This window comes from Streptomyces sp. NPDC002513, assembly GCF_053595355.1.
Genome location: NZ_JBSFXK010000052.1, coordinates 1 through 50,719, shown reverse-complemented (window position 1 = coordinate 50,719; position 50,719 = coordinate 1). Strand labels below are relative to the sequence as shown.

45 protein-coding genes, 2 tRNA genes and 2 pseudogenes are annotated in these 50,719 nt (G+C 70.9%); 28 read left to right on the top strand and 21 right to left on the bottom strand.

Going from position 1 to position 50,719, the window contains the following annotated elements:
• Nucleotides 1-117: 117 nt before the first annotated feature.
• Together ACWD5Q_RS27440 and ACWD5Q_RS27435 are read right to left on the bottom strand one after the other, a co-directional pair.
• Nucleotides 118-1,341, bottom strand: a complete 1,224-nt coding sequence (locus tag ACWD5Q_RS27440) for an HTTM domain-containing protein (protein WP_451429722.1) — start codon at nucleotides 1,339-1,341, stop codon at nucleotides 118-120.
• A complete protein-coding gene (locus ACWD5Q_RS27435) occupies nucleotides 1,338-2,177 on the bottom strand; it encodes a DUF5819 family protein (RefSeq protein ID WP_451429721.1) in 840 nt (279 codons plus the stop codon). Before ACWD5Q_RS27435 ends, ACWD5Q_RS27440 begins: the two co-directional genes overlap by 4 nt.
• Nucleotides 2,178-2,487: 310 nt before the next feature.
• Between ACWD5Q_RS27435 and paaA the strand changes: the two genes are divergently transcribed.
• The 6 genes and pseudogenes from paaA to ACWD5Q_RS27405 all read left to right on the top strand — a co-directional run.
• On the top strand, nucleotides 2,488-3,540 hold the full coding sequence (paaA, locus tag ACWD5Q_RS27430) for a 1,2-phenylacetyl-CoA epoxidase subunit PaaA (RefSeq protein WP_451429720.1): 1,053 nt from the start codon (nucleotides 2,488-2,490) through the stop codon (nucleotides 3,538-3,540).
• A 2-nt stretch (nucleotides 3,541-3,542) separates the two neighbouring features.
• On the top strand, nucleotides 3,543-3,830 hold the full coding sequence (gene paaB, locus ACWD5Q_RS27425; protein ID WP_451429719.1) for a 1,2-phenylacetyl-CoA epoxidase subunit PaaB: 288 nt from the start codon (nucleotides 3,543-3,545) through the stop codon (nucleotides 3,828-3,830).
• Entirely contained in the window at nucleotides 3,827-4,546 is a 720-nt protein-coding gene (paaC, locus tag ACWD5Q_RS27420) for a 1,2-phenylacetyl-CoA epoxidase subunit PaaC (RefSeq protein WP_451429718.1), read from the top strand. The genes paaB and paaC overlap by 4 nt, the downstream gene beginning before the upstream one ends.
• Nucleotides 4,540-5,112 (top strand): 1,2-phenylacetyl-CoA epoxidase subunit PaaD, encoded by a 573-nt coding sequence (gene paaD, locus ACWD5Q_RS27415; protein ID WP_451429717.1) that lies wholly within the window; start codon nucleotides 4,540-4,542, stop codon nucleotides 5,110-5,112. The genes paaC and paaD overlap by 7 nt, the downstream gene beginning before the upstream one ends.
• The gene (locus ACWD5Q_RS27410) at nucleotides 5,112-6,176 is read left to right on the top strand and encodes a 2Fe-2S iron-sulfur cluster-binding protein (protein WP_451429716.1); all 1,065 of its coding nucleotides are present in this window, start codon (nucleotides 5,112-5,114) and stop codon (nucleotides 6,174-6,176) included. The genes paaD and ACWD5Q_RS27410 overlap by 1 nt, the downstream gene beginning before the upstream one ends.
• Before the next feature lie 117 nt (nucleotides 6,177-6,293).
• A pseudogene (locus ACWD5Q_RS27405) lies at nucleotides 6,294-6,446 on the top strand (acyl-CoA dehydrogenase family protein); the annotation flags it as partial.
• A gap of 130 nt (nucleotides 6,447-6,576) precedes the next feature.
• Here ACWD5Q_RS27405 and ACWD5Q_RS27400 read toward each other — a convergent pair.
• The 3 genes from ACWD5Q_RS27400 to ACWD5Q_RS27390 form a co-directional block, all read right to left on the bottom strand.
• Nucleotides 6,577-6,906: a rhodanese-like domain-containing protein gene (locus ACWD5Q_RS27400; RefSeq protein ID WP_451429724.1), complete on the bottom strand. Its 330-nt coding sequence runs from the start codon at nucleotides 6,904-6,906 to the stop codon at nucleotides 6,577-6,579.
• 87 nt (nucleotides 6,907-6,993) lie between these two features.
• Nucleotides 6,994-7,962, bottom strand: coding sequence for a hypothetical protein (locus tag ACWD5Q_RS27395; RefSeq protein WP_451429715.1), 969 nt, complete (start codon nucleotides 7,960-7,962; stop codon nucleotides 6,994-6,996).
• A gap of 136 nt (nucleotides 7,963-8,098) precedes the next feature.
• Nucleotides 8,099-9,577 carry a DUF2252 domain-containing protein gene (locus ACWD5Q_RS27390; protein ID WP_451429714.1) on the bottom strand — a complete coding sequence of 493 codons (1,479 nt, stop codon included), beginning with the start codon at nucleotides 9,575-9,577 and terminating at the stop codon, nucleotides 8,099-8,101.
• A 327-nt stretch (nucleotides 9,578-9,904) separates the two neighbouring features.
• On the opposite strand from ACWD5Q_RS27390, the gene ACWD5Q_RS27385 reads away from it, so the two are divergent.
• From ACWD5Q_RS27385 to ACWD5Q_RS27375, 3 genes are all read left to right on the top strand, one after another.
• The gene (locus ACWD5Q_RS27385) at nucleotides 9,905-10,270 is read left to right on the top strand and encodes an MmcQ/YjbR family DNA-binding protein (RefSeq protein WP_451429723.1); all 366 of its coding nucleotides are present in this window, start codon (nucleotides 9,905-9,907) and stop codon (nucleotides 10,268-10,270) included.
• 216 nt (nucleotides 10,271-10,486) lie between these two features.
• Nucleotides 10,487-10,879: a BlaI/MecI/CopY family transcriptional regulator gene (locus ACWD5Q_RS27380; RefSeq protein WP_451429713.1), complete on the top strand. Its 393-nt coding sequence runs from the start codon at nucleotides 10,487-10,489 to the stop codon at nucleotides 10,877-10,879.
• Between the two features lie 3 nt (nucleotides 10,880-10,882).
• Nucleotides 10,883-11,818, top strand: coding sequence for a M56 family metallopeptidase (locus ACWD5Q_RS27375; protein ID WP_451429712.1), 936 nt, complete (start codon nucleotides 10,883-10,885; stop codon nucleotides 11,816-11,818).
• A gap of 85 nt (nucleotides 11,819-11,903) precedes the next feature.
• On the opposite strand, the gene ACWD5Q_RS27370 is transcribed toward ACWD5Q_RS27375, so the two are convergent.
• The 4 genes from ACWD5Q_RS27370 to ACWD5Q_RS27355 form a co-directional block, all read right to left on the bottom strand.
• Nucleotides 11,904-12,593, bottom strand: coding sequence for a DedA family protein (locus ACWD5Q_RS27370; protein ID WP_451429711.1), 690 nt, complete (start codon nucleotides 12,591-12,593; stop codon nucleotides 11,904-11,906).
• 12 nt (nucleotides 12,594-12,605) lie between these two features.
• Nucleotides 12,606-13,268: a phosphatase PAP2 family protein gene (locus ACWD5Q_RS27365; protein ID WP_451429710.1), complete on the bottom strand. Its 663-nt coding sequence runs from the start codon at nucleotides 13,266-13,268 to the stop codon at nucleotides 12,606-12,608.
• Nucleotides 13,269-13,460: 192 nt separating this feature from the next.
• Nucleotides 13,461-14,168: a hypothetical protein gene (locus tag ACWD5Q_RS27360; protein ID WP_451429709.1), complete on the bottom strand. Its 708-nt coding sequence runs from the start codon at nucleotides 14,166-14,168 to the stop codon at nucleotides 13,461-13,463.
• Nucleotides 14,165-14,890, bottom strand: coding sequence for a DedA family protein (locus ACWD5Q_RS27355; RefSeq protein ID WP_451429708.1), 726 nt, complete (start codon nucleotides 14,888-14,890; stop codon nucleotides 14,165-14,167). The genes ACWD5Q_RS27360 and ACWD5Q_RS27355 overlap by 4 nt, the downstream gene beginning before the upstream one ends.
• Nucleotides 14,891-15,276: 386 nt before the next feature.
• On the opposite strand from ACWD5Q_RS27355, the gene ACWD5Q_RS27350 reads away from it, so the two are divergent.
• From ACWD5Q_RS27350 to ACWD5Q_RS27330, 5 genes are all read left to right on the top strand, one after another.
• Nucleotides 15,277-15,705, top strand: coding sequence for a hypothetical protein (locus ACWD5Q_RS27350; protein WP_451429707.1), 429 nt, complete (start codon nucleotides 15,277-15,279; stop codon nucleotides 15,703-15,705).
• A 119-nt stretch (nucleotides 15,706-15,824) separates the two neighbouring features.
• Complete coding sequence (locus tag ACWD5Q_RS27345) at nucleotides 15,825-16,949, top strand: PLP-dependent cysteine synthase family protein (protein WP_451429706.1); 1,125 nt, start codon at nucleotides 15,825-15,827, stop codon at nucleotides 16,947-16,949.
• On the top strand, nucleotides 16,946-18,199 hold the full coding sequence (locus tag ACWD5Q_RS27340) for an MDR family MFS transporter (protein WP_451429705.1): 1,254 nt from the start codon (nucleotides 16,946-16,948) through the stop codon (nucleotides 18,197-18,199). Before ACWD5Q_RS27345 ends, ACWD5Q_RS27340 begins: the two co-directional genes overlap by 4 nt.
• Nucleotides 18,200-18,362: 163 nt before the next feature.
• A complete protein-coding gene (locus ACWD5Q_RS27335) occupies nucleotides 18,363-18,812 on the top strand; it encodes a hypothetical protein (protein ID WP_451429704.1) in 450 nt (149 codons plus the stop codon).
• Between the two features lie 102 nt (nucleotides 18,813-18,914).
• Nucleotides 18,915-19,832: a hypothetical protein gene (locus ACWD5Q_RS27330; protein WP_451429703.1), complete on the top strand. Its 918-nt coding sequence runs from the start codon at nucleotides 18,915-18,917 to the stop codon at nucleotides 19,830-19,832.
• 148 nt (nucleotides 19,833-19,980) lie between these two features.
• Here ACWD5Q_RS27330 and ACWD5Q_RS27325 read toward each other — a convergent pair whose 3' ends face one another.
• Together ACWD5Q_RS27325 and ACWD5Q_RS27320 are read right to left on the bottom strand one after the other, a co-directional pair.
• On the bottom strand, nucleotides 19,981-20,844 hold the full coding sequence (locus tag ACWD5Q_RS27325; protein ID WP_451429702.1) for a polysaccharide deacetylase family protein: 864 nt from the start codon (nucleotides 20,842-20,844) through the stop codon (nucleotides 19,981-19,983).
• A 245-nt stretch (nucleotides 20,845-21,089) separates the two neighbouring features.
• A complete protein-coding gene (locus ACWD5Q_RS27320; protein WP_451429701.1) occupies nucleotides 21,090-22,148 on the bottom strand; it encodes a PucR family transcriptional regulator in 1,059 nt (352 codons plus the stop codon).
• A gap of 238 nt (nucleotides 22,149-22,386) precedes the next feature.
• On the opposite strand from ACWD5Q_RS27320, the gene ACWD5Q_RS27315 reads away from it, so the two are divergent.
• The 4 genes from ACWD5Q_RS27315 to ACWD5Q_RS27300 all read left to right on the top strand — a co-directional run bounded on the left by ACWD5Q_RS27315 (nucleotide 22,387) and on the right by ACWD5Q_RS27300 (nucleotide 31,353).
• Nucleotides 22,387-22,791 (top strand): hypothetical protein, encoded by a 405-nt coding sequence (locus ACWD5Q_RS27315; RefSeq protein WP_451429700.1) that lies wholly within the window; start codon nucleotides 22,387-22,389, stop codon nucleotides 22,789-22,791.
• Nucleotides 22,792-22,862: 71 nt separating this feature from the next.
• The gene (locus tag ACWD5Q_RS27310; protein ID WP_451429699.1) at nucleotides 22,863-24,896 is read left to right on the top strand and encodes a flotillin family protein; all 2,034 of its coding nucleotides are present in this window, start codon (nucleotides 22,863-22,865) and stop codon (nucleotides 24,894-24,896) included.
• Between the two features lie 79 nt (nucleotides 24,897-24,975).
• Nucleotides 24,976-29,871, top strand: a complete 4,896-nt coding sequence (locus ACWD5Q_RS27305) for a DNA repair ATPase (RefSeq protein WP_451429698.1) — start codon at nucleotides 24,976-24,978, stop codon at nucleotides 29,869-29,871.
• A 435-nt stretch (nucleotides 29,872-30,306) separates the two neighbouring features.
• Entirely contained in the window at nucleotides 30,307-31,353 is a 1,047-nt protein-coding gene (locus ACWD5Q_RS27300; protein WP_451429697.1) for a PP2C family protein-serine/threonine phosphatase, read from the top strand.
• Between the two features lie 224 nt (nucleotides 31,354-31,577).
• On the opposite strand, the gene ACWD5Q_RS27295 is transcribed toward ACWD5Q_RS27300, so the two are convergent.
• A tRNA-Leu gene (locus ACWD5Q_RS27295) sits at nucleotides 31,578-31,664 on the bottom strand.
• A gap of 656 nt (nucleotides 31,665-32,320) precedes the next feature.
• Between ACWD5Q_RS27295 and ACWD5Q_RS27290 the strand changes: the two genes are divergently transcribed.
• The 7 genes from ACWD5Q_RS27290 to ACWD5Q_RS27260 all read left to right on the top strand — a co-directional run bounded on the left by ACWD5Q_RS27290 (nucleotide 32,321) and on the right by ACWD5Q_RS27260 (nucleotide 41,726).
• The gene (locus tag ACWD5Q_RS27290) at nucleotides 32,321-33,172 is read left to right on the top strand and encodes an FhaA domain-containing protein (protein ID WP_451429696.1); all 852 of its coding nucleotides are present in this window, start codon (nucleotides 32,321-32,323) and stop codon (nucleotides 33,170-33,172) included.
• A 10-nt stretch (nucleotides 33,173-33,182) separates the two neighbouring features.
• Nucleotides 33,183-33,695 carry an FHA domain-containing protein FhaB/FipA gene (locus tag ACWD5Q_RS27285; protein ID WP_451429695.1) on the top strand — a complete coding sequence of 171 codons (513 nt, stop codon included), beginning with the start codon at nucleotides 33,183-33,185 and terminating at the stop codon, nucleotides 33,693-33,695.
• A gap of 120 nt (nucleotides 33,696-33,815) precedes the next feature.
• Nucleotides 33,816-35,333, top strand: a complete 1,518-nt coding sequence (locus ACWD5Q_RS27280) for a Stp1/IreP family PP2C-type Ser/Thr phosphatase (RefSeq protein WP_451429694.1) — start codon at nucleotides 33,816-33,818, stop codon at nucleotides 35,331-35,333.
• Between the two features lie 27 nt (nucleotides 35,334-35,360).
• Nucleotides 35,361-36,797 carry an FtsW/RodA/SpoVE family cell cycle protein gene (locus ACWD5Q_RS27275; RefSeq protein WP_451429693.1) on the top strand — a complete coding sequence of 479 codons (1,437 nt, stop codon included), beginning with the start codon at nucleotides 35,361-35,363 and terminating at the stop codon, nucleotides 36,795-36,797.
• Nucleotides 36,794-38,281, top strand: coding sequence for a penicillin-binding transpeptidase domain-containing protein (locus ACWD5Q_RS27270; RefSeq protein WP_451429692.1), 1,488 nt, complete (start codon nucleotides 36,794-36,796; stop codon nucleotides 38,279-38,281). The genes ACWD5Q_RS27275 and ACWD5Q_RS27270 overlap by 4 nt, the downstream gene beginning before the upstream one ends.
• A gap of 170 nt (nucleotides 38,282-38,451) precedes the next feature.
• Nucleotides 38,452-40,440, top strand: a complete 1,989-nt coding sequence (pknB, locus tag ACWD5Q_RS27265) for a Stk1 family PASTA domain-containing Ser/Thr kinase (RefSeq protein WP_451429691.1) — start codon at nucleotides 38,452-38,454, stop codon at nucleotides 40,438-40,440.
• Nucleotides 40,441-40,649: 209 nt separating this feature from the next.
• Nucleotides 40,650-41,726: a restriction endonuclease gene (locus tag ACWD5Q_RS27260; RefSeq protein ID WP_451429690.1), complete on the top strand. Its 1,077-nt coding sequence runs from the start codon at nucleotides 40,650-40,652 to the stop codon at nucleotides 41,724-41,726.
• 25 nt (nucleotides 41,727-41,751) lie between these two features.
• Here the strand turns inward: ACWD5Q_RS27260 and ACWD5Q_RS27255 are convergent, their stop codons facing one another.
• The 6 genes and pseudogenes from ACWD5Q_RS27255 to ACWD5Q_RS27230 form a co-directional block, all read right to left on the bottom strand.
• Nucleotides 41,752-42,525, bottom strand: coding sequence for a class E sortase (locus ACWD5Q_RS27255; protein WP_451429689.1), 774 nt, complete (start codon nucleotides 42,523-42,525; stop codon nucleotides 41,752-41,754).
• Nucleotides 42,526-42,621: 96 nt separating this feature from the next.
• Complete coding sequence (locus ACWD5Q_RS27250; protein WP_451429688.1) at nucleotides 42,622-43,782, bottom strand: class E sortase; 1,161 nt, start codon at nucleotides 43,780-43,782, stop codon at nucleotides 42,622-42,624.
• A complete protein-coding gene (locus ACWD5Q_RS27245; protein ID WP_451429687.1) occupies nucleotides 43,779-44,417 on the bottom strand; it encodes an aminodeoxychorismate/anthranilate synthase component II in 639 nt (212 codons plus the stop codon). The genes ACWD5Q_RS27250 and ACWD5Q_RS27245 overlap by 4 nt, the downstream gene beginning before the upstream one ends.
• The gene (locus tag ACWD5Q_RS27240; RefSeq protein WP_451429686.1) at nucleotides 44,414-44,575 is read right to left on the bottom strand and encodes a hypothetical protein; all 162 of its coding nucleotides are present in this window, start codon (nucleotides 44,573-44,575) and stop codon (nucleotides 44,414-44,416) included. The genes ACWD5Q_RS27245 and ACWD5Q_RS27240 overlap by 4 nt, the downstream gene beginning before the upstream one ends.
• A 52-nt stretch (nucleotides 44,576-44,627) precedes the next feature.
• Nucleotides 44,628-45,067: pseudogene (locus ACWD5Q_RS27235) on the bottom strand (class E sortase); the annotation flags it as partial.
• A 49-nt stretch (nucleotides 45,068-45,116) separates the two neighbouring features.
• Nucleotides 45,117-45,920 (bottom strand): DUF881 domain-containing protein, encoded by an 804-nt coding sequence (locus tag ACWD5Q_RS27230; protein WP_451429685.1) that lies wholly within the window; start codon nucleotides 45,918-45,920, stop codon nucleotides 45,117-45,119.
• Between the two features lie 141 nt (nucleotides 45,921-46,061).
• On the opposite strand from ACWD5Q_RS27230, the gene crgA reads away from it, so the two are divergent.
• Nucleotides 46,062-46,316, top strand: a complete 255-nt coding sequence (gene crgA / locus ACWD5Q_RS27225; RefSeq protein ID WP_451429684.1) for a cell division protein CrgA — start codon at nucleotides 46,062-46,064, stop codon at nucleotides 46,314-46,316.
• A gap of 302 nt (nucleotides 46,317-46,618) precedes the next feature.
• On the opposite strand, the gene ACWD5Q_RS27220 is transcribed toward crgA, so the two are convergent.
• Entirely contained in the window at nucleotides 46,619-47,530 is a 912-nt protein-coding gene (locus tag ACWD5Q_RS27220; RefSeq protein ID WP_451429683.1) for a rhomboid family intramembrane serine protease, read from the bottom strand.
• Between the two features lie 97 nt (nucleotides 47,531-47,627).
• The gene (locus ACWD5Q_RS27215; RefSeq protein ID WP_451429682.1) at nucleotides 47,628-48,161 is read right to left on the bottom strand and encodes a peptidylprolyl isomerase; all 534 of its coding nucleotides are present in this window, start codon (nucleotides 48,159-48,161) and stop codon (nucleotides 47,628-47,630) included.
• Nucleotides 48,162-48,649: 488 nt separating this feature from the next.
• On the opposite strand from ACWD5Q_RS27215, the gene ACWD5Q_RS27210 reads away from it, so the two are divergent.
• Nucleotides 48,650-49,345, top strand: a complete 696-nt coding sequence (locus tag ACWD5Q_RS27210; protein WP_451429681.1) for a DUF5324 family protein — start codon at nucleotides 48,650-48,652, stop codon at nucleotides 49,343-49,345.
• 481 nt (nucleotides 49,346-49,826) lie between these two features.
• Here ACWD5Q_RS27210 and ACWD5Q_RS27205 read toward each other — a convergent pair.
• Nucleotides 49,827-49,899: transfer RNA gene (locus ACWD5Q_RS27205), tRNA-Ala, on the bottom strand.
• Nucleotides 49,900-50,079: 180 nt separating this feature from the next.
• On the opposite strand from ACWD5Q_RS27205, the gene ACWD5Q_RS27200 reads away from it, so the two are divergent.
• Nucleotides 50,080-50,628 (top strand): helix-turn-helix domain-containing protein, encoded by a 549-nt coding sequence (locus ACWD5Q_RS27200; RefSeq protein ID WP_451429680.1) that lies wholly within the window; start codon nucleotides 50,080-50,082, stop codon nucleotides 50,626-50,628.
• Nucleotides 50,629-50,719: the final 91 nt, after the last annotated feature.

The window sequence follows — 50,719 nt, the reverse complement described above, 5'->3', positions numbered from 1 at the left end:
TGGCCGGTGCCGATGTATCTGCCGCTGCTGGTGAGTGCGGTACTGGCGCTGGTGGCGCCGTGGGCCCGCGGCGCGGCCCGTAGGGACAGGCGCCGTCGGGCCGGACCGCCGGGCGGCTCATGCCGCCGGGCTCGCCTGTGGCTGGTCGGCCGGCTCCTCGGCGGGCGGCCGGGGTCCGCGCGGGCGGGGCAGCGGAAGCCGGGCGCGGGGCCCCGCGAGCCGTTCACGCGCGCGTGCCGCCCAGCCGCCCAGCCGCCGCAGGAAGGACGTCGGCAGGAACACGGCGTCGGCGGCGATCATGGCGAGTGAGAAGAAGGGCAGCCCGAGCAGCACGGCGATCACCGCGTGCTCGGTCATCATGACCGCCAGCAGGACGTTCTTCACCCGCCGGTTGAACAGCGTGAACGGGAACGCGACCTGCGCGGCGACCGTGCCGTACGTCACCAGCAGCACGGTCACACCGTGCGCGGACAACAGGTCGGACAGGGCGGGCCAGGGCGAGAAGTAGTCGATATGGAGCGGGTAGTAGACCGCGGTGCCGTCCTGCCAGCGCGATCCCTGGATCTTGTACCAGCCGGCGGCCGAGTAGATCAGACACGCCTCCGCCATGATCACGAGCAGGGCGGCGTTGTGGACGAGGTTGGCGACGACGTCCAGCAGGTTGCGCGCTTGCGCATGAGGGGCACGCCGGCCGACGTACCACCACAGACCCTGCACGGCCCACAGCCCCCAGAACACGACGGACCAGGCACCGCTGATCCAGCCCGCGCCCGTCGCCAGGGCCAGCACGAGACCGAGCACGACCCACAGGGCGGGGCCCGCCCGATCGGGCCGCGGCACCTGACCACGCGCGCGTGCCGCACCGGCCCGCCGGGCACGCCGCTCGTCCAGCGACCACACCTGCCCGCAGCGCGTGAACACCAGGTAGATCGCCATCAGGTGGATGACGTTGTCACCGCCGTCGCCCATGAAGACGCTGCGGTTCTGCAGCGACAGCACGCCCACCATGAACAGCACCGACATCGTGCGGGTGCGCCAGCCGACCAGCAGCAGGGCGCTCGACAGCAGGGCGAGGGCGTACACGGTCTCGAACCACACCTGGCCGTCGGACCACATCAGGACCGTGAAGGCGTGGTTGTCCGCGATCAGCTGCCGGGCCAGGTCCCAGCTCCAGGGGCCGTCGGGCCCGTACAGCTCCTGGCGGTGCGGCAGCTCGCGCAGCAGGAACAGCAGCCAGGTGGCGGCGAAGCCGATGCGGACGACCGCGGTCTGGTACGGGCCGAGGGCGGCGTCGGTGACGCGGGCGATACCGCGCGAGACGGACACGGCGAACCGGTTCATCGGGCGCTCGCCCCCGCCTGCTCGGCGTCCGGCAGCAGCCACCAGGACAGTTGCCGGTACACGGGTGCCGTGCTGATCCGCTCGCCGCTCCACTTCGGGGGCGGCACATTGGTGGTGCGGGACCGGACCTGGACGCTCTCGACGCTCTCGCCGCGCCCGGCCGCGTGCTCGCGGCCGAGACGCAGCACGACGACCCGGCGGAGATAGTCCTCGGACAGGGCGCCGCGCAGGCCCACGGAACGGTTCTGGCCGTCGTGCGAGACGACGTAGAAGTCCCAGGCGCGGCGCAGTTCGTTCTGCTGGGTGTGGCTCGGCAGCAGGTTGCCGTCGATGGCGGCACCGTCGAGCGCGGACAGGTCGTACCAGCCCGTCGTCCGGAGGCCGCCGTCCCCGGTGCGCAGTTCGGCCCGTGCCTGGACGTGGATGTTCTGTTGCAGCGGGTTGGGCGCGAACAGTTTCCAGTTCTGCTCGAACTCGGGGTAGATCCACCGGTCGATCGCCTTGGCGTGCTGCTTCGTGACGACGTTCGCGGGCGCGACATGCAGGAACACCATGCCCAGGTGCACACAGGCGGCGACGGCGACGACCGCGAGCGCCAGCGCGGCGGCCATCCGGTAGGGCAGGGAGAGGGCTCCGACGCCGGTGCGCGCGGCCGCAGGGTCCGGCGCGGGCTCCTGCGGCTCTCTCGCGCTCGCGGCCGCCGCCGGACGTTCCCCCGCCCCCGCGGTCTCCTCGGGTACGTCGCGGGCGTCGCCCGCGGGCAGGGGGGACACCGGTCCGCCCTGGTCGCCCGGCTGTTCCCGCCGGGCGTCCGGTCCCTCGTCGTACGCGTCCATCCCGCCCCGTCTCCCGAGCTTTCGTGCCCTCGGTGCCGTCCCATGCCGCGGGCCCTGTCCGGCGACCGTCCTGGTCGCGGGCCGAGCCGGCCGCCGCACCCGTTCGCAGCACCGCACGGCCGCCGGGCACCGCACGGCGTGCACGGGAACGGTACTCAGGCCCACCCGCCCCGCACAGCGCATCCGGAACAGTGACCGGACGGCTGCCCGGAGGTTGTCCACAGCGGTTGACACCCTACGGCGCCACGTCCCACCATTGAACTGACACGACCGAACGATCGGTCGGGCGAGAGTGGTGGAGGGGGATCGCATGGCGACAGCAGCAGCGCACCGGACGCCCCGCGCGGACGACACGGCACCGGCGGACACGGCGGCCTACGAGGCCGGCTTCGACGCCGCCGTCGCCGCCGACGAGCGCATCGAGCCGCGCGACTGGATGCCCGACGCCTACCGCTCCACCCTGATCCGGCAGATCGCCCAGCACGCGCACTCCGAAATCATCGGCATGCAGCCGGAAGCCAACTGGATCACCCGCGCACCCTCCCTGCGCCGCAAGGCGATCCTGATGGCCAAGGTCCAGGACGAGGCAGGCCACGGGCTGTACCTGTACAGCGCGGCGGAAACGCTCGGCACCAGCCGCGACGAACTGCTCGACAAGCTCCACACAGGCCGCCAGAAATACTCCTCGATCTTCAACTACCCCACGCTGACCTGGGCGGACGTCGGCGCCATCGGCTGGCTGGTGGACGGCGCCGCCATCACCAACCAGGTCCCCCTGTGCCGCTGCTCCTACGGCCCCTACGCACGCGCCATGGTCCGCATCTGCAAGGAGGAGTCCTTCCACCAGCGCCAGGGATACGAGCTGCTGATGGCCCTCAGCCACGGCACACCGGAACAGCACGCGATGGCGCAGGACGCGGTGAACCGCTGGTGGTGGCCGTCCCTGATGATGTTCGGCCCGCCCGACGACGAGTCGGCGCACTCCGCGCAGTCGATGGCCTGGAAGATCAAACGGCACTCGAACGACGAACTGCGCCAGCGCTTCGTGGACATCTGCGTCCCCCAGGCCGAGTCACTGGGCCTCACCCTCCCCGACCCGGACCTCGTCTGGAACGAGGAGCGCGGGCACCACGACTTCGGGCCCATCGACTGGACCGAGTTCCGGGACGTCCTCAAGGGCAACGGCCCCTGCAACGAGCAGCGGCTGACCCAGCGCAGGCAGGCACACGACGAGGGCGCCTGGGTACGGGACGCGGCCGCGGCGTACGCGGCCAAGCACCACGGGACGGGCACGGCCGACGAGCACGCGCGGACAGCCGGCGGACCATCGACGGACAAGACCGAAGAAAACGGAAAGGCGTGACCATGACGACCGAACAGTGGCCGCTGTGGGAGGTCTTCGTGCGCTCCCGCCGAGGCCTCTCGCACACCCACGCCGGCAGCCTGCACGCCCCGGACGCCGAACTGGCCCTGCGCAACGCACGCGACCTGTACACCCGGCGCGGCGAGGGAGTCTCGATCTGGGTCGTACCGTCCGCCGCGATCACCGCCTCCTCGCCGGACGAGAAGGACCCCTTCTTCGAACCCTCCGCCGACAAGCCCTACCGGCACCCCACCTTCTACGAGATCCCGGAAGGGGTGAAGCACCTGTGACCGTCACCCGGCACACCACGGCCGCCCTGGCCCTCGGCGACGACGCCCTGGTGCTCTCGCACCGCCTGGGGGAGTGGGCGGGCCACGCACCCGCACTCGAAGAGGAAGTGGCGCTCGCCAACATCGCCCTGGACCTTCTGGGCCAGGCCCGGGTGCTGCTGTCCATGGCCGGCGACGAGGACCAACTCGCCTACCTCCGCGAGGAACGCGCCTTCCGCAACCTCCAACTGGTGGAGCAGCCCAACGGCGACTTCGCGCACACCATCGCCCGCCAGCTCTACTTCTCCACCTACCAGCGGCTTCTGTACACACACCTGGCCGCCGCGGACAGCGAGTTCACCGGCCTCGCCGCCAAGGCGGTCAAAGAGGTCGCCTACCACCAGGACCACGCCGAACAGTGGACACTGCGGCTCGGCGACGGCACGAACGTCAGTCACGAGCGGATGCAGCGCGCCTGCCAGGCCCTGTGGCGGTTCACGGGGGAGATGTTCCAGCCCGTCGAAGGACTGGACGCCGACTGGACGGGGATGAGGACGGCCTGGCTGGACTCGATCGGAGACATCCTGCGCCGCGCCACCCTGACCCTGCCCGAAGGACCGCAGTCCGGGGCATGGACCGCGGGCGCCGGCCGACAGGGACTGCACACCGAACCCTTCGGACGGATGCTCGCCGAGATGCAGCATCTGCACCGCAGCCACCCGGGGGCGTCATGGTGACGGCCACAGCCCTCGAAGAGGAACTGCGCCGACTCGCCGGCTCGGTCCCCGACCCCGAGCTGCCCGTACTCACCCTGGAGGAACTGGGCGTCCTGCGGGCCGTCCATGTGCACGGCCCGGACGCGGTGGAGGTCGAACTCACCCCGACGTACACGGGATGCCCCGCGATCGAGGCGATGGCCCTGGACATAGAGCGCGTACTCCACGAACACGGCGTACCCCATGTCGTGGTGCGCACGGTGCTCACCCCCGCCTGGTCGACGGACGACATCTCCGACGAAGGCCGCCGCAAGCTGAGGGAGTTCGGGATAGCACCACCGCGCGCGCTGCCGGCATCCGGGCCCGTGCCCCTGGAACTCGGCCCCACCCGCACGGCCGAGGCCTCCCGGGAAGCCGGCGCCCCGAACACCGCCACGAGCGCCCCCGGACCCCAGGAACCCGTGCGCTGCCCCTTCTGCGGATCCGCCGAGACCGAGCTGCTCAGCCGCTTCTCGTCCACCGCGTGCAAGGCGCTGCGCCGCTGTCTCGCCTGCCGTGAGCCCTTCGACCACTTCAAGGAGCTGTGATGGCCCGGTTCCACCCGCTCCCCGTGGCCGCCGTCGACCGGCTCACCGACGACTCCGTGGCCCTGACCTTCGCGGTGCCGCCCGCACTGCGCGAGGAGTACCGGCACACACCCGGCCAGCACCTCGCCCTGCGCCGCACCGTCGACGACACGGAGGTCCGGCGTACGTACTCGATCTGCTCCCCCGCACCGGCACCGGACGACGAGGGTCCGCACACCCTGCGGGTCGGGGTCCGGCTGGTGGACGGAGGCGCCTTCTCCACCTACGCGCTCAAGGAGATCGCCGTCGGCGACGAGCTGGAGGTGATGACCCCGGCGGGACGGTTCACGCTGGAGCCCGCGCCCGGGATGTACGCGGCGATCGTCGGCGGCAGCGGGATCACCCCCCTGCTGTCCATCGTGTCCACCCTGCTGGCACGGGAGCCCCGCGCCCGGTTCTGCCTCATACGCAGCGACCGGACATCCGCCTCCACGATGTTCCTGGAGGAGGTCGCCGACCTGAAAGACCGATTCCCCGAGCGGTTCCAGCTGGTCACGGTGCTCTCCCGGGAGGAGCAGCAGGCGGGACTGCCGACCGGCCGGCTCGACGAGGACCGGCTGTCCGGGCTGCTTCCGGCGCTGCTTCCGGTGGACGAGGTCGCCGGCTGGTTCCTGTGCGGACCGTTCGGACTGGTGCAGTCGGCGGAGCGGGCACTGCGCGGGCTCCGGGTGCCGCGGGCACGTATCCACGAGGAGATCTTCCACGTGGACGCGGGCGCCGCGGTCACACCGCCCGCACCGATTCCCGCACACAGCACGGTGACCGCCCGGCTCGACGGACGCGGCGGCACCTGGCCGGTCCACGACGGCGAATCGCTGCTGGAGACGGTCCTGCGCAACCGACCCGACGCCCCCTACGCCTGCAAGGGCGGAGTGTGCGGAACCTGCCGGGCCTTCCTGGTCTCGGGCGAGGTGCGCATGGACCGCAACTTCGCGCTGGAGTCCGAGGAGACGGACGCGGGATACGTGCTGGCGTGCCAGTCGCACCCGGTCACGGAGAAGGTGGAGCTGGACTTCGACCGGTGAGCGGGCCGGCACCGGCGCAACCAGTGCCGCTCGACGACCCCGGACCGTTCCCTTCCCATAGAAGCTGTTCCACCTTGACGCTCCGTCAGATCAGCGGAGCCGCCGGGAGGACAGACCGTGGACCTCACCTTCAGCGAGGAGCAGCAGGCGGCACTCGAAACGGCGAAGGCCCCGTTCGCCGGGGTCGCACCGGACGGAGTACCCAGCCCCGCACCGGTCCCGGGCGCCGTCGCCGACGACTTCGACCGAACGCTGTGGACACCGCTCGCGGCAACTCGCGGTGGTCGCACTCGGCCCCGCGGCGGCACACGAGGAAGCCCTGGGCGACCTGCCGGCGGCGCACCCCTGGGATGACCGGCCCGGAAGCCTGCTCCGCGCCCAGCGGAACCCGCTCCCGGAGCTACAGGACGAAGCCCGGCTCACCCTTGGCATCCACGACGGGACGGCCCTCGGCGGCCCAGACCTGCATGCCACCGTCGACGTTCACCGCATCGACACCCTGCTGCACCAGGTACATCGCCACCTGGGCCGAGCGCCCACCGGAACGGCAGATCACATGGACCCGGCCGTCCTGCGGCGCGGCCTGGGTGAACTCACCGTACCGGGCGACGAACTCGCTGAGGGGGATGTGCAGCGCCCCCTCCACGTGACCCGCCTGCCACTCGTCGTCCTCCCGGACGTCCAGCAGGAAGTCGTCGTCCTTGAGGTCCGCGACCTCGACCGTGGGCACACCAGTTCCGAAATGCATACCCCCGACGCTACCCGACGAGGGCACGCACCCGCCCCGGCCCCGCTTCCCCCGGCCGCACCCAGCGGATCAGCCGCGCAGCGCCGCCAGCTCGGCTTCCTTCTGCCCGACCTGGGCCAGCAGCTGTTCGGCGATCTCGTTCAAAAGCCCGTCAGGGTCGTCGGGGGACAACCGCAGCATCGAGCCGATCGCGCTCTCCTCCAGCTCCTGGGCCACCAGCGCCAGCAGATCCCTGCGCCGGGCGAGCCACTCCAGGCGGGCATACAGCTCCTCACCGGGGCTCGGCCTGCGCTCCTCGGGGACGGGACCGGCGGCCCACTCCTCGGAGAGTTCGCGGAGCTGCGCCTCGTCACCACGCGCGTACGCGGTGTTGACCCGGGAGATGAACTCGTCGCGCCGCTTGCGTTCGGCCTCGTCCTGAGCCAGGTCGGGGTGCGCCCTGCGGGCCAGCTCGCGGTACAGCCTGCGGGCCTCCTCGCTCGGGCGCACGCGCTGCGGGGGCCGCACGGGCTGGTCCGTGAGCATCGCCTGGGCCTCCGGGAACAGCCCGTCGGAGTCCATCCAGCCATGGAACAGCTCCTCGACATCCGGCATCGGCATGACCCGGGCCCGAGCCTCGTGAGCGCGCCGGATGTCCTGCGGGTCCCCGCTCCGGGCGGCGAGCGCCTCGGCGATCTCGGCCTCCAGCTCGTCGAGGCGTGCGTACATGGGCCCCAGCTTCTGGTGGTGCAGCCGCGAGAAGTTCTCCACCTCGACGCGGAAGGTCTCCACGGCGATCTCGTACTCGATCAACGCCTGCTCGGCAACCCGCACGGCTTGCTCCAGCCGCTCCTCGGGCCGCGGACCGGACCCGCCGCCGTCCTCACCGGTCGCTGCGGCCCCATCAAAACCGGCGCGGTCCTCACCGGTTGCCACGGCTTCTCCGGAGGCGGAACCAGCCGCCGCGGCCCCCAGGGCTGACCCGGAACCGGCGCCCTCGGCGAGCGGCTCCTCGGCAGCGGACACAGACTCGCTCTGCTCGGCTTCGGGCGTCGTCACCTCACCAGCGTATGACACGGGGGGAGGAGGCCTGCGGGGTCTGTCGGGGTCCGGGGCCTGCAAGCAGATCGCCGCAGTGTCAGGGGGCTCCCCTCCCCCTCCCCCCTCCCCCTCCCTCCCCGCCCCCTTCAAAGCTTCAGACCCCCATCTCCCCCGCCACACGCCCACTGCGCACCGCCGTCACCAGCGCCGCGTGGTCCGCCTCCGTGCGGTCCGCGTAGGCCACGGCGAACGCGGCGATCGCCTCGTCCAGCTCCTCGTTCTTACCGCAGTAGCCCGCGATCAGACGCGGGTCGGCGCTGTGGCTGTGCGCGCGGGCCAGCAGCGCTCCGGTCATGCGGGCGTAGTCGTCGATCTGCTCTGCGGCCAGCGCTGCGGGGTCGACGCTGCCCTTGCGGTTGCGGAACTGCCGTACCTGGTAGGGGAGTCCGTCCACCGATGTCCAGCCCAGCAGGATGTCACTGACGACCTGCATCCGCTTCTGGCCGAGGACGACCCGGCGACCCTCGTGCTCCGTCTCCGGCACCGGGTGGCCGGCCGTCGCCAGATGCGGGATCAGGGCGGACGGGCGGGCCTCCTTGACCTGGAGGACCAGCGGTTCGCCGCGGTGGTCGAGGAGCAGCACCACGTATGAGCGGGTGCCGACACTGCCCGTGCCGACCACGCGGAACGCCACGTCGTGCACCGCGTAGCGCCCGAGCAGCGGGAGGCGGTCCTCGGACAGGGTCGTCAGATAGTGCTCCAGCGATGCGGCGACCGCCGCCGCCTCCGCGTCCGGTATGCGGCGCAGCACCGGTGGTGCGTCCACGAAGCGGCGGCCGCCGTCGTCGACCGGCTCGGTCGACTTCGCCGCGAACCGTCCGCTCGTGTTGGCCCGTGCCTTCTCGGAGACTCTCTCCAGGGTGCCGAGCAGGTCGTGGGCGTCCGTGTGGGAGACCAGTTCCTCGTCCGCGATCGCGTTCCACGCGTCCAGGACGGGGAGTCTGGCCAGCAGGCGCATCGTGCGGCGGTAGGCGCCGGCCGCGTCCCGGGCCGCTGCCCGGCAGGTGTCCTCGTCGGCTCCGGCCTCGCGGCCGGCGAGGACCAGTGATGCGGTGAGGCGCTTGAGGTCCCATTCCCAGGGGCCGTGGACCGTCTCGTCGAAGTCGTTCAGGTCGATGACGAGGCCGCCGCGGGCGTCTCCGTAGAGTCCGAAGTTGGCCGCGTGGGCGTCGCCGCAGATCTGGGCGCGGATGCCCGTCGTCGGGGTGCGGGCGAGGTCGTAGGCCATGAGGCCGGCCGAGCCGCGCAGGAACGTGAAGGGGGTGGCGGCCATTCTGCCGACGCGCAGGGGGGTGAGTTCGGGGAGGCGGCCGTGGTGGGACTCCTCGACGGCGGTGACCGCGTCGGGGCGGTCGGCGTCCATCACGAGCTCGGCGTGCGCGCGGCGCCGTATCCGTGCGCGCAGTGCCTTGCCCTTGTCCTTGGGTGATTCCGGTGCGGGCCATCGTGCGAAGCCCCGCACCGTGGCGATCCTGCTTGTCTGCGGCGGCAGCGCCGCTCCCGTCACCGTGCCGGTCTCGGTCACAGCGACCGCCTCCCCCGTTGCCCGCTGTCCTTGCAGCTGTACGAACATCAACTGCGAATGACCGTACAGCCGGTGGACGGGGAGCGTCAGACCCTGTGGACAACTTCGCGGTTGTGGACAACCTGGTCAGAGCCCGTTCGCGCGCTGTGGGCCGCCCTGTGGCCGCCCTGTGCCGTGTAGAGGATCGGGTGTGGCTTCCCACGCATGTGCGTGGTTGCCCACTGCCTCGCGCGCAGCCGCGTCCCGGTGCCTTTCGGCCGGGCGTGGTCCAATGGGCAGGTGACGTTCTGCCAGGCGCTCACGCTCACGCCCGGTCCCGGTTCCGGTCTCAGCGAGCGGGCAGGCCCTGCCGCCGAGGACGAAGGAGAGTCCGGATTGACCCCCGACCAGTTGCGGTCCCTCTGCCTTTCCTTCAACGCGACCGTGGAGGAGTTCCCCTTCCCCTCTTCCCAGGAGCTTTCCGTCTTCAAGGTGGAGGGCAAGGCCTTCGCCCTGACGAGACTGGACACGCGTCCGCTGACCGTGAACCTGAAGTGCGACCCGGAGGACGCGCTGCGGCTGCGCGGTGAGCACGCGGGACTGATCGTCCCGGGATGGCACATGAACAAGCGCCACTGGAACACGGTGACGGCGGACGGCGGGCTGCCGGACCGTCTGGTCCAAGAACTCATCGAGGACTCCTACGACCTGGTCGTCGCGGGCCTGCCACGGGCCGCGCGTCTGCGTCTCGACCGTGCCTGAGCGAACGGGCCCGCAAGCACGTACCGCTGATCCCGGCACGGGAGATACCTCAGGCGGGACGAGAAGCGGGTCCCTGCGGTGACGGACGTCATGGCGGGGACCCATTTGTCATCACCTGATGGCTCACCCTTCGAGATGGTCGCTTTTCTACGTCTCGTAGTAGCTTGAACGGGTAGAAGGCAGTCCTGCTGGCGGGGAGAGAAAAGGAGGTGCCGGGTGACGGGCGGTAAGGACGGCCGGGGGGAGGCCCGGCGGCGTGCGCGGGGTGAACTCGAGGGGGAGGTACTGGCGGCCCTGTGGGCGGCCGGCGGACCGGTGACGGCAGCAGTGGTCCAGGAAGGGGTGACCGGCGCTGCGTACACGACGGTGCTGACGATCCTGACGCGGCTGTGCGACAAGGGGTTGGTGACCCGGCAGCGGGAGGGGCGCAGCCATGTGTATGCGCCTGTGGACGACCAGGCTGGGCTCGCGGCGGCGGGGATGCACTCGCTGCTGGACGATGGCGGGGACCGTGCGGCGGTGCTGGCCCGGTTCGTGTCGGAGCTGTCGACGGAGGACGAGCAGTTGCTGGAGCAGTTGTTGCACGGTGACTCCTCTGCCCGGGGGTGAGGCGTGTTCTGGCCGGTGCCGATGTATCTGCCGCTGCTGGTGAGTGCGGTACTGGCGCTGGTGGCGCCGTGGGCGGGGCGTAGGATGCCGCCGCGTGCGGGGGCATGGGCGATGGTGTGCTCGGCTGTCGTGGCGGCCGGCACGTGGCTGACCGAGCTGGCGATCCTGGCGTTCACCGCGATAGGGCAGGTGCCGCTGGTGGCAGCGCAAGGACCGTGGTCGGTGAGTGTGCTGGCGGCGGAGGACCCGGTGAACCGGAAGGTCGCCGCGGTGTGCGCCGGTGTGGTGCTGATCGTCTTGGGCAGCGTGACGGTGGCGTCCTGGCGCCGGGGGCGGGCGCTGGTCGGCGTGTGGCGAGAGTGCCGGCACATTGCGGCAGGCGGGGACCTGGCCGTGGTCGATGATCCGGTCCCGACGGCGTTCGCCGTGCTCGGCATGCCGGGGCGGGTGGTGGTCTCCTCCGGGATGCTGCGGCTGCTGGACGCGCCGGAGCGGCGGGCCCTGCTCGCTCACGAGCGGGCGCACTTGCGGCATCGGCACCATCTGTTCTCGCTGGTGCTGCATCTGGCAGCGGTGGTCAATCCGTTGCTGCGGCCGCTGGAGCGGGCCGGAGCGTTCGCGGTGGAGCGGTGGGCGGACGAGGACGCCGCTGCTGTGGTGGCGGACCGGCCGCTGGTCGCCCGGGCGATAGCGCGGGCAGCCCTGGCGTCGAGCCGGGCCAGGCAGGCGGCGCTGTCCGCCACCGGCGGGCCGGTACCGCAGCGCGTGCGGGCGCTGCTGGCCCCGCCGATGCCTCGTCGCAACGGTGCGACGGCGGCGTTCGCGGTGCTGATGGCGGCCTGTTGCGCGAGCCTGGCCGTCACGGCGCACGACACGGAGCGGCTGTTCGAGGCCGCGATGCACGCCCATGCCGCCGCGGCGCGGCTGCGGACGCGGTGACGGATTCGGCGCGCCCCGCGACCTGCGGACCGTTCGCGCGGTGCAGCACGAACTGAGGGCCGGCGGCGCGGCGGCGGGCGGGGGATCAGGCGGCTGAGGAGTCCTGGTCGTCCGGGGCGGGAGAGTCGTCCGGGGCGGGAGAGGACTGCGACGCCGAAGTGGTACGGCGGTGGATCAGGTGGCGCGCTGCCGCGACGGCCGGTACGACGGCCGCCGCGGCGAGCAGGTACAGCTCGTAGCGCTGGATGGCCGGGTAGAGGGTGCCGATGTGGTCGCCGGCGAGGTAGCCAAGTGTTGTCCAGGTGCCCACCCACACCACCGCGCCAAGGGTGTTGAAGGCCAGGAACCGGCGCCAGGGCATCTCGCTGAGCCCGGCGATGATGCCGTTGGCCTGGCGCAGGCCCTCGATGAAGCGGGCGACCGTGATGACCTTGCCGCCGTGCCGGGTGAAGAACGCCTCGGCCTTGGCGACGCGCGCGGGGGTGAGCAGGACGTAGCGGCCGAACCGCGTCACGAGTCGGTGGCCGCCGTAACGGCCGATGACATAGCCGAGGTTGTCGCCGCAGACGGCCGCGATCACCGCGATCATCACGACCGCGACCACGTTCAGCCGCCCCGCCCCCGCGTACACGGCGGCTGCGATCAGCACGGTCTCCCCGGGGACCGGTACGCCGAAGTCCTCCAGGAAGAGCAGACCGCCGACCGCCGCGTAGCCCCCATGGTCAAGGACAGGAGCGAGGTCGGCGAGTACGCCCGGCAGTGGGGGTGTGGTCATCGCGGATCGCTGTCAGGGACGGAGCTGCCGGGCGGGCTGCGTGGCGACGCCCGGTTCGGCGGTGAGCAGCGGGCGCAGCGCCCCGCGGCCGGCCGCCGCGACCAGGGGAGTGGCCCAGCGGCGCAGCGCAAGGCTGGTGAGGAGGGCGACGGGCAGCGCGAGGAGCACGGAACCGAGCACGTCGTGCGGGTAGTGGGCCCCGACGTAGACCCGGGTGAAGCCTTCCACCACGGCGAACACCGCGGCGATGGCGGTCAGGCGGCGGTCCAGCAGGAACAGGGCGGCCACGGTCGCGGCGGCGACGGTGCTGTGCCCGCTGGGGAAGGCGTAGTCGGAGGGCGCGGGGCAGGCGTCGACGATGTAGGCGTGGGGCATCGACCGGCAGGGCCGCGCCTCGGCCACGATCTTCTTGACGACCTCGGCGGCGGCGAAGGCGGTCATGACGGCGACCGGTGCGGCCAGCGCGACGGTCATGGCCTGCGTGCCGCGGCGGCGCGCGGTCCACCAGCCCATGGCCATGAGTACCGCGAAGACACCCAGGCCGAGGTTGGTCCACACCTCCATGGGGGTGTTGAGCCATGTGGTGTCGCGGGCGAAGTCCGTGACGGAGGTGAACAACGAGCCGTCGATGCCGGATCCGTCGAAGGCCAGTTGCGCGGTGGCGGCCGCGGTCATAGCGAGACGTCCTTCCGTATGAGCACGTCGTGTGAGTACGGGGTCAGCACGGGGCGAGGGGGTTGGGGCCCGCGCCGTCGGCCGGCTCCCGCCTCCGCGATGGCATGCTGGTGATATCGCAGCGACGTGAAGGTGACTGCCCGGCAAATCTACTACATATTGTAGAAATAAAGAGGAATGGGGGGTACGGTCTCACGGCCCGCATACCGCCGCGCGCCCGGAACTGCCGCGTGGCGGCGGCCCGTCGGGGCCGTCGGCCAGTGCGTGGGACCGACCGGGGGAAGCGGTGGTGTTCCGCCGCGATGGACGAAGCGGATGACGGAGACGACGAACACGGTGGGCCGGTGCGGGTCGTCGAGGTTCACCGTTATCTCGTGAGCCGGGTACAGGCCCCGTGTGGTCAGCGTCATACCGGCCCAGCGGTGATCCGCCGGGAAGCGCCCGGCGCACGTGTCGGGACTGCCTGGCGGGGATCTTCACCGTGACGAGGCCGACGAGGCCGTCCCACAGGCGTGCGGGGCCGGCGCCGAGTCGGCGCAGGAAGCCGGTCAGTCCGGCGGGGGTGGTGGTGAACTGCGCATACAGGGAGTCCTTCTCCCAGGCAGTGGCCTCGAAGAAGGCGACGCCGCTCGCCCCGGACGGGACCGGCACCTGGCAGACGGCGCGCTGTACGGCGGAGGGGATGCCGCGGACCGGCCCGCCCCGCTCGGCGCGCAGCTTGTGTGCGGCGGCCACACGGCGGCTCCGGTCGGCGGAGATCGCAAGATGTCCGGCCGGGATCAGCACCAGGAGTGCGGCGGCGATCAGGCGGCGCATGCGGCCCGGCGCGCCGGATGGCGGCGGGAAGGCGGTGCCGCTGCCGGTGATCGGCGCGGTGCCCGCCGGAGGGACAGGGGTCACCGGCACCTTGCCCGGGCGGGGGCCGACGGGCGCCGCGACGGCACTTCCGCCGTAGACAACGCCTGGTCCGCCCCGCCCGGGCGACGGTCGGCCCGGCGGGCGCGGAGCCACTGGATCGCGGGTGGCAGCAGTCCGACGGCGACGACCGCGGCGATGGCGGGGGCCAGATACGCCGTTCCGCGCCGTCCGCTCTCGCCCAGGGCGTATCCGGCCAGCACCAGCGACTGCGACCAGGCGAGTCCGGCCACGGCCTGCCACAGGGTGAAGGAGGCCGTCGGCATGCCCAGCAGCCCGGCTGCCGGATGGACCAGGGTGCGCACCACCGGCACGAACCGCCCCAGCACCACCGCCCGCCGGGGCCCGTACCGCGTGAACAGGGCCTCGACCCGCTTCATGTGGGCCTGCCCCCTGCCCTCCGGTCGCCGCAACCGCATCGATCTGCCGCCGCGCCGCCCCAGCCAGAACCCGGTCTGCGCCCCCGCGAGCGAGCCCACACCCGCGCACGCAAGCACCAGCGGCAGCGACAGCCGGGCCGCACCCAGCGTGCTGAGCGAGCATGCCAGCCCGGCCGGCAGCAGCAGGGTGTCCCCGGGCAGGAAGACACCGAGGGCGGGCAGCCCGCTCTCGGCGAAGACCACGATCAGCACCGCCCAGGCGCCGAACCTCGCCAGCATCGCCTGCGGATCCAGTGCCCCTGCGACGGTCATGGGACCTGGTGCCATCGGCGGGTCCTCCCCCTCTTCGTACTCCTGCACTCACATTTATTTCTACGTCTTGTAGTAGATTCCTCGACGCCGCCGGTCCGCCGAATCCGGGGTCCGCGCCCGAACTCCTCGCCCCGCGATGGTCGTTCCCCAATTTCTACATCATGTAGTAGTTTCTCCTGTCACCGCCTCCGCAATCGAGTCGCGGTCCGGGTCCGGGTCCGCGTACGGGCACGGGCACGGGCACGGCCTGCGCACAGCGCCGTCCCGGCCGGGGGCAGCCCAGCCGTGCCCCGTATCTCGCATCCCGTATCCCGGGCTGCCGGGGCTCCTGCCCGGCACTGCGCCTCGCCCCGGCGACCCGCCTTCCGCACTTTCTGTGATCAGACTCATACCCTGTGTACGTGATCAGAGTGCCGATGGTGCGACGGGCCTCGATGCGGCCCGGCCGTGTGGGGTTCTTCCTCGGCCTCGTCCTCCTGATCACCGCCCATCTCGCCGGCGCCGTCCACGCCTCCTCCTTCGCCGGACCGCACGTCGCCGTCGAGGTCGCCGCGAGCGCTCGGCCTCCGGCCGACACCGGACACGAGGGCGAACCGTCCCCCGCGCATCAGCACCGGGCCGGAGACCACATCGACCACGCGGCCGACCGCCCCAGGACCGCGGTCGACACAACGGTCGCCGATCCGGGGCACGCCGATCCGGCCGGCAGCCCGTCCGCAACGGCCGACGCCACGCCCACGCCCGCTGTCCGGGGCCGGCCGTCCGGCACCGCCGCCCCCACCACCGACGCCCCGGACACCCTCGCGCTCCATTGCGTCTGGCGTCTGTAGGCACGGCCCGCACGCCCCGGCCCCGCCCGCATTCCGCGGCAGGGGCGTGCCCGCGCGCCCCTGACCCATGACGACCGCACCGCGCCTTGTCGTGCGCGGTGCGAAGGAGCCGTACACACATGGACTTCCCCCTGCCCGAAACCCTCGGAGCCCACGCTCCGCTCCCCGTGGTCGCCCGTCGCCCCTCCCAACTGGTGGGCAGCACCCCGGTCCTGTGGATCGACGAACCCTTCGCCCCGGCCGGCCGCGGCTTCTACGCCAAGCTCGAAGGCGCGAACCCCGGCGGCATCAAGGACCGCCCCGGTCTGCACATGATCCGTGAGGCCCGCCGGCGCGGGGATCTCGCGCCGGGTACCCCGATCGTCGAGTCGTCCAGCGGCACGTTCGCCCTGGGGCTCGCGCTGGCCGGGCTGACCTTCGGTCATCCGGTCGCCGTCGTCACCGACCCCGGTATGGAGCCGCCGGTGCTGCGGCTGCTGACCACGCTCGGCGCGCACGTCGACCAGGTCGCCGCCCCGCACGAGGACGGCGGCTGGCAGCAGGCCCGCCGGGAGCGCGTCGCCGAGCTGCTGGCCCGCACACCGGGCGCCTACTGCCCCGACCAGTACCACAACCCGGACAACGTGGCCGCGTACCGGCCGCTGGCCACGGAGCTGATCGCGCAACTCGGCCGGATCGACGTCCTCGTGGCGTCGGTGGGCACCGGAGGCCATTCCGCCGGCATCTCCCGCGTACTGCGCGAGTCTTTCCCCGCCCTGACCCTGATCGGCGTGGACGCGGTCGGGTCCACGATCTTCGGGCAGCCCGACGGGCCGAGGCTGATGCGCGGCCTGGGCTCCAGCATCCACCCGGGCAACGTCGACTACGCGGCCTTCGCCGAGGTCCACTGGGTGGCGCCGGCCGAAGCGGTATGGGCCTGCCGCCGACTCGGCCGCCGCCACTACGCGACCGGCGGCTGGAGCGTCGGGGCCGTCGCCCTCGTCGCGGGATGGGTCGCGCGTACGTATCCCCCCGGCACCCGGATCGCAGCGGTCTTCCCCGACGGCCCGCACCGCTACCTGGACACGGTCTACAACGACGCATGGTGCCGCGACCGCGAGCTGCTGGACCGGCAACCGCCGCCGGAACCCGACGAGATCGCCGAGCCCGACGAGTGCGTGGCGACCGGCTGGACCAGGTGCAGCAAGGTCCGCGACCCGCTCGGCCGTACGACCGCGGAGCGTGCCGGGGCGGGCGTTCGATGAGGGGGCTGCGGGCCCGGCTGGCCTCCTTCGACCGGCCGGCGCGGCTGCTGATGGTCAACCAGTTCGCCATCAACCTCGGCTTCTACATGCTCATGCCCTACCTGGCCGACCACCTCGCCCACGGCCTCGGCCTCGCGGCCTGGACGGTCGGCCTGGTCCTCGGCGTGCGCAACCTCTCCCAGCAGGGCATGTTCCTCGTCGGCGGCACCCTCGCCGACCGCTACGGCTGCAAGCCGATGATTCTCATCGGGTGCACCCTGCGGACGATCGCCTTCGCACTGCTCGCGGTGGCGGACACGCTGTCCGCGCTGGTCCTGGCCTCCGCCCTGACAGGGCTGGCGGGCGCGCTGTTCAACCCGGCCGTGCGCGCGTATCTGGCCGCCGACGCGGGCGCGGAGCGCCGCGTCGAGGCTTTCGCCGCGTTCAACGTCTTCTACCAGGCAGGAATCCTGATCGGCCCACTTGCCGGACTGGCCCTGCTGACCTGGGACTTCGGCGCAGTGTGTACGGTCGCGGCGCTCATCTTCGCGGTCCTGGCCGTCCTCCAGGCCCGCGCCCTGCCGGCCCGCCCGCCGGCCGACAGGGGGACCGAGCCGGCCTGGCGCGCCGTCGCCGCCGACTGGCGCACCGTCGCCGCCAACCGGCCCTTCCTCCTGTTCACCGCCGCCATGACCGGCTCGTACGTCCTGGGCTTCCAGGTCTATCTCGCCCTCCCCCTGCGCGCCCGGGAACTCTTCGGCGACCGGACAGGTCCGGTGACGGGGGCGGTCTTCGCGGTCTCCGCGCTCGCCGCCCTGTCGGGGCAGCTGAAGCTGACCGCGTGGGCGAGACGGGCTCTGCCCGGACCGCGGGCCATCGCCTACGGACTGGTGGCGATGAGCGCCGCGTTCCTGCTGGTCCTGCCCGGTCCCTACGACGGAGCCGTCGGCCTGGCAGCCGGTGTTCTCGCGCTCATGCTCTGCGCCGCGCTGCTGGCGTGGGGCGGGGCCCTGCTCTACCCCTTCGAGATGGACACCGTGGTCCGCCTCTCCGGCGACCGGCTCATCGCGACCTACTACGGCGCCTACAACACCGCCTCCGGTGTCGCGGTCTCCCTCGGGAACCTCGCGGTCGGGTCGCTGTTCGACACGGGCGTGCGCTGGCTGCCGTGGGCGGCACTGGCCGGCACCGGGCTCGTGTGCGCCGGGCTGGTGGCACGCCTGCACCGCTCCGGTCACCTCACTCCCGTACCGGTGCCGGTGACCGGGTGAGGTGACCGGGACGATCTGCTCAGTGTGCCTCGGCCGCGGCGACCGTCGTGGCAGCGGATCTGCGGCAGGTGTCGGCCGGCCGCCTGCAGGCCCCGCACCGAGATCGGGCATTCCATACCCTCCCAGGGTATGGTCGGGTAGCGCGCACCGAACGAGAAAGGGCATGACCATGGACGGCGCACAGGCAGGCAGGCGGGGCATCACCCTGCTGCCGGCGGTGTGCGCGGTGCTGTTCGGCCTGTTCCTCATGCACGGCGCCCCGGCCACGGCCACGGAGGGCTGCCACGGCGCGATGCCCGCGATGGCGGCCTCGCCGCCGGCCGGCGGCCACGGCGCCGCCGCGACGACCGCAGCCGCGCCTCCCGCGCACGGTTTCGCCCCCGCGGTCCGGGCCGCCGGCACATCCGGGATGCCCGGGGCGCTGTGCGTCTCGACCCCGGCCCATGACCGGACCCCCCTGCCCGCCCCCGGTCCGCTCGCCGTGGCAGGTGCCGCAGGACTCGCTCTGTGGACGCCCGCCCGACTGCGGGCGGCAGCCGACGGGACGGGACGGCGCGGGCCACCGGCCCGCGGAAGAGATCTCCTGCTTCAGGTGTGCATCGCGCGGACGTGACAGGCACGCGCCGGACCCAGGCCCACGCCCAAACCGGCATCGTGCCCTGCCCACCTCCGCGCACCACCGGTGTGGTGCGCCCACCCGGAAAGACCCACGTCAATGTCCTTTTCTTCCCGTCGGCGCAGCCTCGCAGCGGCCGGCGCCGCAGCCGCTCTCGCACTGACGCTGGCCGCCTGCGGCTCCTCCGGCGACTCCTCGTCGTCCATGCCCGGCATGGACCACGGCGCCACGTCCTCCGTGTCCTCCTCGCCCAGCGCGTCACACGCCATGGGCGGCATGCCGGGTATGGACCACATGGCCACCGGCAACGGCCTGTCCGACACGAAGGACGGCTACCGCCTCACCTCCAAGGACGCGACCCTGCCCTCGGGCAAGCAGGCCGCCTACCGGTTCACGGTCACGGGGCCGGACGGCAAGCCGGTCACCGGCTTCGCCCTCGACCAGACCATGCGGATGCACTTCTACGCCGTCCGCTCCGACCTGACCGGCTTCCAGCACATCCACCCCACCATGAACGCCGACGGCACCTGGAGTGCCGACCTGGCCTCCCTCGCCCCGGGCTCCTGGCGCATGTTCGCCTCCTTCACCCCGGCCGCCGGGCCCGGCAAGGGCAAGGACTTCGTGCTGTCACGCACCCTCACCGTGCCCGGCAACGCCACGAGGACCCCGCTGCCCGCTCCCGCCGGCAGCACACAGGTCGACGGGTACACCGTCACCGTCAAGGGCGAGCCCATGGCGGGGACGGCGCACCCGCTGGCCGTCTCCATCGCCAAGGACGGCAAGCCCGTCACCGACCTGCAGCCCTACCTGGACACCTACGCCCACCTGACCGCCTTCCACGAGGGCGACGCCGCGTTCGCCCACCTCCACCCGACCACCAAGGTGACCGGCGACCACGGCGGCCCGGACCTGAACTTCCACGCCGAGTTGCCCACGTCCGGCAACTGGCGGCTGTTCCTGCAGTTCCGGACCGGCGGCACGCTCCACACCGCCGCTCTGACCCTGCACGTCGGCTGATCTCCCGGCGGGGCGCCGCCCTCTGCGGCGGCGTCCCGCCCCCGGCCGGCAGGAGGGCTTTGGGGCGGTGGAGATGTCCGTTGCCCGCAAGGCGCCCCTGAGCGGGACGTAGCTCCCGCTGCCGGACCGGTGGCTCGCCGGAGCGGACTCACCCAGCGGGTGGCTGGATGTAGTCCTCCAGACGCGCCACGGCGAACCCCTGCTCCTGTATGCGCTTGAGCAGATTGGCGAACATCTGTGTCATCGTGGCGCCCTTGAGCTCCGTGGGCCCGCGGAAGTGGGCGAGGATGATGTCGCCGGGACGCAGTTTCCTGCCCGGCTCCTGGTACTGCATGTTGCGGATCTGCATGGACTCCCGCCACCAGACGATCGCCCGGGGCCCGCACTCCCCAACCGCGATCTTGGTCTCGTCGTCGTACGCGCCGTACGGCGGGCGGAACAGGAGGGGCGCGGTGCCGTACTCCTCGGTGAGCACCTTCTGGTCGCCGCAGACCTCTTCCTTCTGGCGAGCCAGGGGGATGGTGCTCATCACGGGGTGGTGCAGGGTGTGGTTCTGGATGTGGTTGCCCATCGCCTGGAGCGGCTTGAAGTACGCGTAGTCCGACTTGATGGCGTCGTTCATCAGGAACATCGTGATCGGGACTTTCAAGTCCCGCATCATCTCGATGAACTTGGGATCCTTCTCCTGGCCGTCGTCGACGGTGATGAAGACGACCTTCTGCGAGGTCGGTATGTGGGTGAAGACCGGGACCGGGCCGGTGGCGGAAAGCTTGACGGGCTTGTCGGCCGGGGGTTCGGGGGTCGCGGGCAGTGGTGCCAGGCCCCACTTGTGCCAGGTCGCGGCGTGAGCAGTGGCGCTGGGCGCAGGGCCGGTAGGGGCGGCTTGCGTGGTGGTCGAGGGCCCGCCGGTCGTGCTGCCACCGCCCGCGCCGCAGCCTCCTGCGGCCAGCGCCGCCACGGTCACGCCCGTGAGCGCCCCGTGGAACCGTCCCCGCCTGATGTACCGCTTCACCGCGCCTGTCCCCCGTCACTGCCGTGCAGTCCCAGCCCCCGCTGAAGACGGTACCCCGGTCCCACGGAAGGGGCGTTGAGCTGCGGGTAAGGATATGGCCATGCGGTGCCGCACCGGTCCGGGCACCTCCACGGACGCGTCACTGTGCGGCCCGCACCCGGCGCCATGGGGCATCGGCGGGGCCGGCCTGTTCCCGTGTGGGCCAGGGCCCGTGGCGGGCCGGCCCGGGACCACCGGTTCGGGTGTCAGAGGTCCTGGGCCGGCCAGTCCAGCAGCCGGGCGCCGATGACGGCGGTCTGGAGTATGTAGCGGTGGGCGGGGTCGGCCGGGTTCGCGCCGGTGAGCTGGTGGATGCGCGCCAGGCGGTAGGTCATGGCCCGCACACTCAGGGAGAGCCGGCGGGCCGCCTCGGCCGCGACACAGCCGGAGTCGAAGTAGGCGGTGAGAGTGTCGAGGAGCGGCTGGGCGCCGCCCCGGGCGGTGGTGAGCGGGCCGAGGTTGTTCAGGACGAGGTCGGCCATGGCCTGGCGGTCCCGGGTGAGGACCGGGTAGACCAGCAGGTCGGCGGCGTACAGAACCGGGTTGTCGAGGCCGAGGCGTTCGGCCAGCTCCAGGGCGTTCAGGGCCTCCTCGTACGACTGGACCACTCCGCCGGGGCCCGGCTGCGGGCGGCCGATCGCAACCCGGCCGCCGTCGGTGGCGGCGTGCGCCTGCTTGGCGAAGTAGGACAGGATCTCGTCCTCGTGGCCGGGAGCGACGCACAACAGCCGTCCGTCCTTGGTGGTGTGCAGGACGTTGCGGTTGCCGAAGCGGGTGATGAGCGCGCGCTCCACCTGCCGGGCCACGGGATCTCCCTCGTCGTAGGCGGCCGGTCCCTGCGCGACGGCGACCGCGTGGGCGTGGGACAGGCGCAGGCCGAAGCGTTCCGCGCGTTCGGAGAGGCGGCCCAGGTCGCTGCGGCCGTAGAGGAGGTCGTCGATGAACTCGCGGCGGGCGGCCTCCTCCTGACGTACGGCCAGGCGCTGGGCGCGTTCGTAGCCCTCGGCGAAGGCGTCGACGGCCTGCTGTATGGCGGCGAGTGTGCTGTCGGCGGAGCCTGGCGTGCTGGGCCACGCGGTGCGGGCCGCCGCCAGGTGGGCGCTGACCATGGCACGCAGTTCGTGGCCGGCGTCCGCGGCCTGCTCCCCGAGGGCGCGCCGTGACTCGATCTCCTCGCGGGTGAGGCGCCGGCCGGTGGCCGAGACCTCGGCCAGGATCCGGGTGTAGCCGCCCAGATAGTGCTCGGGTATCTCCCGCTCCGTCATGCCGTCCCCCGCATCTTGACGCGCCGGTGACGGTTTCTTAGCGGTTCACCGGCATGGAGACCCTAATGAACACTGCCGAGAACCGGCAATGCGCGGGACGGACACGGCCGTGCATCATGACGCGCGGGGAGCACTGCGGACGGTTCCGGTGCCGGGCACCGGCAGGTGCCCGGTCCGGAGCCCGGAGGGAGGCAGCGTGCCGGCCATGTGCGCCGTACGCGGGAGAGGGGGTCGGACGATGCGGGTGTTCGTGGAGGCCGCCACCGGTTTTCCCGGACTTCTGTTCACCGCCGCTCTCGTCGTGGTCGTGTGCTTCTGGCTGCTGGTCGGCCTCGGTGTCACGGCCTCGGACAGCTTCGATCCGGATGTCGACCTCGGCGGCTGGGGTATGGGCGGCGTGCCGGTGGCGGTCGCGCTCTCCCTGCTGACGGTGCTCGCCTGGTTCCTCGGTGTCGGCGCGAGCGTGCTGTTCGCCGCGCTCGCGCCCTCGGGAACCATGACCGGGGTTCTGCGCCCCGTGGTGTCGGCCGCCGCGTTGTACGCCGCCTGGCGGCTGACCCGTCTGCTCGTCCGGCCGCTGCACCGGCTCTTCCCCGGCGAACCCGGTCCTGTCCACCCCACGGCGGACGACCGCGCCGCTTGAGCCTCGGCTCACCTCTGACGAAGCGGCCCCGCCTTTCACCACAACCGCCTTATGCCTCAAGGACGTATGCCATGGATGTCATCGGCGTGCTCGCTGCCGCCTGCCTGATCGTCGTTCTCCTCGCGTTGTCGGTCCTCTCGCGACTGTTCCGCAAGGTGGAGCAAGGCAAGGCGCTGATCGTCTCCAAGACGCGGAAGGTCGATGTGACCTTCACCGGGCAGGTCGTGCTGCCCGTGCTGCACAAGGCAGAGGTGATGGACATCTCGGTGAAGGCGATCGAGATCACGCGGGCCGGGCGGGACGGGCTGATCTGCCAGGACAACATCCGCGCGGACATCCGGATCTCGTTCTTCGTGCGGGTCAACAAGACCGTCGAGGACGTCATCAAGGTCGCCCAGTCCGTCGGCACGGCACGCGCGAGTGACCAGGCCACGCTGCAGGAGCTGTTCCACGCGAAGTTCTCCGAGGCGCTGAAGACCGTCGGCAAACAGCTGGACTTCACCGACCTGTACACCATGCGCGAGGAGCTGCGGTACCGGATCATCGAGGTCATAGGCGTCGACCTCAACGGCTACCACCTGGAGGACGCCGCGATCGACTACCTGGAACAGACGCCGCTCACCCAGCTCGACCCGGCCAACGTCCTCGACGCCCAGGGCATCCGGAAGATCACCGAGCTGACGGCCCTCGAACACGTGCGCACCAACGAGGCGCAACGCACCGAGGAGAAGGAGATCACCCGGCAGAACGTCGACGCCCGCGAGGCCATCCTCGAGCTGGAGCGCCGGCAGGTCGACGCGGAGATCAAGCAGAGGCGGGAGATCGAGACCTCCCGGGCTCGTGAGGAGGCCGAGACCGCGCGGGTGGTGGAGGAGGAGCGGCTGCGGGCGCAGGGCGCGTTCCTGCGCACCGAGGAGCAGCTCGGCGTCCAGCGCGAGAACCAGGCCCGCGAGGTCGCCGTCGCCGCGAAGAACCGCGAGCGGGTCATCGCCGTCGAGAACGAGCGGATCGAGAAGGACCGCCTGCTGGAGGTCATCGCCCGGGAGCGGGAGACCGAACTGACGCGGATCGCAGCCGAGAAGGAGGTCGAGGCGGAGAAGCGGGACATCGCCGAGGTCATCCGCGAGCGCGTCGCCGTGGACCGCACGGTCGCCGAGCAGGAGGAGTCCATCAAGAAGCTGCGTGCGGTTCAGGAGGCGGAGCGGCAGCGCCAGGCCGTGATCATCGCCGCCGAGGCCGAGGCGCAGGAGAAGCTGGTCAAGGACATCAAGGCCGCCGAGGCCGCCGAGCAGGCCGCCACGCATCGCGCCGCCGAGGAACTGACCCTGGCCGAGGCGCGGCTGAAGACGGCCGACCTCGACGCGCGGGCCAAGCTGCGGCTGGCCGAGGGCGTCCAGGCCGAGGCCGCCGCCGAGGGGCTCGCGGCCGTGCAGGTCCGTGACAAGGAGGCCGAGGTCGTCGAGAAGGCCGGCCGGGCGGAGGCCGCGGCGGCCGAGGCACGGATGCGGGCCGAGGCCGAGGGCGCCCAGGCCAAGGCGCTCGCGGAGGCCACGGCCATCGGCGAGAAGCTGAAGGCCGAGGCGGCGGGCCTGACCGAGAAGGCGGCGGCGATGGCCGCGCTGGACGAGGCGTCCCGCGAGCACGAGGAGTACCGGCTGCGGCTGCAGGCCGAGAAGGAGATCCGGCTCGCCGGGCTCGACGTCCAGCGGCAGGTCGCCGAGGCGCAGGCCACGGTCCTGGCCACCGGCCTGGAGAACGCCGACATCGACATCGTCGGCGGCGAGTCGGTCTTCTTCGACCGGCTCATGTCCTCCATCGCCCTCGGCAAGGGTGTGGACGGCTTCGTCGAGCACTCCCGGACCGCGCAGGCGCTGACCAGGCCGTGGCTGGACGGCACGTCGAGTCTCACCGACGACCTGAGCCGGATCCTGGGCTCGGTCTCCACGGCGGACGTGCAGAACCTCACCGTCTCCGCGCTGCTGATGAAGCTGATGAAGTCAGGCACCGCGAACGCCGGACAGGTTCAGCAGCTCCTCGACAAGGCCGGACAGCTGGGCCTCGCCGATACCCCGCTCACCGCCCTCAACGGCACGGCCAGGGCCTGACGACACGCGGTGCCGGAGCTGCCGCGCAGGGGACGGCAACTCCGGCACCGCACCACTTGAAGGAAGGGACGCACGATCCATGGCCACCGCCCTGGAGACGGGCTCGTACGACGCCGTCGACACCGGAACGTACGAGGTGCTGCGCGACCGGCTCACCGCACAGGCCGCGGAACTCGCCCGTGGCGCGGAGCTCCTCAACGCCCGTCGCGTCGAGGAGTTCGGCGCCACGCGACTCGACCTCACGCGTACGGGCCGGCTGCGCACGGAGCACGCGTGCGTGCCCCGGGACGTCGTCGCGGTCGGGGACTTCCTGCTGTTCGGATACAGCGGCACGCAGCCCGAGCCGCAGGTGGGCGACGTCCTCGCGCTGTACGACCGCGACCTGAACCGGTTGCCCGAGAACGCGGTACCAGGCCTGCTCGACGACCCCGCCTTCGCACGGGAGTTCGGGGCCCTCCACCGCTACTACCGTCAGGCCCGTCTCCTCCGGCTCCGCCGCATCGACGGCAAACTGCTGGCCGCCTTCCAGACCGGCGACAGGACCGACGACATCAGGGTGCTGCGCTGGAGGCTGGCCGACGACGGACCGGTGACGTTCCTGGACGCGCGCGGCGACCGCGACCACGTGCTGCCGCCCTCCCACGACTTCGGGTGGACCCAGGCGACCCGCGAGGACCACGTCCTGGGCCGTCACCCGCACGTGTCCGTCCACGGCGAGGTCTTCGTCGACACGCTCGGCGGGACGTTGACCGTCAAGGTGGAGGACGACACCGAAACGGGCGAGGGAATCCACTCCGAGCCGGTCGACGAGCCGTTGCAGTCGCTGGCCGACGCGGACATCGCGCACGCACGCGTGGGCGCGCTGATCCTGCTGCGGATCCGCCCCTACAAGGAGGACGCCCACCGCTACCTGGTGTTCGACACCCTCACCAAGTCCGTGGTGCGGCTCGACGGTATCGGGCAGGCGTGCCGCCGCGTGCCCGAGGACCGGGGGATCGTGTTCCCCGGCGGCTACTGCCTGGCCGGAGGCGCCCACAAGACGTACGAGCTCGACACGACCGGCCTGGAATTCGAGCGCGAGGTGCGCTCGCCCTACGGCGAGGACGTCCTGTTCGCGTTCCACGCGCGCGCCGAGGGCCGCAGCCTTCTGCTGTCGTACAACACGATCCGCAAGGAGGTCGCCGCTCCGCTGCCCTGCCACGGATGGGCCCGGTTCGACGACGGCACCCTGATGACGCTGCGGGCCGACGGCGACGAGCCCGCCCGCGTGCACCCGGTCCAGCAGTGGGCCTCTCCCTACACCGCTGACACGTACGCCGCCCCGACGGGCACCGGTCCGCTCGGCCGCGTCGGCAACGCCGACCTTGTGCGCGCCATCTCCGACTGCCTCTCCATCAGCCGCGCGGCCGCCGAGACCACGCCGACGGTCGAGGTGTACGAGGCGCTGGTAGCCGCCTGCGTCCGCGCGGCCGACAGCCACCACTGGCTGGGCGAGGCCGACCTGGGGAACCTGCGCGCTCGGCTGGATGCCGTACGGGCCACGGGCGAGCAGGTGCTCGCCGAGTTCCGCACCGTCCAGACGCTGTCCCGTCAGGCCGCCGACGCGCTCGAGGAGGCTGCCGGGCGTCTGGCGGCGGTGGTGCGACGGCTGCGGGGCGAGGCGCCGCGCGGCGCGGCCGCCTGGGTGAGCGGGCTGACCGAACTACGGCGCGCTCAGGGACACCTGCTGACCCTGAAGGAGTTGCGGTACGCCGACACCGCCCGCATCGACGGACTCGCTGCCGAGGCGGAGGCGGATCTCGCGGCGTTCGGGCAGCGGGCCGTCGCCTTCCTGGCCCGCGAGGACGCCTTCGCCGAACACCACCGGGACGTCGAACAGCTCGTCGCCGACGCCGAGTCGATCGGCAGTGTCGCCGAGGCGGCACCCGTCGCCGCCCGGCTCGACGACCTCGCCGACACGCTGCGCACGGTCACCGACGTCGTCACCGGCCTGGACATCGGCGACGCCACCGTCCGCACGTCCGTCCTGGAACGCATCGCCGACGTTCTGGGCCGGGTCAACCGCGCCCGCGCCATCCTGGACTCCCGCCGCCGCGCTCTCCGCGACAGCGAGGGCCGCGCCGAGTTCGCCGCGGAGTTCGCGCTGCTCGGCCAGGCGGTCACCGGTGCGCTCGCGGTGGCCGACAGCCCCGGGGCGTGCGACGAGCAGCTGGGCGGCACGCTGGTGCGGCTGGAGAACCTGGAGTCCCGTTTCGCGGAGTTCGACGACTTCCTCGGCGAGCTCGCCGACAAGCGCACAGAGGTCTACGAGGCGTTCTCCGCCCGCAAGCAGACCCTCCTCGACGCCCGCGCCCGCCGTGCCGAACAGCTCACGGCCTCCGCCGCCCGCATCCTGGAGACGATCACACGGCGTACCGCCTCGCTCGCCGACGCGGAGGCGGTCTCCACCTACTTCGCCTCGGACCCCCTGGTCGCCAAGGTCCGCCACACCGCGGAGGAACTGCGCGCACTCGGCGACAGCGTCCGGGCGGAGGAACTGGACGGCCGTCTGAAGGCCGCGCGGCAGGAAGCGGCCCGCGCGCTGCGCGACCGCACCGACCTGTACGCCGACGGCGGCAGCATCCTCCGCCTGGGCGGCCACCGCTTCGCCGTCACCACCCAGCCCCTCGACCTCACTCTGGTCCCGCACGGCGACGGGCTCGCCTTCGCTCTCACCGGCACCGACTACCGCTCGCCGGTCGCCGACCCGGACTTCGCCGCCACGCGCCCGTACTGGGAGCGCACCGTGCCGTCCGAGTCGCCCGAGGTCTACCGCGCCGAACACCTCGCCGCCCGCCTGCTGAGAGAACACGGCCCGGCCGCCCTGGCGGAGGCCGACCTGCCGGCCCTCGTGCGCAAGGCGGCGCAGGAGGCGTACGACGAGGGCTACGAGCGGGGCATCCACGACCACGACGCCACAGTGATCCTCACCGCGCTCCTGCCCCTGTACGAGCACGCCGGGACGCTGCGCCACGAGAGCGCCGCCCGCGCCTTGGCCCAGCTGTTCTGGGCGCACGGCAGCACGACCGAGTCGCGCGCGACGTGGACCCGGCGAGCGATGTCCCTGGCCCGGGCCCTCGCCACCTTCGGCCTGGCGCCCGCCATCGCCGAGCTGGAGGCGGAGCTGGCGTCGGCGATCCGCGCCTGGGCCCCGGAGGCCGGGGAACGCGCCTCGGCGGCGGCGTCGTACCTCTTCGAGGAACTGACGACCGGCCCCGACGGTTTCGTCATCACAACAGCCACCCGCACGCTGCTCGACACGTTCCGCCGGACGGTGGACAGTTCGGCCTACGCCGAGGACCTGGCCGCACTCGACGACCTGGCCGCACGCCGCCAGCTGGCGAAGGCGTGGCTGTCGGCGTACGCCGCCTCCACCGGCACGGAGGCCGCCGCCGGGGACCTGGCCGAGGCGGTGGCCGCGGAGCTGTGCCCGGACCTGGCCCGCTACGAGTCGGAGGCCTCGCCGGTGGCCATGGCCGAGGAGCTGCTCGGCACGCATCCACGCATCGCCGGGCGCAGCCTGACCCTGCGGATCGACGAGTTCCTCGCCCGGACCACGCGGTTCGCACAGCTCGAGGTTCCCGCGTTCCTCGCCTACCAGCGCCGGCGCACCGCCCTGGTCGCCGCCGAACGCACCCGCCTGCGGCTGGACGACCACCGCCCGCGCTCCATGGCGGCCTTCGTGCGCAACCGCCTCATCGACGAGGTGTACCTGCCCCTCGTCGGCGACAGCCTCGCCCGGCAGCTCGGCACCGCGGGCGAGACCAAGCGCACCGACACGGGCGGCCTCCTGCTGCTGGTCTCCCCGCCCGGCTACGGCAAGACGACGCTGATGGAGTACGTCGCCGACCGCCTCGGCCTGATGCTCGTGAAGGTCAGCGGCCCGGCACTCGGGCACACCGTCACCTCGCTGGATCCGGCCGCGGCCCCGGACGCCACGGCCCGCCAGGAGATCGAGAAGATCAACTTCGCGCTGGCCGCGGGCAACAACGCGCTCCTGTACCTCGACGACATCCAGCACACCTCGCCGGAGCTGCTGCAGAAGTTCATTCCGCTGTGCGACGCCACCCGCCGCATCGACGGCGTGTGGGACGGCGTGCCGCGCACGTACGACCTCCGGGGCAAGCTCTTCGCGGTCTGCATGGCCGGCAACCCCTACACCGAGTCCGGCGCCCGCTTCCGGGTGCCGGACATGCTCGCCAACCGCGCCGACGTCTGGAACCTCGGCGACGTCCTCACCGGCAAGGAGGACGTCTTCGCGTACAGCTTCCTGGAGAACGCGCTCACCTCGAACCCGGTGCTCGCCCCGCTCGCCGGGCGCGACCGACGTGACCTCGACCTGTTCGTCCGGCTCGCCGAGCAGGACCCCACGGCCCGCGCGGACCGGCTGACGCACCCCTACGCGCCTGCCGAGGTGGAGCAGATCGTGTCCGTGCTCCGGCACCTGCTCACCGTGCGCGAGACGGTTCTCGCGGTCAACGCCGCCTACATCGCCTCCGCCGCGCAGTCCGACGCGACGCGCACCGAGCCGCCGTTCCGGCTCCAGGGCTCCTACCGCACCATGAACAAGATCGCCCAGCGCGTGCGGCCCGTCATGAACGACGCCGAACTCGCCGCCGTCATCGACGACCACTTCACCGCGGAGGCCCAGACCCTCACCGGCGGGGCGGAGGCCAATCTCCTGAAACTGGCCGAGCTGCGCGGCACCCTGACCGCCGAAGGGGCGGCACGCTGGACCGAGGTGAAGACCCCCTACGTCCGCGCACAGGTCCTCGGCGGTCCCGCCGAGGACCCCTTCACCCGTGCGGTGGCCGCGCTCGGCCTCCTCGCCGACCGGGTGGCCGCCGTCGAGTCCGCCATCACCCGCGCCACCGACCCACGCCACCCTCTCGCGGCCCCCCATGCCCGGCACGCGGCGCGGCCGGAGGAGCGGTAGTGGTCTTCCGCCGGGTGCCTTGACTCGTCCGCGTCAACGCGGGCCGGTGCGCGAAGGCGGCTCCCCTTTGCCCGGGGGTGCGCGTCCTCTGGCTGGTGGCGGCGTCGGACTGCGGCCCCGGCCTGCCGAGTTCCGCTGACCGCGCGGACGGCCCGTACCCGTCAACGCTGTGCCGAGGTCCGGGTGCGGGGCGCCAGGAATGCGTCGCTCGCGCACCGGGCATCGGACCGGTTCCCTCTCCGAGTGAGCGTCCTTCCCCCTGCCAACACTGCGGCGGCGCAGCCTCCTTATGGGGTCAATGTCGCCTTTTCATGGGAACCGGGGGGTAGGTCTGCGACCATGAGTGGTGCTCGGTCCGCAGTAAGGGGGAAGGGTTCCGGCGGCCTGTCCCACCCCCTTGGTCCGGGACAGGCCGCTCCAGTGCCGGAGGGCGACATGTCCGCGAAGAACCGTCAGCCGACTGTGCTGTCCGTGCTGCCCTTCGCGATGATGGGCGCGGTGGCCATGGTCGACGTCGCCGCCGGCCCGTCCATGCACTTCCTGCCGCTGGTGTCGCTGGGACCGGCCTTCGCCCCCCTCGTGGGCGGCCGGAGACGCACCGTGTGCGTCGGCGGGATAGCCCTGCTGCTCTGCGTCGGCCTGGCCTGGTACGACAACCTGACCGACGTGCGACGCGTCTCCATGACCTTCGCCTCCGTCATGGGGGTCACCGTCGCGGGGCTCGTGGCCGTGTCCATGCGCCGGAAGCGGGAGGCAGAGCTGGACAGCGTCCGGTCGATCGCCGAAGCGGCCCAGCGCGTGCTTCTCAAGCCGGTGCCAAGGCTGGCCGGGCACCTCAGAGCGGCCGTCTCCTACACATCCGCCGTCGCCGAGGCCCGGATCGGCGGAGACCTGTACGAAGTCGTCGCCGCGTCCCAGGGCGTACGAGTGATCGTGGGGGACGTCCAGGGCAAAGGACTGGAAGCGGTGGAGACCGCGGCCGTGGTCCTTGGAGCCTTCCGGGAAGCAGCGCTTGACGAAACGGACCTGGTGCAGGTCGGGCGCAGGCTCGAGCGGTCCGTCGCCCGGCAACTGGACGGCGAGAAGTTCGTCACCGTGATCCTGGCCGAGGTGAGCGGGCATCAGGTCACCTTCCTCAACTTCGGCCACCCGGCACCCATGGTCATCCGCGCCGACGGCACCATGCTTCTTCCCGAACCGCCCGCCTACGCCCTGCCGCTCGGCCTGGGCGAACACGGCACGGCCGAACCGAAACCCTTCGACACCAGCTTCCTTCCGGGCGACCAACTGCTGCTGTACACCGACGGAATCATCGAGGCACGCGACACCGACGGCCGCTTCTATGCGCTCACCGAACGCGCCCACCTGCTCAAGGAACCGGACCCGGAGGTCGCGCTGGAAACCCTGCGCCAGGACCTGCTCCAGCATGTGAACGGCCCGCTCCAGGACGACGCCGCGATGCTGCTGCTGCGCTACCGGTGACGGAGAACGGGCACAGGCGGTACACCGGTGCCCCGAGGGGGGCACCCGCCGAGGGCCGCACGCCCCCTGAAGTGAAGGTGGCCTTGACCGTGAGATAGCTCACGACCAAGGCCACCTTTCACGTTTCTCCGAGCCGTGCGCTGCCTCACAACCGTCGACACAACGAGAAGCGGGCCCCCGCGGTGACTTCCGTCACCGGCAGAGACCCGTTCGTCACTACCTAGTGGTGCGCGAGGGGGGAGTTGAACCCCCACGCCCTTGCGGGCACTGGAACCTGAATCCAGCGCGTCTGCCTATTCCGCCACCCGCGCATTGGGTGTGTCTTCCGGCTCCCGCTCCTTTCGGTGCTGGCGCCTTCCGACACGCAGAACATTAGCACGCTGGAGAGGGTGGGTTCACATCCCTTTCCCGCAGGCGACCCGGCCCGCGCGCGCGGACACCCCTCCCGACCAGCGACGAGAGGCCCGACCCCGACCGGCGGCGCCCACTGCGGACCCCGGCCGCCCACCCCTCGGCCCCACCTCACCCCCCGCCCCCAGCACCCGCCCCCGGCACCCGCCTCCCCGCCCGCAGCCCAGATCCCCGCCTCGCCCCCTTGATCCCCGGCCCGGTACCCCGTGGCACCTGGCCCCACCCCCGCACAACGTCTCGACACGAATCGGTTCACGTATCAACCTCGTACCGGTCCCGCGCATCTCTCCAGGAGAGGACGGGGTCCACGGTCAGGTGCGGGACACTGGTCTGCGGCCACCTCTACGATCCATGCCAGGAGTGCGTGCGTGGAGTACGAGCACGGAGTACGAGCAGGAGGAGTTCGAAGGGGTCGTCCGGAGGGAACTCCGCAGGCGTCGACACCCGTCGACAGCGCCGACAGGGGGAACCAGCCGATTTTCCGGCGCGTGGATACGATCAGTAAGCAGTACCAGGTAAGCAGTGCCCAGGACGGCAACGACGGAGGAGGTGCCCCATGGGAGTCCTGAAGAAGTTCGAGCAGCGCCTCGAAGGTCTGGTCAACGGCACCTTCGCCAAGGTCTTCAAGTCCGAGGTCCAGCCCGTGGAGATCGCCGGCGCCCTGCAGCGCGAGTGCGACAACAACGCGACGATCTGGAACCGCGACCGGACCGTGGTCCCCAACGACTTCATCGTGGAGCTGAGCCCGCCGGACTACGAGCGCCTGAGCCCCTACTCGGGCCAGCTCGGCGAGGAGCTGGCCGGCATGGTGGGCGACTACGCCAAGCAGCAGCGCTACACCTTCATGGGCCCCGTCAAGGTCCATCTGGAGAAGGCCGACGACCTCGACACCGGCCTGTACCGGGTGCGCAGCCGCACCCTCGCCTCCTCCACCAGCCAGCAGGCTCCCGCCCCCGCCGCCCCCTCCGGACGGCAGGCCCCGGGCGGCTACGGCTATCCGCCGTCCGCCGCGCCGGCGGGAGCACCGCCCATGCCGACCACGCCGCCGCCCGGCGGACGCCCCGGCGGCTATGGGCACCCGCAGTCCGCGGGCCAGCGTCCCGATGCCGCCCCGGCATCCGGCGGGCGCACCCGCTACTGGATCGAGATCAACGGCACCCGCCACCAGATCTCCCGTCCCACGCTGGTGCTGGGCCGCAGCACCGAGGCGGACGTGCGGATCGACGACCCCGGCGTCTCCCGCCGGCACTGCGAGATCCGGACCGGAACGCCCTCGACGATCCAGGATCTCGGGTCCACCAACGGCATCGTGGTGGACGGGCAGCACACCACCCGCGCTACGCTCCGCGACGGCTCGCGGATCGTCGTGGGCAGCACCACCATCATTTACCGGCAAGCCGAAGGGTGAAGCGGGGGCAATGTCAGAGCTGACCCTCACGGTCATGCGGCTGGGTTTCCTGGCCGTACTGTGGCTGTTCGTGATCGTGGCCGTGCAGGTCATCCGCAGCGACCTGTTCGGTACGCGCGTCACCCAGCGCGGCTCGCGCCGGGACGGCGGGCGGGCGCAGCAGGCGGCCCGGCCGGCCGGGCCGCCGCCGCAGCGCCAGCAGCCGGGCGGCAGCCGCCAGCGCCGCGGCGCCCCCACCAAGCTGGTCGTCTCCGAGGGGTCCCTGACCGGTACGACGGTCGCCCTGCAGGGCCAGACCATCACGCTCGGCCGCGCCCACGACAGCACCATCGTGCTGGACGACGACTACGCCTCCAGCCGGCACGCCCGGATCTACCCCGACCGGGACGGCCAGTGGATCGTCGAGGACCTCGGGTCCACCAACGGGACGTACCTCGACCGGACCCGGCTGACGACCCCCACACCGATCCCGCTGGGTGCGCCGATCCGCATCGGCAAGACCGTCATCGAGCTGCGGAAGTAGTACGACAATGAGCGAGCGGAGCGAGCACGCAACGGCAGTCCACACCCTGGGCCCCGGCGCGCTCCCGACCGGAGGGTGGGCACCGTGCGGATGTACCCGGAGCCGACAGGCGAGGTGCGCATGAGTCTGTCACTGCGTTTCGCCGCCGGATCGCACAAAGGCATGATCCGCGAGGGCAACGAGGACTCCGGTTACGCCGGTCCGCGCCTGCTCGCGATCGCCGACGGGATGGGCGGCCAGGCAGCCGGCGAGGTCGCCTCCTCCGAGGTGATCTCCACCATCGTCGCGCTCGACGACGACATCCCGGGCTCGGACATCCTCACCTCGCTCGGCACGGCGGTGCAGCGCGCCAACGACCAGCTGCGGGCGATGGTGGAGGAGGACCCCCAGCTGGAGGGCATGGGCACCACGCTCACCGCCCTGCTGTGGACCGGTCAGCGGCTCGGGCTCGTGCATGTCGGCGACTCCCGCGCGTATCTGCTGCGGGACGGCGTTCTGACGCAGATCACCCAGGACCACACCTGGGTGCAGCGGCTCGTCGACGAGGGCCGCATCACGGAGGAAGAGGCGACGACGCATCCGCAGCGCTCGCTGCTGATGCGGGCGCTGGGCAGCGGCGACCATGTCGAGCCCGATCTGTCGATCCGTGAGGTGCGGGCCGGCGACCGGTATCTGATCTGCTCCGACGGGCTGTCCGGGGTGGTCTCCCATCAGACGATGGAGGAGACCCTCGCCAGCTACCAGGGCCCGCAGGAGACCGTGCAGGAGCTGATCCAGCTCGCGCTGCGCGGCGGCGGCCCCGACAACATCACGGTCATCGTGGCCGACGTCCTCGACCTGGACACCGGGGACACCCTCGCCGGGCAGTTGTCCGACACCCCGGTCGTGGTGGGCGCGGTCGCCGAGAACCAGCAGTACCTCAACGACAACGGCATCATGCAGACGCCCGCGGGGCGCGCCGCCGGTCTCGGCCGGCAGGTGCCCGGGCAGGGCGGCGGTGGCGAGTTCGGCCCGCCCGGCAGCAGTGACGCCGACGGCTACGCCCCGGCGGGCAGCTTCGGCGACTACACCGACGAGGACTTCGTCAAGCCGCGCAAGGGCCGCAGGTGGCTGAAGAGGTCCCTCTACACGGCGCTCGTGCTCGTCGTGATCGGCGGCGGCTGCTACGGCGCCTACCAGTGGACGCAGAAGCAGTACTACGTCGGCGTCAGCGGCGAGCATGTGGCGCTCTACCGCGGCATCAGCCAGGACCTCGCCTGGGTGTCGCTGTCGAAGGTGGAGAAGGACCACCCCGAGATCGAACTCAAGTACCTGCCGCCGTATCAGCAGAAGCAGATCCGGGCGACCATCGCCGAGAGCGGTCTCCCAGCGGCCCAGTCGAAGATCTCCGAGCTGTCCGTGCAGGCATCCGCGTGCCGGAAGGAGAACGAGCGCCTGGGGACCGGCAGCCAGACCGGCGCGAAGACCGGCGCGGGCCGGGCCGGGGGCGTCACGGGAACCACCAAGGCCTCCCTGACGTCCAAGGCCACGCCGACCCCGACGTCCACGACCACGACACCGACCGCACCCACTCCCACACCCGGCCCCAGCCTCTCGGAGGAAGAGCAGAAGGTCGTCTCACTGTGCGGTAAGCAGTAAGCAAGCCGTGAGGGGCCCTGTCACACCATGAGCAGCAGTACGAACACGACGTCGCATCACACGTCCACGATCGGCGCGATCGGCGCGCCGAGCCGCCGCAACACCGAACTGGCGCTGCTGGTCTTCGCCGTCGTCATTCCGGTGTTCGCCTACGCCAACGTGGGCCTCGCCATCAACAACAAGGTGCCGCCCGGCCTGCTGAGCTACGGCCTCGGCCTCGGTCTGCTGGCCGGGGTCGGCCACCTTGTCGTACGGAAGTTCGCCCCGTACGCGGATCCGTTGCTGCTGCCGCTGGCGACACTGCTGAACGGGCTCGGCCTGGTCGTCATCTGGCGGCTGGACCAGTCGAAGCTGCTGCAGTCCATCAAGCAGGCCGGCACCGCGGCGCCCCGCCAGTTGCTGTACACCGCGCTGGGCATCGCCCTCTTCGCCGTCGTGCTGATCTTCCTGAAGGACCACCGGGTCCTGCAGCGCTACACCTACATCTCCATGGTGGGCGCAATCGTTCTCCTGCTGCTGCCGCTCGTCCCGGGTCTCGGCGCCAACATCTACGGCGCGAAGATCTGGATCCACGTCGGCAGCTTCTCCATCCAGCCCGGTGAGTTCGCGAAGATCGTCCTGGCGGTCTTCTTCGCCGGCTATCTGATGGTGAAGCGTGACGCGCTCGCCCTGGCCAGCCGCCGCTTCATGGGCCTGTACCTGCCGCGCGGCCGCGACCTCGGCCCGATCCTCGTCGTCTGGTTCCTCTCGATCCTCATCCTGGTCTTCGAGACCGACCTCGGTACGTCGCTGCTGTTCTTCGGAATGTTCGTCATCATGCTGTACGTCGCCACCGAGCGGACCAGCTGGATCGTCTTCGGTCTGCTGATGTCCGCGGCCGGCGCGGTCGGTGTGGCCTCGTTCGAACCGCACGTCCAGCAGCGTGTCCAGGCGTGGCTCAACCCGATGAAGGAGTACGCGCTCAGCCAGAAGGGCCAGGCCGGCCACTCCGAACAGGCCATGCAGGCCCTGTGGGCGTTCGGCTCCGGCGGCACCCTCGGCACCGGCCTCGGTCAGGGCCACTCCGATCTCATCCGGTTCGCGGCCAACTCCGACTTCATCCTCGCGACGTTCGGCGAGGAACTGGGCCTGGCCGGCATCATGGCGCTCCTGCTGATCTACGGCCTGATCGTGGAGCGCGGCGTACGCACCGCCCTCGCCGCCCGCGACCCGTTCGGCAAGCTGCTCGCCGTGGGCCTGTCCGGCGCCTTCGCGCTCCAGGTGTTCGTGGTCGCCGGCGGTGTCATGGGCCTCATCCCGCTGACCGGTATGACGATGCCCTTCCTGGCGTACGGCGGTTCCTCCGTCATCGCCAACTGGGCGCTGATCGGCATCCTGCTCCGCATCAGCGACACCGCCCGCCGTCCGGCCCCGTCCCCCGCTCCGAACCCCGACGCCGAGATGACCCAGGTGGTCCGCCCGTGAACAAGCCCCTGCGCCGGATCGCGATCTTCTGCGGACTCCTCGTCCTCGCGCTGCTCGTCCGCGACAACTGGCTCCAGTACGTCCAGGCCGACAGCCTGCGTACGGACCTGAACAACCGCCGGGTCCTGATCGCGCGGTACTCCAAGCCGCGCGGCGACATCATCGTCGACGGCAACCCGATCACCGGGTCGAAGAAGACGGCCACCAACAGCCTCAACGACTTCGCGTACAAGCGCACGTACAAGGACGGCGCGATGTGGGCGCCGGTCACCGGCTACGCGTCCCAGGCGTTCGGTGCCACGCAGTTGGAGTCGATCGACGACGGCATCCTCACCGGCGACGACGACCGGCTGTTCTTCCGCAACACGCTGAACATGCTGACCGGCAAGCAGCAGAAGGGCGGCGATGTCGTCACCACGCTCAACGCCGCCGCGCAGAAGGCCGCCTACGACGGTCTGCAGAAGGTCGGCGGCAAGGGCGCGGCCGTGGCGCTCGACCCGCAGACGGGGGCGATCCTGGCGCTCGCGTCCTACCCGTCGTACGACCCGTCGTCGTTCGCGGGCAACTCCACGTCCGTCGACTCCAAGGCGTGGACGAAGCTGCAGAAGCAGAACGACCCGAGCGACCCGATGCTGAACCGGGCGCTGCGCGAGACCTACCCGCCGGGCTCCACGTTCAAGGTGGTCACCGCGGCTGCGGCGCTGGAGAACGGGCTGTACAGCGGCGCCGACCAGCAGACCAACTCCCCGCTGCCGTACATTCTCCCGAACACCTCGACCGAGCTGAAGAACGAGGGCAACATCCCCTGCAAGAACGCGACCATGCGGGTCGCGCTCCAGTTCTCCTGCAACACGGTCTTCGGCAAGATCGGCGCCGACCTCGGCAAGGACAAGATGCTGGCGGAGGCGAAGAAGTTCGGCTTCGACTCCCAGCAGTTCACGCCGGTGCGGTCCAACGCCTCCAACTTCCCCAAGGACATGGACAAGCCGCAGACGGCGCTCAGCTCGATCGGCCAGTTCGAGACGGCCGCGACCCCGCTGCAGATGGCGATGGTCGCCTCGGCGGTCGCCAACGACGGCAAGCTGATGAAGCCGTACATGGTGGACAAGCTGCAGACGCCCGGCCTGGACGTGGTCGCGCAGACCCAGCCGCAGGAGATGAGCCGTCCGCTGTCCGAGAAGAACGCCCAGATCCTCCAGTCGATGATGGAGACGGTCGTCAAGGACGGCACGGGCAAGAACGCTCAGATCGGCGGCGTCACGGTGGGCGGCAAGACCGGAACCGCCCAGCACGGTCTGAACAACAGCGAGAAGCCGTACGCGTGGTTCATCTCGTTCGCCAAGCTCGGTGACGGCAGCTCGCCGGTCGCCGTGGCCGTGGTGGTCGAGGACGACAACGCCAACCGTGACGACATCTCCGGTGGCGGCCTCGCCGCCCCGATCGCGAAGAACGTCATGGAGGCGGTCATCAAAAGCAAGAAGTGAACCCTGTCACGTCCCCTTCACATCGGTGCACGTTGCGATACCGGTCCTGTATCGGGTGGCGGATGTGGCCAGGTCACACAAAGCGAGCCGGGTACCGTATGCCCGGACAGCACACCGCCGGACCACACGCGGGTGTGGTCGGGACCGACGGAGAGGGCTGGTAGGAAGCTATGGAAGAGCCGCGTCGCCTCGGCGGCCGGTACGAGCTGGGCCATGTGCTCGGCCGTGGTGGCATGGCGGAGGTCTACCTCGCGCGTGACACACGCCTCGGCCGCACCGTGGCGGTGAAGACGCTGCGCGCCGACCTGGCGCGTGACCCTTCCTTCCAGGCCCGGTTCCGCCGGGAGGCCCAGTCGGCCGCCTCACTCAACCACCCGGCGATCGTCGCGGTGTACGACACGGGCGAGGACTACATCGACGGGGTCTCGATCCCGTACATCGTGATGGAGTACGTCGACGGCTCCACGCTCCGTGAGCTCCTTCACAGCGGCCGCAAGCTGCTGCCGGAGCGGGCCATGGAGATGACCATCGGCATCCTCCAGGGCCTGGAGTACGCCCACCGCAACGGCATCGTCCACCGCGACATCAAGCCGGCGAACGTCATGCTGACGCGCAACGGCCAGGTCAAGGTGATGGACTTCGGTATCGCCCGCGCGATGGGCGACGCCGGCATGACGATGACGCAGACGGCGGCCGTCATCGGCACGGCCCAGTACCTCTCGCCGGAGCAGGCCAAGGGCGAGCAGGTCGACTCGCGTTCCGACCTGTATTCGACCGGCTGCCTGCTGTACGAGCTGCTGACGGTGCGCCCGCCGTTCGTGGGCGACTCCCCGGTCGCGGTGGCCTACCAGCATGTGCGCGAGGAGCCGCAGCCGCCGAGCGTCTTCGACCCCGAGATCACGCCCGAGATGGACGCGATCGTGCTGCGGGCGCTGGTCAAGGACCCGGACTACCGCTACCAGACCGCCGACGAGATGCGCCAGGACATCGAGGCGTGCCTCGACGGCCAGCCGGTCGCGGCGACGGCGGCGATGAGCTCCGTCGGCTACGGCGGCTACCCCAACGACCAGGCGACGACGGCCCTGCGGGCCGAACCCACCGCCGGCGCCACGACGATGCTGCCGCCGATGAACCCGGACGACGGCGGCTTCGGCTACGACGACCGTCCGGGCCGGCGCCGCCAGAAGAAGTCCAACACGTCGACGATCCTGCTGGTCGTCGCCGGTGTGCTGGTGCTGGTCGGCGCGATCCTCATCGGCAAGTGGATGTTCACGGGCAACGGCGTGAACGGGTCCGCCGAGGTGCCCAACCTCGTGGGGCAGAGCCTGAAGGACGCACGGCAGCTGGCGACGAATGCCGACCTGAAGGTGGGCACCGTCACCAGTAAGCCCTGTGACAACCAGGCGAAGGGCGACGTCTGCGAACAGGACCCACAGCCGAAATCCTCGGTCAACAAGGGCACCGCGATCAACGTCGTGGTGTCCACGGGCGCCCCGAAGGTGACGGTGCCCGACGTCCGGGGTGTGCAGTACGACCAGGCGAAGACCCAGCTCGAGGACAAGGGCTTCAAGGTCGAGCAGAAGACCGCGGAGTCCGATCAGACTCCGGGTGTCGTCACCGCGCAGGACCCGGTGGGCGTCGACAAGGAGAAGGGCACGACGATCACCCTGACGGTGGCCACGGCCCCGGCGACGACGACCGTGCCGGACGTGTCGGCCGCCGCGAACTGTGACGCCGCCACGCAGCAACTGCAGGCCAGCAGCCTGACCGCCAACTGCGTCGAGGTGGACGTCACCGACCCGAACCAGGCGGGCAAGGTCGTCAAGATCGACCCCCCGGCGAACAGCACGGTCAGGAAGGGCTCCACCGTCACCGTCCAGTTCGGCAAGGCGGCCCAGCAGACCCAGGTCCCGCCGAACCTCGTGGGCATGAAGCTGAAGGACGCCGAGAAGGCGCTGCAGCAGGCGGGTCTCCAGCCCCGCACCGTCCAGGGCCCTAGCGACGACAACGCCACCGTCGTGCAGTCGAACCCGGCCCCGGGCTCTCCGGTCCCGCCGAACTCCCCGGTGGACCTGGTCACCCAGGACCAGGGCAACGGCAACAACGGCGGGAACAACGGCGGCTTCTTCGGCGGAGCGTTCGGCGGCAGAGGGAACTGACCCGCCTCGTACGACGACGAGGACCCCGGCACCCATCCCTGGGTGCCGGGGTCCTCGTCGTCCTTCGGAATCGTCGGCACCGCGCCCGCCCACGCATACATGCGCACATCGATCGTGTCTTCATATGTCACGACTCGTTGACCGGATGAGGCGGAGTCTCAGAACTCCGTCCGGCCATATGGGCACGACACGAACCGAAGGGGCAGGACGTGATCAACGAGTCGGCGCTGCTGGAGTCGAAAGCTCTGCGGAGCAGCGTGCTGGACCGCACAGACGTGCTCGACAGAGTGAAGGCGCTGTCGCTGCTGCCGGACGGGATGCATGTGACGACGGCGATGGTGGCGGCGTACTTCGGCGTCGCTGTCGACGCGATCCGCCAGATCAAGGCACGGCACCACGAAGAGCTGACGTGCAACGGGATGGTGACACTCCGGGGCCGTGACCTCGTGGAGTTCAAGCGTGACATCTTGTCACGCTATCCGGCAGGTTATCCACAGCCCCGATCGAGTCTCACTCTCTACTCTCGTCGAGCGGTCCTCAACGTCGCCATGCTCCTGCGTGACAGCGTTGTCGCCCGTCAGGTGCGCACATACCTCCTGGACATGGAGTACTTGGCGCGGACGCAGCCTGTGGAAAACCCCGTCCCCGCTGAGACGCTCTCCCTCAACGACCACGTCGACCAGCGCATCGCGCACATTCTCGGAACAACCGTCGTCCCCCTGTTCAACGCCCTGATCGAGAGTTCCGGTGAGCACCGCCGCGAACTCATCGCCCTCCGCGAGGACATCGAAAATGTCGAGCGCCGGCTCTGTTGGCATCACCGACGGATCAGCGCGTGGGAAGGCGAGGAACCCAGGAACGAGATCAGCGCGTCGATCAGCACCATGAGCTGGCAGGCCTTCGAACGCCACGTCGCCGGCCTGCTTCGACGTGACGGCTGTACAGAGGTGGTCGTACGGAGGGCCCAGAGCGACCGAGGCATCGACGTCACCGCACGCACAGCCGACGGACGCACGGTGGCCGTTCAGTGCAAGAAGTACAACGGTCGGCAGTGCGTCTCGAGCGCAGACATGCAGAAATTCTGCGGCGCCGCACGGACCGTCGAGCCGGCGGACATCGCGCTCTTCGTCGCCACCTGCAACTTCACCCACGAAGCACAGGCGATCGCCCATCTGAGCGGGATCGTCCTCGTGAACCGCCACGAGCTGGAGGCGTGGACCGCCGGAGTGCACCTCAAGGCTCTCCGTCAGGCACGGCCCAGCAGAGGCCCGAAGCCGCAGGAGTGAGGTGCGGCTTCGGATCCTCGGCATCCTACCCAGCCAACTCCTTCGGCGGCGTCCGCTTGCCGTCCACCTTCTCCACGCGCTCCAGTTCGCCCCACACGATGTAGCGGTACTCGGAGGTGAAGACGGGGGTGCACGTCGTCAGCGTGATGTAGTGGCCCGGCTTCGTCACACCCGCCTCCTTCGGGACGGCGGAGAGGACCTTCACGTTGTACTTCGAGGTCTCCGGGAGGATCGCGAAGACCTTGTAGACGTACCAGTCGTCCTTCGTCTCGAAGACGACCGGATCGCCCTTCTTCAGCTTGTCGATGTTGTGGAACTTCGCCCCGTGCCCGTCGCGGTGCGCGGCCAGCGAGAAGTTGCCGGTCTTGCCCGTCTCCGGCAGGACCGCCTTGACGGGGTCGGTGTAGTAGCCGGCGACACCGTCGTTGAGGACGCTCGTCGACGTGCCCTTCTCGACCAGCACCTCGCCGTTGTCCATGGCCGGCACGTGCAGGAAGCCGATGCCGTCCTTGGTGTCCAGCGCGCCCGGGCCGGTGTCCTTCTTGCCCTTCTCGGCCGCCCAGTGGTTGCGCACCTGGTCGCCCTGACGGTCCGCCTTGCGGTCGGCGAGGACGTTCGTCCACCACAGGGAGTACACGACGAACAGGCCGAGCAGGAGGCCCGCGGTGATGAGGAGTTCCCCGAAGACGCTGACGGCGAACGCGATCCGGCCGGACCCGCGGCGCCGCGGCGCGGAGGGTGAGCCGGGACCGGGCGACGGCGCGTCGGTCTGCTCGTCCTGTTCGGTCGTCACTCCCACTGCATCTGCCCCGTCTGTCCCAGGTGCCCGTGCGTCCACGAGCCTTGCGAAATGAGCGGCCCGCGAAAGGGGCGGGCCGGTGGAACGCGGCGCGCCCTACGAGAGGAGCGCGTCCGGCTTGCCCTTGCTGCGCGGTCGTTCCTCGACCATCTTGCCCCAGACGATCAGCCGGTACGTGCTGGTGAATTCCGGCGTGCAGGTGGTGAGGGTGATGTAACGGCCCGGCTCGGTGAAGCCCGACCCCCTCGGTATGGCGTCGAGGACGCTGGTGTTGGACGGCGATGTCACCGGGAGCATGGACGTCACCTTGTAGACGAAGTAGTCGTCCTGTGTCTCCACCACGATCGCGTCGCCCGGCTGGAGCCGGTTGATGTACCGGAACGGCTCGCCGTGCGTGTTCCGGTGCCCCGCGAGCCCGAAGTTGCCCGTCTTGGCGTCCGGCATGGCCGTCTTCAGGCTGCCCTCGCCGTAGTGGCCGACCATGCCCTTGTCGAGGACCTTGGTCTTGCTGGTGCCCTCCGCGATCGGCGCGACCACGTCCAGCTTCGGGATGTGCAGGAGGGCGAAGCCCTGCCCGGGCGCGAACTCCCCCGGCGCCCGCCTGCCGCTCGCCCAGTCCTGCTGAAGGTGCTGTGCGGCACTGCCCGCCTCCTCGTGCGCCCGCACGTTCGACCACCAGAGCTGGTAGGTCACGAACAGCAGCATCACCACACCGGTGGTGATGAACAGCTCGCCCACCAGCCGGCTCGCCAGAACCGCGGCACCGGGCTGCTGGGCCCGTGCCGCCCGCCGGGCCTCCACTCGGGACCGGGGCGCCGCCGAGGCCGTCCCAGGGGCTCTCCCGGCCGTCTGCGGCCCGCTGGGGCCACCCGGGCCGCCACCGTGCCGCCCGTGTCTCCTGGCCGCCTTGCGCCGCGCGGCACGGCCGCCCGGCAAGGCGGCGGGCCCGGCCGCGCGGTCCACGCCATGCCGCGCCTCCCCGACGTCCACGGCGCGCAGCGCGACCGTCTCGCTGTCCACCGGCGCGGGCGGGTCGTAGGACGGGGCGAGCCCGGGTTCCTCGTACGACGGGAGCACCGCCGTCGCGTCGTGCGTCTGCTGCGGTGCCTGCCGCCCGTACGGCTGCTGGTCGCCGTACCCCGCCGCCCCCTGCCACGCGCCGCCGCCCCCGTAGGGCCGCTGCCCGTACGGGGGTCCGTGGTCCGCGGCGCCCCCGTAGGAGGCGCCGGTGTCGCGCTCGGGGCGCAGCGCGGTCACGCCGTGGCCCTGCCCACCACCGGGGCGAGCCCCGCCGACCTGGCCACGGCCTCCTGGTCTCCGCACTCCGCCAGCCAGTTGGCCATCATCCGGTGGCCGTGCTCGGTGAGCACCGACTCGGGGTGGAACTGCACCCCTTCGACCGGGAGTTCGCGGTGTCTGAGGCCCATGATGATCCCGTCGTGCGTGCGCGCCGTGACCTCCAGCTCGGCCGGCACCGTCGCCGGCTCGGCGGCCAGGGAGTGGTAGCGGGTCGCGGTGAAGGGGGAGGGGAGCCCGGCGAAGACGCCCCTGCCCTCGTGCTCGACCAGGGACGTCTTGCCGTGCAGCAGTTCCGGTGCCCGGTCGACGACGCCGCCGTACGCCACCTGCATCGACTGCATGCCCAGGCAGACGCCGAAGACGGGCACGCCGGTCGCGGCGCAGTGCCGCACCATCTCGACGCAGACGCCGGCCTCCTCGGGGGTGCCGGGGCCGGGGGACAGCAGTACGCCGTCGAAGCCGTCCTGGGCGTGGGCGGTCGCCACCTCGTCGTTGCGCAGCACCTCGCACTCGGCGCCGAGCTGGTAGAGGTACTGCACCAGGTTGAAGACGAAGCTGTCGTAGTTGTCGACGACGAGAATGCGCGCGCTCACTGGTTGTCCACCGTCACATCGTTGAAGGGCAGCAGCGGTTCGGCCCACGGGAAGACGTACTGGAACAGGACGTAGACCACGGCCAGGACCAGCACGATCGAGATCAGCGCCTTCGTCCAAGCGTTCCCCGGCAGATGCCGCCAGATCCAGCCGTACATGCCGTCCCTTCCGTCTCATCACGGCACCAGACTCCCGCCGCACGCCACCAGACTAACGGCGCAGGGCCGTCGGTTGCCCTGTATCCACAGGCTGTGTGACAGCGAGGTGCGCCCGGACGATCAGGCGATGACTGCGCCCCGTTCCGGATCGCACGTGGTCAGCGCCAGACAGCGTCCCGGACGGGTATACCCCGACTCACGTGGCACAGGGTCGATCACCTCAACGTCCGTGGGCACGGTTTTGTAAGGGCCTTGGTCGATCCGATACGTGAACCAGGTGGTTCCGTCGGTGAGGACGACCGCGTCGCCGGGGCGCAGCCGGGGGCAGTCCTTGAAGGGGTCGCCGTGGACGCGCCGGTGTCCGGCGACCGCGAAGTTGCCCTCCCGGCCGGGCTGGGCGGTGCCCGCGTAGTGGCCGAGTCCCTTCGTGAGGGTGTCCGCGGCGGTGCCCTCGAGCACGGGTGTGTTCCACGTGAAACCGAGCCGCGGGACGATCACGCGCAGCGGCACGGGTCCCCCGGCGGCAGCCGTTCCCGGGCCTCTACTCCACGGGCTTCGCGTAGTGCAGGTCCACTGTGCCCGAGTAGCCGGGAAGAGTCACCGTTCCGTCCTCGGTGACCTTCCAGCCGAGGCCGTAGACGTTGACGTACACCATGTAGTTCTGGATCGCTGGCGAGGCGGCGAGCACCTTCTGCAGCGTGTCCGGGTCGCCGATCGCGGTGATCTTGTACGGGGGCGAGTAGACGCGGCCCTGGAGAATCAGGGTGTTGCCGACACAGCGTACGGCGCTGGTGGAGATCAGCCGCTGGTCCATGACCTTGATGCCCCGGGCGCCGCCCTGCCACAGCGCGTTCACCACGGCCTGGAGGTCCTGCTGGTGGATGACCAGGTAGTCGGGCTGCGGCTCGGGGTAGCCGGGGAGCTTGGCGGTGGCGCCGGGCGGGGCGTCGTTGAGGGTGACCGTGACGGCTGTGCCCGTGAGTTTCTGGGTGCCGGCGTTCTTCTCCAGCGCCGTGAGCCGGGCCTCCTCCGCCTTGCTGCTGCCGCCGCCGGTCCGCTTGGCGAGGGCCTCGACGTCGCCCCGCAGTGTGGCGTTGGACTCGTCGAGACGGGCGTTCTTGTGGCTGCGGTCGTGGATCAGGTCGGAAAGCTTCAGCAGCGAGGAGTCCGTGCGGATGTTGGTTCCCTTGGCCGTGTTGAAGCTCGTGAAGAAGAGAAGCCCGGCGAGGGCGAACACGCCCACGGTGAGCACGCGCACGGGCCGCACCCTGCGCGGAGGACGGGACGAGGTCCCCGCTTGGGGGGAACCGGGACCCGCCGTGGGGGAGTCGGCCCTATTGCTCAACGTACCCTTATCTCCTTCGGCGCTGCGGAAGCACTACGCTAACGGACGCCCGGGGGAGCACTCAGTGTCCCCTTGTACGCTGCCCCGGAGCCCGCCCCGTTCCCTGCGCGGCCACGCAGCGCATCGACAGGAGAGACCCTCGTGCCGAAGTCACGTATCCGCAAGAAGGCCGACTACACGCCGCCGCCGTCCAAGCAGGCCGCGAACATCAAGCTGGACAGCCGGGGGTGGGTCGCACCGGTCATGCTGGCGATGTTCCTCATCGGTCTCGCGTGGATCGTCGTCTTCTACGTGACCGACGGCTCGCTGCCCATCCACGCACTGCGCAACTGGAACATCGTGGTGGGCTTCGGCTTCATCGCGGCGGGGTTCGGCGTCTCCACACAGTGGAAGTAGCGGCCCCGGAGGGCTCTGTGCCGGCTCCGTCCGGGGGCTCTGCGGCCAGTTATCCACAGCTTTTGTCCACAGGGCTCACGGTCAGTGGAAAAAGAACGACGATCTGTGGATAACCCATCGGGCGTTGACGCCGGTATGACGGAATCACCGGCCTCCGCAAACTTGTTCGCCCCCTGTCCCACCTGCGAAAACTCTGGTCGGTGACAGGGGGCACATCCGTTCCCCCGACATGCACAAACCGGTCAGTGGACTGTGGACAACGCTGGGTACAACTGAGGACCCGGCCTGTGCGGATCCGCCGCTCAGGTGAGCTGGGCCGTCCTCACCAGGGTCATCACGATCACGACGGCCAGCACCAGCGCGCACGTCCCGTACTGGACGAGGTTCCGCCGCTCGCGCGGGGCGTGGACCATGGCGTAGCCGACCACCACACCGGCGACGAGGCCCCCGATGTGGGCTTGCCAGGCGATGCTGTGCCACCCGAAGGTGATGATCAGGTTGACCACCAGGAGACCGATCACCGGGCGCATGTCGTACCTGAGCCGGCGCATGAGCACGGCGGTGGCGCCGAAGAGCCCGAAGATCGCGCCGGAGGCGCCGAGCGAGGGCGTGACGGGCGCGGCGAGCAGATACGTGAGCGCGCTGCCGGCCAGTCCGGAGGCGAAGTAGAGCGCGAGATAGCGGGCGCGGCCCAGAGCCCCCTCCAGGGGCGCGCCGATCCACCACAGGCTGAGCATGTTGAACAGGATGTGGACGTAGTTGGCGTGCAGGAACATCGCCGTCAGCAGCCGGTACCACTGTCCCTCGGCGACGCCCTGGAGCGGGCCGCCGTCCGAGAACACCGCCTGACCGATGAGTGCGAAGCGGTCGGTGAAGGTGTCGCCCAGTGACAGCTGGAGCAGGAAGACGAACAGATTGATCCCAATGAGGATCTTGGTGACCAGCCGCGGGTCGGCGGTGACGGTGGCGCCCGCGAGGGTGCGCGGCCGGGAGGCGGCCGGGGTGTGACCCATGCCGGAGCCGGTGCGGACGCACTCGGGGCACTGGAAGCCGACCGAGGCGCTGACCATGCACTCCGGGCAGATGGGCCGCTCGCAGCGGGTGCAGCGGATGGCTGTCTCACGGTCCGGGTGCCGGTAGCAGACCGGCACCTCCTGGGCTCCGTGCGGCTCCCGGTTCTGCGGGTCCTGCGGACTGCCTGGCGCCTGGCCCATGGGTCCCCTCACTCTCCGTACGACGGGGTGGCCCCGCCCTCTCCTCTGACGGATGGGCGGGGCGCTTTTGTTCCCTCGTGCGGGTGCCCCGGCGGGGTCAGCCCTCGCGGGACTCGACGACGACCGACTCGATGACGACGTCGTTGACCGGGCGGTCCGTGCGCGGGTTGGTCTGGGTGGTGGCGATGGAGTCCACAACCTTCTGACTGGCCGCGTCGACGACCTCGCCGAAGATGGTGTGCTTGCGGGTCAGCCAGGCCGTCGGGGAGACCGTGATGAAGAACTGCGAGCCGTTGGTGCCCGGGCCGGCGTTGGCCATGGCCAGCAGGTACGGCTTGTCGAAGGCGAGGTCCGGGTGGAACTCGTCCTCGAACTGGTACCCCGGGCCGCCGGTGCCGTTGCCCAGCGGGTCACCGCCCTGGATCATGAAACCGCCGATCACCCGGTGGAAGACCGTGCCGTCGTAGAGCTTCTTCGTGGACTTCTCGCCGGTGGCGGGGTTCGTCCACTCGCGCTCGCCCTTGGCGAGCTCGACGAAGTTACGGACCGTCTTGGGCGCGTGGTCCGGCAGGAGCCGGACCACGATGTCGCCATGGTTGGTCTTCAGGGTGGCGTACAGCTGCTCAGCCACGATGTGCCTTCCGTTGTCCTCTGTGACTCTCCGATCCTCGCACGGTACGCGTCCCGAGTCGCCCGCCACCGCTTCCGGTTCCCCGGGCACACCCGGGCGGCTGAGCGCGTAGCGGGGAGGATCCGGGGCCGGCTTCCGGGCCGCCGCGGGCTCCGGCCCGGAAGCCGGGCGAGCGGAACGCCGGCCGGGTCGCGCAGAAAGCCCGCCGGGTCGCACCGTCGCGGGGGCGCGGCGCGATGATCCGTGTCATTGTCGTCGACAAGCTGTTGTTGCCCCGTATTCGTCCGCTATCGCGCGTGATCAACCGATGCACATGATCATCCCGTTCGCCGTTCGTCCGCGTGCCGGCTGGAGGCGTCCCGTGTGGCTCCGCGTGGGCCATATGACCCGGATGCCCGTCCTCGCATGCCCGGGTGCCGTTCGAGAGGCATGATCCGTAAAAGGCTGGAAAGTCGAATGACCGTACGCCACCGAGGAGGAGGAACCCCGTGACCCGCATCGACAGCGTGCGCGCCGCAACCGGTTCGGCGAAGGACAGCGTGCTGCATGCCGCGGAAGTGGTGGCGCCCTACGCCGACACGGCCAAGGACAAGGCAGCGCACTACGCACACGAGGCGCGGGTGCGTCTCGCGCCCAGGGTGTCGCAGGCCGCCGAGCAGGCGCGCGTCCAGTACGACGCCCGCCTCGCCCCGCGACTGGAGCAGGCCCGCGCCCATGTGCCGCCCAAGGTGGACCATGCCGCGCAGGAAGCGGCCGCGTACACCCGCAAGGCCGCCCGCCAGGCAGCCGACTACTCCCGTCCGAGGATCGAGCACGCGGTCGCGGCCGCCGGTCCGGTACGGGAGGAGGCGGTGGCCCGTGGAGCCGCGGCGCTGGCCGCGTTGCGCGGCCAGGTCTCGCCGCAGCAGGTCCAGAAGCTCATGCGCCGGCAGCAGCGGCGGGCCAGGGCCGGCCGCGCCGTCAAGGGGCTGGCGCTGCTGGGTCTCCTGGCAGGCGGTGCCTTCGCCGCCTGGAAGTGGTGGGACAAGCAGGCGAACCCCGACTGGCTCGTGGAGCCGCCCGCCCCCACCGAGGTCCCGCAGGACGACCGTCTGGCGTCGGTGGACGGCAGCGACCAGTTGGATGCGGACGTACAGACGCAGCAGGCCGAGGAGGACTCCACGGAGAACGACGACCGCCGCTGAATCCGCCCGGCGACGGTACCGGACTCCCACACCCGCGTGGGGCAGGGGACTTGAACGGCTCCTGCCTCACAGCGCCGCCTGCTGCCCTGGCGATGTTTCACGTGGAACGCCGCGGGAGCCCGCACCTCACCCCTGGAACACCGAGGGGCTTTGCCGCACTCCCGGGGGAAGTGTTCCCGTCCCCCCTGCGCGATGACGTTTGCAACGCGTCATGTGTGCACATTCCGTGGAGACTTCGCTTACGTAGTGCGTCCCCGCGCTTACCCACCTCTGGACACGCCGGCCCGCACAAGACGCCTCAAATCACCCCACACCGCCCTCTGCCCCCATCAGTCACGCACGTGCGAGCCCCCGGCCCCGGCGACGCCCACAACTGTTTGCACAAAGGAATGCAATGCCTGCAAATGCACATGAGTGACACGAGTCACCCCATACGAAAACCGGCCAGCCGCCGGGAAGGGCGTCTGGCCGGTACGAAACGTGGAGCCTAGGGGAGTCGAACCCCTGACATCTGCCATGCAAAGACAGCGCTCTACCAACTGAGCTAAGGCCCCGAGAGGACACGTCCGGCCGACGCGGACACACACCGCCGGGCGCTGCGCACCAGCGTACCGGGTCACCCCCCGTATCCCGCAAAAAGAGGGGGGTCCCCGCGGACGACCACGCTCCGTAAGATGCTCGTCGTGGTTCGCTAGAGCGAACCACGGTTCTTGGGGAAGCGATGGGGAGACGCAATGGACGCCGCACAGCAGGAAGCCACCGCAAAGGCGCGGGAGCTGCAGCGGAACTGGTACGGAGAGCCGTTGGGGACGCTCTTCCGTAGGCTCATCGACGATCTCGGCCTCAACCAGGCCCGTCTCGCCGGTGTACTGGGGCTGTCCGCACCGATGCTGTCACAGCTGATGAGCGGTCAGCGCGCCAAGATCGGCAATCCCGCGGTGGTCCAGCGGGTGCAGTTGCTGCAGGATCTGGCGGGTCAGGTCGCGGACGGCAGCGTGAGCGCGGCGGAGGCGACCGAGCGGATGGACGAGATCAGAAAGTCGCAGGGGGGCTCCGTGCTCAACAACACCGTGCAGACGACGAACAGTTCGGGCGCTCCCACGGTCAAGCGGGTGGTCCGCGAGATCCAGTCGCTGCTGCGGTCGGTGGCAGCGGCCGGCGACATCATAGAGGCGGCGGACACCCTCGCCCCGAGCCACCCGGAGCTGGCAGAGTTCCTCCGGGTGTACGGCGCCGGCCGCACCTCCGACGCGGTCGCCCACTACCAGTCCCACCAGAACTAGCTCCGTACTTCGCGGGTGGCTGAATCGGTTGGTTCGGTGCCTGTGAGAGTGTCTGTTGGAGTCGTGGCCGCGTTGGTGGGGTGTGACGAAG

What these genes read in the sequence shown, in the direction of transcription:
- ACWD5Q_RS27410 (WP_451429716.1), top strand. Translation starts at nt 5,112, where the DNA reads ATGGCCCGGTTCCACCCGCTCCCCGTGGCCGCCGTCGACCGGCTCACC.
- pknB (WP_451429691.1), top strand. Translation starts at nt 38,452, where the DNA reads ATGGAAGAGCCGCGTCGCCTCGGCGGCCGGTACGAGCTGGGCCATGTG.
- ACWD5Q_RS27220 (WP_451429683.1), bottom strand. Translation starts at nt 47,530, where the DNA reads ATGGGCCAGGCGCCAGGCAGTCCGCAGGACCCGCAGAACCGGGAGCCG.
- ACWD5Q_RS27345 (WP_451429706.1), top strand. Translation starts at nt 15,825, where the DNA reads ATGGACTTCCCCCTGCCCGAAACCCTCGGAGCCCACGCTCCGCTCCCC.
- ACWD5Q_RS27365 (WP_451429710.1), bottom strand. Translation starts at nt 13,268, where the DNA reads ATGACCGCGGCCGCCACCGCGCAACTGGCCTTCGACGGATCCGGCATC.
- ACWD5Q_RS27440 (WP_451429722.1), bottom strand. Translation starts at nt 1,341, where the DNA reads ATGAACCGGTTCGCCGTGTCCGTCTCGCGCGGTATCGCCCGCGTCACC.
- paaD (WP_451429717.1), top strand. Translation starts at nt 4,540, where the DNA reads ATGGTGACGGCCACAGCCCTCGAAGAGGAACTGCGCCGACTCGCCGGC.
- ACWD5Q_RS27240 (WP_451429686.1), bottom strand. Translation starts at nt 44,575, where the DNA reads ATGTACGGCTGGATCTGGCGGCATCTGCCGGGGAACGCTTGGACGAAG.
- ACWD5Q_RS27300 (WP_451429697.1), top strand. Translation starts at nt 30,307, where the DNA reads ATGTCCGCGAAGAACCGTCAGCCGACTGTGCTGTCCGTGCTGCCCTTC.
- ACWD5Q_RS27275 (WP_451429693.1), top strand. Translation starts at nt 35,361, where the DNA reads ATGAGCAGCAGTACGAACACGACGTCGCATCACACGTCCACGATCGGC.
- ACWD5Q_RS27330 (WP_451429703.1), top strand. Translation starts at nt 18,915, where the DNA reads ATGTCCTTTTCTTCCCGTCGGCGCAGCCTCGCAGCGGCCGGCGCCGCA.
- ACWD5Q_RS27390 (WP_451429714.1), bottom strand. Translation starts at nt 9,577, where the DNA reads ATGTTCGTACAGCTGCAAGGACAGCGGGCAACGGGGGAGGCGGTCGCT.
- ACWD5Q_RS27200 (WP_451429680.1), top strand. Translation starts at nt 50,080, where the DNA reads ATGGACGCCGCACAGCAGGAAGCCACCGCAAAGGCGCGGGAGCTGCAG.
- ACWD5Q_RS27305 (WP_451429698.1), top strand. Translation starts at nt 24,976, where the DNA reads ATGGCCACCGCCCTGGAGACGGGCTCGTACGACGCCGTCGACACCGGA.
- ACWD5Q_RS27320 (WP_451429701.1), bottom strand. Translation starts at nt 22,148, where the DNA reads ATGACGGAGCGGGAGATACCCGAGCACTATCTGGGCGGCTACACCCGG.
- ACWD5Q_RS27310 (WP_451429699.1), top strand. Translation starts at nt 22,863, where the DNA reads ATGGATGTCATCGGCGTGCTCGCTGCCGCCTGCCTGATCGTCGTTCTC.
- ACWD5Q_RS27435 (WP_451429721.1), bottom strand. Translation starts at nt 2,177, where the DNA reads ATGGACGCGTACGACGAGGGACCGGACGCCCGGCGGGAACAGCCGGGC.
- ACWD5Q_RS27315 (WP_451429700.1), top strand. Translation starts at nt 22,387, where the DNA reads ATGCGGGTGTTCGTGGAGGCCGCCACCGGTTTTCCCGGACTTCTGTTC.
- ACWD5Q_RS27290 (WP_451429696.1), top strand. Translation starts at nt 32,321, where the DNA reads ATGGGAGTCCTGAAGAAGTTCGAGCAGCGCCTCGAAGGTCTGGTCAAC.
- paaB (WP_451429719.1), top strand. Translation starts at nt 3,543, where the DNA reads ATGACGACCGAACAGTGGCCGCTGTGGGAGGTCTTCGTGCGCTCCCGC.
- ACWD5Q_RS27370 (WP_451429711.1), bottom strand. Translation starts at nt 12,593, where the DNA reads ATGACCACACCCCCACTGCCGGGCGTACTCGCCGACCTCGCTCCTGTC.
- ACWD5Q_RS27355 (WP_451429708.1), bottom strand. Translation starts at nt 14,890, where the DNA reads ATGGCACCAGGTCCCATGACCGTCGCAGGGGCACTGGATCCGCAGGCG.
- ACWD5Q_RS27335 (WP_451429704.1), top strand. Translation starts at nt 18,363, where the DNA reads ATGACCATGGACGGCGCACAGGCAGGCAGGCGGGGCATCACCCTGCTG.
- ACWD5Q_RS27285 (WP_451429695.1), top strand. Translation starts at nt 33,183, where the DNA reads ATGTCAGAGCTGACCCTCACGGTCATGCGGCTGGGTTTCCTGGCCGTA.
- ACWD5Q_RS27280 (WP_451429694.1), top strand. Translation starts at nt 33,816, where the DNA reads ATGAGTCTGTCACTGCGTTTCGCCGCCGGATCGCACAAAGGCATGATC.
- paaA (WP_451429720.1), top strand. Translation starts at nt 2,488, where the DNA reads ATGGCGACAGCAGCAGCGCACCGGACGCCCCGCGCGGACGACACGGCA.
- ACWD5Q_RS27340 (WP_451429705.1), top strand. Translation starts at nt 16,946, where the DNA reads ATGAGGGGGCTGCGGGCCCGGCTGGCCTCCTTCGACCGGCCGGCGCGG.